Origin of the sequence: Massilia pinisoli (assembly GCF_024753285.1) — a bacterium.
Classification (GTDB): domain Bacteria; phylum Pseudomonadota; class Gammaproteobacteria; order Burkholderiales; family Burkholderiaceae_D; genus Telluria; species Telluria pinisoli.
Genome location: NZ_JANUGW010000004.1, coordinates 285,739 through 343,194, shown reverse-complemented (window position 1 = coordinate 343,194; position 57,456 = coordinate 285,739). Strand labels below are relative to the sequence as shown.

At 66.9% G+C, this 57,456-nt stretch carries 49 protein-coding genes (2 of these 49 cut by a window edge); 24 read left to right on the top strand and 25 right to left on the bottom strand.

Translation table 11 applies throughout. The features are described 5' to 3' along the window. Both kdsA and pyrG read right to left on the bottom strand, forming a co-directional pair. Positions 1-585, bottom strand: the 5' portion of a protein-coding gene (kdsA, locus tag NX784_RS07885) for a 3-deoxy-8-phosphooctulonate synthase (protein WP_258816101.1). Its footprint begins 267 nt before the window's first position; 585 of the gene's 852 nt are visible here — the first part of the coding sequence; the start codon lies at positions 583-585; the stop codon falls past the left edge of the window. Beyond that, a complete protein-coding gene (pyrG, locus tag NX784_RS07880) occupies positions 582-2,261 on the bottom strand; it encodes a CTP synthase (RefSeq protein ID WP_258816100.1) in 1,680 nt (559 codons plus the stop codon). The genes kdsA and pyrG overlap by 4 nt, the downstream gene beginning before the upstream one ends. A 209-nt stretch (positions 2,262-2,470) precedes the next feature. Here pyrG and NX784_RS07875 point away from each other — a divergent pair, with 209 nt between their 5' ends. From NX784_RS07875 to NX784_RS07860, 4 genes are all read left to right on the top strand, one after another. Then, positions 2,471-3,604 (top strand): YjgN family protein, encoded by a 1,134-nt coding sequence (locus NX784_RS07875; RefSeq protein ID WP_258816099.1) that lies wholly within the window; start codon positions 2,471-2,473, stop codon positions 3,602-3,604. A gap of 10 nt (positions 3,605-3,614) precedes the next feature. Further along, positions 3,615-4,661, top strand: a complete 1,047-nt coding sequence (locus tag NX784_RS07870) for a M48 family metallopeptidase (RefSeq protein ID WP_258816098.1) — start codon at positions 3,615-3,617, stop codon at positions 4,659-4,661. 274 nt (positions 4,662-4,935) lie between these two features. Continuing rightward, complete coding sequence (locus NX784_RS07865; RefSeq protein ID WP_258816097.1) at positions 4,936-6,651, top strand: methyl-accepting chemotaxis protein; 1,716 nt, start codon at positions 4,936-4,938, stop codon at positions 6,649-6,651. Between the two features lie 99 nt (positions 6,652-6,750). After that, positions 6,751-7,152: a PRC-barrel domain-containing protein gene (locus tag NX784_RS07860; protein ID WP_258816096.1), complete on the top strand. Its 402-nt coding sequence runs from the start codon at positions 6,751-6,753 to the stop codon at positions 7,150-7,152. 61 nt (positions 7,153-7,213) lie between these two features. On the opposite strand, the gene NX784_RS07855 is transcribed toward NX784_RS07860, so the two are convergent. Continuing rightward, positions 7,214-10,441: an error-prone DNA polymerase gene (locus NX784_RS07855; RefSeq protein ID WP_258816163.1), complete on the bottom strand. Its 3,228-nt coding sequence runs from the start codon at positions 10,439-10,441 to the stop codon at positions 7,214-7,216. A gap of 77 nt (positions 10,442-10,518) precedes the next feature. Here NX784_RS07855 and NX784_RS07850 point away from each other — a divergent pair, with 77 nt between their 5' ends. Next, entirely contained in the window at positions 10,519-11,313 is a 795-nt protein-coding gene (locus NX784_RS07850) for a PhzF family phenazine biosynthesis protein (RefSeq protein WP_258816095.1), read from the top strand. A 103-nt stretch (positions 11,314-11,416) separates the two neighbouring features. After that, positions 11,417-11,806, top strand: a complete 390-nt coding sequence (locus NX784_RS07845; protein WP_258816094.1) for a VOC family protein — start codon at positions 11,417-11,419, stop codon at positions 11,804-11,806. Here the strand turns inward: NX784_RS07845 and NX784_RS07840 are convergent, their stop codons facing one another. Together NX784_RS07840 and NX784_RS07835 are read right to left on the bottom strand one after the other, a co-directional pair. Continuing rightward, a complete protein-coding gene (locus NX784_RS07840; protein ID WP_258816093.1) occupies positions 11,807-12,205 on the bottom strand; it encodes a VOC family protein in 399 nt (132 codons plus the stop codon). 93 nt (positions 12,206-12,298) lie between these two features. Continuing rightward, positions 12,299-13,267, bottom strand: coding sequence for a threo-3-hydroxy-L-aspartate ammonia-lyase (locus NX784_RS07835; protein WP_258816092.1), 969 nt, complete (start codon positions 13,265-13,267; stop codon positions 12,299-12,301). Positions 13,268-13,394: 127 nt separating this feature from the next. On the opposite strand from NX784_RS07835, the gene NX784_RS07830 reads away from it, so the two are divergent. Beyond that, positions 13,395-15,785, top strand: coding sequence for a TonB-dependent receptor plug domain-containing protein (locus NX784_RS07830; protein WP_258816091.1), 2,391 nt, complete (start codon positions 13,395-13,397; stop codon positions 15,783-15,785). Between the two features lie 193 nt (positions 15,786-15,978). Here the strand turns inward: NX784_RS07830 and NX784_RS07825 are convergent, their stop codons facing one another. From NX784_RS07825 to NX784_RS07810, 4 genes are all read right to left on the bottom strand, one after another. After that, positions 15,979-17,301, bottom strand: coding sequence for an ATP-binding protein (locus tag NX784_RS07825; RefSeq protein WP_258816162.1), 1,323 nt, complete (start codon positions 17,299-17,301; stop codon positions 15,979-15,981). 13 nt (positions 17,302-17,314) lie between these two features. Further along, the gene (locus NX784_RS07820; RefSeq protein ID WP_166861347.1) at positions 17,315-17,977 is read right to left on the bottom strand and encodes a response regulator; all 663 of its coding nucleotides are present in this window, start codon (positions 17,975-17,977) and stop codon (positions 17,315-17,317) included. 51 nt (positions 17,978-18,028) lie between these two features. Continuing rightward, entirely contained in the window at positions 18,029-19,555 is a 1,527-nt protein-coding gene (locus NX784_RS07815; RefSeq protein WP_258816090.1) for a Do family serine endopeptidase, read from the bottom strand. A 269-nt stretch (positions 19,556-19,824) separates the two neighbouring features. After that, the gene (locus tag NX784_RS07810; RefSeq protein WP_166861343.1) at positions 19,825-20,301 is read right to left on the bottom strand and encodes an Hsp20 family protein; all 477 of its coding nucleotides are present in this window, start codon (positions 20,299-20,301) and stop codon (positions 19,825-19,827) included. A gap of 221 nt (positions 20,302-20,522) precedes the next feature. Here NX784_RS07810 and NX784_RS07805 point away from each other — a divergent pair, with 221 nt between their 5' ends. Together NX784_RS07805 and NX784_RS07800 are read left to right on the top strand one after the other, a co-directional pair. Then, positions 20,523-22,421 carry a M61 family metallopeptidase gene (locus NX784_RS07805; protein WP_258816089.1) on the top strand — a complete coding sequence of 633 codons (1,899 nt, stop codon included), beginning with the start codon at positions 20,523-20,525 and terminating at the stop codon, positions 22,419-22,421. Between the two features lie 66 nt (positions 22,422-22,487). Beyond that, the gene (locus tag NX784_RS07800; RefSeq protein WP_258816088.1) at positions 22,488-23,288 is read left to right on the top strand and encodes a UCP032817 domain-containing protein; all 801 of its coding nucleotides are present in this window, start codon (positions 22,488-22,490) and stop codon (positions 23,286-23,288) included. A 10-nt stretch (positions 23,289-23,298) separates the two neighbouring features. Here NX784_RS07800 and NX784_RS07795 read toward each other — a convergent pair whose 3' ends face one another. The 6 genes from NX784_RS07795 to NX784_RS07770 all read right to left on the bottom strand — a co-directional run bounded on the left by NX784_RS07795 (position 23,299) and on the right by NX784_RS07770 (position 28,786). Beyond that, positions 23,299-23,934 carry a CatA-like O-acetyltransferase gene (locus tag NX784_RS07795; RefSeq protein WP_258816087.1) on the bottom strand — a complete coding sequence of 212 codons (636 nt, stop codon included), beginning with the start codon at positions 23,932-23,934 and terminating at the stop codon, positions 23,299-23,301. Then, positions 23,927-24,703, bottom strand: coding sequence for an alpha/beta hydrolase family protein (locus tag NX784_RS07790; RefSeq protein WP_258816086.1), 777 nt, complete (start codon positions 24,701-24,703; stop codon positions 23,927-23,929). The genes NX784_RS07795 and NX784_RS07790 overlap by 8 nt, the downstream gene beginning before the upstream one ends. Positions 24,704-24,818: 115 nt before the next feature. Next, complete coding sequence (locus NX784_RS07785; protein WP_258816085.1) at positions 24,819-26,294, bottom strand: Y-family DNA polymerase; 1,476 nt, start codon at positions 26,292-26,294, stop codon at positions 24,819-24,821. Then, complete coding sequence (gene imuA, locus NX784_RS07780) at positions 26,224-26,934, bottom strand: translesion DNA synthesis-associated protein ImuA (RefSeq protein ID WP_258816084.1); 711 nt, start codon at positions 26,932-26,934, stop codon at positions 26,224-26,226. Before imuA ends, NX784_RS07785 begins: the two co-directional genes overlap by 71 nt. Before the next feature lie 145 nt (positions 26,935-27,079). Then, positions 27,080-28,036 (bottom strand): extracellular catalytic domain type 1 short-chain-length polyhydroxyalkanoate depolymerase, encoded by a 957-nt coding sequence (locus NX784_RS07775; protein WP_258816083.1) that lies wholly within the window; start codon positions 28,034-28,036, stop codon positions 27,080-27,082. 120 nt (positions 28,037-28,156) lie between these two features. Next, complete coding sequence (locus NX784_RS07770; RefSeq protein ID WP_258816082.1) at positions 28,157-28,786, bottom strand: phasin family protein; 630 nt, start codon at positions 28,784-28,786, stop codon at positions 28,157-28,159. A 374-nt stretch (positions 28,787-29,160) separates the two neighbouring features. Here NX784_RS07770 and NX784_RS07765 point away from each other — a divergent pair, with 374 nt between their 5' ends. Further along, positions 29,161-30,348 carry a DesA family fatty acid desaturase gene (locus NX784_RS07765; RefSeq protein WP_258816081.1) on the top strand — a complete coding sequence of 396 codons (1,188 nt, stop codon included), beginning with the start codon at positions 29,161-29,163 and terminating at the stop codon, positions 30,346-30,348. A 233-nt stretch (positions 30,349-30,581) separates the two neighbouring features. Here NX784_RS07765 and NX784_RS07760 read toward each other — a convergent pair whose 3' ends face one another. Then, on the bottom strand, positions 30,582-30,896 hold the full coding sequence (locus NX784_RS07760) for a hypothetical protein (RefSeq protein ID WP_258816080.1): 315 nt from the start codon (positions 30,894-30,896) through the stop codon (positions 30,582-30,584). 283 nt (positions 30,897-31,179) lie between these two features. Further along, complete coding sequence (locus NX784_RS07755; RefSeq protein WP_258816079.1) at positions 31,180-32,382, bottom strand: sensor histidine kinase; 1,203 nt, start codon at positions 32,380-32,382, stop codon at positions 31,180-31,182. Between the two features lie 310 nt (positions 32,383-32,692). Here NX784_RS07755 and NX784_RS07750 point away from each other — a divergent pair, with 310 nt between their 5' ends. Beyond that, on the top strand, positions 32,693-32,902 hold the full coding sequence (locus NX784_RS07750; protein ID WP_258816078.1) for a cold-shock protein: 210 nt from the start codon (positions 32,693-32,695) through the stop codon (positions 32,900-32,902). Positions 32,903-33,030: 128 nt separating this feature from the next. Here NX784_RS07750 and NX784_RS07745 read toward each other — a convergent pair whose 3' ends face one another. Continuing rightward, on the bottom strand, positions 33,031-33,945 hold the full coding sequence (locus NX784_RS07745) for a LysR family transcriptional regulator (protein WP_258816077.1): 915 nt from the start codon (positions 33,943-33,945) through the stop codon (positions 33,031-33,033). An 87-nt stretch (positions 33,946-34,032) separates the two neighbouring features. Between NX784_RS07745 and NX784_RS07740 the strand changes: the two genes are divergently transcribed. Then, a complete protein-coding gene (locus NX784_RS07740; protein ID WP_258816076.1) occupies positions 34,033-34,803 on the top strand; it encodes an NAD(P)H-dependent oxidoreductase in 771 nt (256 codons plus the stop codon). A gap of 70 nt (positions 34,804-34,873) precedes the next feature. Here the strand turns inward: NX784_RS07740 and NX784_RS07735 are convergent, their stop codons facing one another. The 4 genes from NX784_RS07735 to NX784_RS07720 all read right to left on the bottom strand — a co-directional run bounded on the left by NX784_RS07735 (position 34,874) and on the right by NX784_RS07720 (position 41,848). Next, entirely contained in the window at positions 34,874-35,944 is a 1,071-nt protein-coding gene (locus NX784_RS07735; protein ID WP_497908989.1) for a porin, read from the bottom strand. A gap of 22 nt (positions 35,945-35,966) precedes the next feature. Further along, the gene (locus NX784_RS07730; protein ID WP_258816074.1) at positions 35,967-39,659 is read right to left on the bottom strand and encodes a hydantoinase B/oxoprolinase family protein; all 3,693 of its coding nucleotides are present in this window, start codon (positions 39,657-39,659) and stop codon (positions 35,967-35,969) included. Between the two features lie 109 nt (positions 39,660-39,768). Next, on the bottom strand, positions 39,769-41,046 hold the full coding sequence (locus NX784_RS07725) for an MFS transporter (RefSeq protein WP_258816073.1): 1,278 nt from the start codon (positions 41,044-41,046) through the stop codon (positions 39,769-39,771). Between the two features lie 28 nt (positions 41,047-41,074). Beyond that, entirely contained in the window at positions 41,075-41,848 is a 774-nt protein-coding gene (locus NX784_RS07720) for a putative hydro-lyase (protein WP_258816072.1), read from the bottom strand. 143 nt (positions 41,849-41,991) lie between these two features. Between NX784_RS07720 and NX784_RS07715 the strand changes: the two genes are divergently transcribed. From NX784_RS07715 to yghU, 7 genes are all read left to right on the top strand, one after another. Then, on the top strand, positions 41,992-42,927 hold the full coding sequence (locus NX784_RS07715) for a LysR family transcriptional regulator (protein WP_258816071.1): 936 nt from the start codon (positions 41,992-41,994) through the stop codon (positions 42,925-42,927). Between the two features lie 57 nt (positions 42,928-42,984). Continuing rightward, positions 42,985-44,238, top strand: a complete 1,254-nt coding sequence (locus NX784_RS07710; protein ID WP_258816070.1) for a putative Na+/H+ antiporter — start codon at positions 42,985-42,987, stop codon at positions 44,236-44,238. 46 nt (positions 44,239-44,284) lie between these two features. Next, positions 44,285-44,758, top strand: coding sequence for a type VII toxin-antitoxin system HepT family RNase toxin (hepT, locus tag NX784_RS07705; protein ID WP_258816069.1), 474 nt, complete (start codon positions 44,285-44,287; stop codon positions 44,756-44,758). An 86-nt stretch (positions 44,759-44,844) separates the two neighbouring features. Beyond that, the gene (locus NX784_RS07700; RefSeq protein WP_258816068.1) at positions 44,845-45,429 is read left to right on the top strand and encodes a DUF2760 domain-containing protein; all 585 of its coding nucleotides are present in this window, start codon (positions 44,845-44,847) and stop codon (positions 45,427-45,429) included. Further along, on the top strand, positions 45,426-47,279 hold the full coding sequence (locus tag NX784_RS07695) for an Hsp70 family protein (RefSeq protein WP_258816067.1): 1,854 nt from the start codon (positions 45,426-45,428) through the stop codon (positions 47,277-47,279). Before NX784_RS07700 ends, NX784_RS07695 begins: the two co-directional genes overlap by 4 nt. After that, positions 47,276-50,065, top strand: a complete 2,790-nt coding sequence (locus NX784_RS07690; protein WP_258816066.1) for an Hsp70 family protein — start codon at positions 47,276-47,278, stop codon at positions 50,063-50,065. Before NX784_RS07695 ends, NX784_RS07690 begins: the two co-directional genes overlap by 4 nt. A 78-nt stretch (positions 50,066-50,143) precedes the next feature. After that, complete coding sequence (gene yghU / locus NX784_RS07685) at positions 50,144-51,004, top strand: glutathione-dependent disulfide-bond oxidoreductase (protein WP_258816065.1); 861 nt, start codon at positions 50,144-50,146, stop codon at positions 51,002-51,004. A 21-nt stretch (positions 51,005-51,025) separates the two neighbouring features. Here the strand turns inward: yghU and NX784_RS07680 are convergent, their stop codons facing one another. Continuing rightward, complete coding sequence (locus NX784_RS07680) at positions 51,026-51,397, bottom strand: lysozyme inhibitor LprI family protein (protein WP_258816064.1); 372 nt, start codon at positions 51,395-51,397, stop codon at positions 51,026-51,028. Between the two features lie 338 nt (positions 51,398-51,735). Here NX784_RS07680 and NX784_RS07675 point away from each other — a divergent pair, with 338 nt between their 5' ends. Continuing rightward, on the top strand, positions 51,736-52,398 hold the full coding sequence (locus tag NX784_RS07675; RefSeq protein ID WP_258816063.1) for a PRC-barrel domain-containing protein: 663 nt from the start codon (positions 51,736-51,738) through the stop codon (positions 52,396-52,398). Between the two features lie 479 nt (positions 52,399-52,877). Beyond that, positions 52,878-54,014, top strand: a complete 1,137-nt coding sequence (locus NX784_RS07670; RefSeq protein ID WP_258816161.1) for a glycosyltransferase family 9 protein — start codon at positions 52,878-52,880, stop codon at positions 54,012-54,014. A gap of 18 nt (positions 54,015-54,032) precedes the next feature. Here NX784_RS07670 and NX784_RS07665 read toward each other — a convergent pair whose 3' ends face one another. Continuing rightward, complete coding sequence (locus NX784_RS07665) at positions 54,033-54,485, bottom strand: nuclear transport factor 2 family protein (RefSeq protein ID WP_258816062.1); 453 nt, start codon at positions 54,483-54,485, stop codon at positions 54,033-54,035. A 19-nt stretch (positions 54,486-54,504) separates the two neighbouring features. Continuing rightward, entirely contained in the window at positions 54,505-54,861 is a 357-nt protein-coding gene (locus tag NX784_RS07660; RefSeq protein ID WP_258816061.1) for a DUF6404 family protein, read from the bottom strand. A 190-nt stretch (positions 54,862-55,051) separates the two neighbouring features. On the opposite strand from NX784_RS07660, the gene NX784_RS07655 reads away from it, so the two are divergent. From NX784_RS07655 to NX784_RS07645, 3 genes are all read left to right on the top strand, one after another. After that, positions 55,052-55,501 (top strand): MarR family winged helix-turn-helix transcriptional regulator, encoded by a 450-nt coding sequence (locus NX784_RS07655; protein ID WP_258816060.1) that lies wholly within the window; start codon positions 55,052-55,054, stop codon positions 55,499-55,501. Then, on the top strand, positions 55,491-56,987 hold the full coding sequence (locus tag NX784_RS07650) for an MDR family MFS transporter (protein WP_258816059.1): 1,497 nt from the start codon (positions 55,491-55,493) through the stop codon (positions 56,985-56,987). The genes NX784_RS07655 and NX784_RS07650 overlap by 11 nt, the downstream gene beginning before the upstream one ends. A gap of 81 nt (positions 56,988-57,068) precedes the next feature. Further along, positions 57,069-57,456: the 5' portion of a DUF6624 domain-containing protein gene (locus tag NX784_RS07645; protein WP_258816058.1), read on the top strand. 239 nt of this gene lie beyond the right edge of the window; only the first 388 of its 627 coding nucleotides appear in the window; its start codon is at positions 57,069-57,071; its stop codon lies beyond the right edge, outside the window.

Here is a 57,456-nt window from a genome sequence, read left to right as displayed (position 1 = left end):
GACGATGGGGCAGTTCGATTCGCGCATGATGGCGAGCGAACGCATGTCGGACACGAGGTTGTTGTAGCCGAACGAGACACCGCGCTCGCACGCCATGAACTGGTCGGGCAGACCGGCTTCGGCGGCTGCCGCACGCGCCTTGTCGATCACGTTCTTCATGTCGCCCGGCGCGAGGAACTGGCCCTTCTTGATGTTCACGGGCTTGCCGGAACGGGCGCAGGCGTTGATGAAGTCGGTCTGGCGGCACAGGAAGGCGGGCGTCTGCAGCACGTCGACGACGCTCGCGACGACCGGGATCTCTTCCTCGGTGTGCACGTCGGTCAGCACGGGGACGCCGATTTCGCGGCGTACGTCCGCGAGGATCTCCAGGCCCTTTTCCATGCCGGGACCGCGGAACGATTTGCCGGACGAACGGTTCGCCTTGTCGAACGACGATTTATAGATGAACGGGATGCCCAGCGCCGAAGTGATTTCCTTCAGCTGGCCCGCGACGTCCATCGCCATCTGGCGCGACTCGATCACGCAAGTGCCGGCGATCAGGAAGATCGGCTGGTCGAGGCCGACGTCGAATCCGCACAATTTCATGCTGCGTCTCCTTGAACTGCGGGCGCATTCGCCGCGCCCTGATTGCCATGCTGCGCCTGGTGCGCCAGCGCGGCGCGGATGAACGACGAGAACAGCGGGTGGCCGTTACGCGGCGTCGACTTGAACTCCGGGTGGAACTGGACACCCATGTACCACGGGTGCTCGCTCCGCGGCAGTTCCATGATCTCGCACAGGTCTTCGTTCGGCGTACGCGCGGCGACGACGAGGCCCGCAGCTTCGACCTTCGGCAGGTAGAAGTTGTTCGCCTCGTAGCGGTGGCGGTGGCGCTCCGTCACGACGTTGCCGTAGATTTCAGCGGCTAACGTGCCCGGATTCACGGCGCAGGTCTGCGCACCCAGGCGCATCGTGCCGCCGAGGTCCGAATTGGTGTCGCGCTTCTCGACCTTGCCGTCGTGGTTCTGCCACTCGGTGATCAGGGCGACGACCGGCTGGTCGGTCTCCGGATCGAATTCCGTCGAGTTGGCGTTCGGCAGGCCGGCCATGTGGCGCGCGTATTCGATCAGCGCGACTTGCATGCCCAGGCAGATGCCGAGGTAAGGTATCTTGTTTTCGCGGGCATAGCGGGCGGCCATGATCTTGCCTTCCACGCCGCGCTTGCCGAAGCCGCCCGGCACGAGGATGGCGTCGTACTTGGCCAGGTTCGCGCAGCCCGTCGACTCGATTTCTTCCGAGTCGATGTATTCGATGTTGACGCGGCTTTCCGTGTGGATGCCGGCGTGGCGCAGCGCTTCCGTCAGCGATTTGTACGATTCGATCAGGTCGACGTATTTGCCGACCATGCCGATCGTGACTTCGTGCTTCGGGTTCTCCAGCGTGTGGATCAGCTTCGTCCACATCGACAAGTCGGCCTGCGGCGCATCGATGCCGAGGGCGTCCAGGATGATGTCGTCCAGGCCCTGGTCGTGCAGCACCTGCGGCACCTTGTAGATGGTGTCGACGTCCCACACGGAGATGACGGCCTGCTCTTCCACGTTGGCGAACAGCGAGATCTTCGCGCGCTCGTCGTCCGGGATGCGGCGGTCGGCGCGGCACAGCAGCGCGTTCGGCGAAATGCCGATCTCGCGCAGCTTCTGCACCGAGTGCTGCGTGGGCTTGGTCTTCAGTTCGCCGGCGGACGAGATGTACGGCACGAGGGTCAGGTGCACGAACGCGGCGCCCTTGCGGCCCTGGCGCAGCGACAGCTGGCGCGCGGCTTCCAGGAACGGCAGCGACTCGATGTCGCCGACGGTGCCGCCGATCTCGACGAGCGCCACGTCGACGCCTTCGGCGCCGCGGCGGATGTAGTCCTGGATCTCGTTGGTGATGTGCGGGATCACTTGCACGGTCTTGCCGAGATACTCGCCGCGGCGTTCCTTGCGGATCACCGATTCATAGATCTGGCCGGTCGTGAAGTTGTTCACCTTCTTCATCCGCGTGCTGATGAAGCGCTCATAGTGGCCCAGGTCCAGGTCGGTCTCGGCGCCGTCGTCGGTGACGAACACTTCGCCGTGCTGGGTGGGGCTCATCGTGCCCGGATCCACGTTGATGTACGGGTCGAGCTTGAGCATGGTGACTTTGAGACCGCGCGATTCGAGGATCGCGGCGAGGGAGGCGGCCGCGATCCCCTTACCCAGGGAAGACACGACGCCGCCAGTGACGAATACGAATTTGGTCATTGTGCAGAAGGTGCCGAACGGCACGCGCGGGAAATAGAAATTATACCTTAAACCTGCCAATCCGTCCTCGGTCATGGCCAAAGGGCAACGACAGGGTTGTCGTCCAATCGGCAAAAAATGTCTTCAGAAAAATTTTCTTGCAGGAATTGTCAAAGATGCCAAAGTGTGGATACACTGACATTCTTTCTTCCACGTCAATAAATCTTGCCATGCACGATACCGACGACAGCACCACCATCCTCCCGCCCACCGTCGCCGCGGAGACGTCGCACGGCCTGACGTTTTCGGGCAGCGGGGCCGAATACTTCCGCATCTGGATCGTCAACCTGCTGCTGACGGTTGCCACGCTGGGCATCTACTCGGCCTGGGCCAAGACCCGGCGGCTGCAATATTTTTACCGGAACACCCAGCTGGCGGGCGCCGGCTTCGACTTCCGCGGCGACCCGAAAGCGATCCTGCGCGGCCGCATCCTCGCGGTGGTCGTGCTGGCCGCCTATCACTATGCGTTCGGCTTTTCGCTGAATGCAGGCATGGTCACGATAGCGCTGCTGCTGATCGGCGTGCCCTTCATGATGCGCTCGGCGCTGCGCTTCCGGCTGTCGAACACGGTCTACCGCGGGTTGCCGTTCGGCTTTTCGGGCAGCGTCACGCGAGCGTATCTCGTGTATCTCGTGCCGGTGGCGATCTTCGTGCTGCCCGGTGCCCTGCTGGCGTTGAATCCCAAGAACCCGTGGGCCGGCGCCGTCTTCCTGCTCTACCTGGCCTGGCCGCTGATCCACGGCGCGATGCGAACCTACCAGCACAAGCATCTGATGGTCGGCGACCAGCAAGCCACGTTCCCGCTCGGCATGATGAATCTGGCCAAGCCCTACCTGATCGCCTTGCTGATGTGGCTGGGCGTGATCGTGCTTTCCATCGTGGTCGGCATCGTGGCTGCAATCCTGGCGGGCGGCAAGAAAGCGACGGACTTCGGGACGACCCTGCCTTTCATTATCGGCATGGCGATCTTCTATATTGCCCTGCTGCTGCCCGGCCCCTACATCGTGGTGCGCCTGAACAACCGGGCGTGGTCCGCGACGAGCTTCCCCGGCGTGCGCATCACGTGCGCGATGCAGTTTTGGCCGTATCTGCGCCTGCAAGTCGTGAACGTGCTGCTGACCCTGTTGACCCTGGGCCTGTTCCGCCCGTTCGCTGCCGTGCGCACATGGCGCTACCGCGTGGAGCACGTGACCGTCGATACGCCCGACGGTTTCGAGCAGGCCGTGCTCGCGGCGCGCCGTCCGGCCGCCGCCGCGGCCGGCGACGGCGTCGCCGACTTCCTCGGCGTGGACCTGTCCTGGTAAGGAGACTCACATGATCGCCGCACAATTCTTCGATGGCCACAGCGCCCGCCTGCAACCGGTCGGCCTGGACGTGCGCGCCGGCCACCTCCACGTCGATGCACCGGATTTTTCGCGCAGTTATCCGTTGTCGACCATCGTCATGACCGAGCCGTTCGAACGGGCGCCGCTCGTGCTGCGCCTGGGCGACGCCTCGTGCGAAATCCCGTACGGCCCACAGCGGCAGGCAATGCTGGCGGCGCTCGGCTACGACAAGAGTCGCGTGGAACGCTGGCAGGCGAACTGGCCGGCCGCCCTCGTCGCCCTCGTCCTGCTGCTGGCGCTGCTCGCTGCCGGCTTCTTCTGGGGCCTGCCGGCCGCCGCCGAACGGATCGCCGCGCATTTGCCGGCGTCGGTCGACAAGACGCTCGGCCAGGCCGCGCTCGCCGGCCTGGAAGCGCGCGGATTCGTGACGCCGTCGCGTCTCTCGGAGGACCGCATCGCCGAAGTCCAGGCCCTGTTGCCGCGCGCCCTGCCCGCGCACCCGCGCGTGCCCGTGCGCGTACTGGTGCGCGCATCGACCATATTGGGCGCCAACGCGCTCGCGCTGCCGGACGGTACGATCGTCGTCACGGACGACATGGTCCGCCTCGGGTTCGGCGACGACAATGAACTGGACGAAGACGGCAAGGCAGGCCTGCTGGGCGTGCTCGGCCACGAGGTCGGCCACATCGAACTGCGCCACGCCACCCGCGCGATGACGGGTTCGTCGTTGACGGCCGCCCTGTCGGCCACGCTGTTCGGCGACTTCAGCGCCGTCGCTGCCGGCCTGCCCGCCGTGCTGACGCAGATGCAATATTCGCGCGCGATGGAACTGCAAGCGGACGACTACGCCGTCGGCGTCCTGCGCCGCAACGGCCTGTCGCCGGATGCCCTCGCGACCGCCCTGCAGGCACTGGAACGCCAGCATCCGGGCGAGAGCAACATGCCGCGCTGGCTGCGGCAATCGATGACCTACCTGTCGACGCACCCCGCGACGGCAGAACGCATCGCGCGCCTGCACGCGGCCGCCCATCCCTGACCCCTCCCCATGCCGAGTCCTGCCATGACGGCGCAGGACGCGCGCGCTTTTATCTGGTATGCATCAGATTGTCACCTGCGGACAACATTATGGTGATAAGGCGCTAACGTTTCGCGCAAGGCGTTCCAGAAAGTAACAAATTTTTCCCTTCCATAAGTAGAATTCGTAACGGAGACGCTTTTCCGGACCGGATTTCCGGGGGTTGTCAAGTCGTTACGGCAACCATTCCGCCTGCCGGACACAACAAATCACGCTTCACGTAAGGAAGAATCGTATGGGCTTTCTCGCCAACATGAATATTGCGAAACGTCTTGGTGTGGGCTTCGCCCTCGTTCTGGGCCTGACACTCGTCATCGCGGCCGCCTCCGTCTGGCGCCTGAATGCCATCGCGGACGCCACGCGCGCGATGATGGCCGTGCCGCTGGCCAAGGAACGCATGCTCGCCGAATGGCATATGCAGACGTTCGCGGCCGTGCGCCGCACCGCTGCCATCGTCAAGAGCACGGACCCGAGCCTCGTCCAATTCTTCAAGGCCGACGGCGAGAAGACGGCGACCCGGTCGACCGAGCTGGTCAAGCAAATCGAACCCCTGCTCGACAGCCCGGAAGAACACGCCCTCTTCAACCGCATCGTCGAACTGCGCAAGGCCTACACCGATTCCAAGGTCAGGGCCATCAAGGCCAGGGCCAGCGGTGACGCCGAGGCGGCCGAGCGCATCCTGAACCAGGAATACATGCCGACGTCGGACGCTTACGAAGGCAAGCAGGACGAACTCGTCAAGATGCAGCAGGCCAACATCGACGCCATCGCCAAGAAGATCGACACGGCCAACCGCAACAGCGCGCGCATGATCATGGTGCTGGCCGGCGTGGCCGTACTGTTCGGCGCCGTCTGCGCGTGGCTGCTGGCCCGCGCCATCGTCGCCCCGATCCGCCAGGCCGTCGACGTGGCCGAAAAGGTCGCGGCAGGCGACCTCACCCAGCGCATCGAAGCGGTGGGCCAAGGTGAAACGGCCGCCCTGCTGCGCGCGCTGCGCCACATGAACGACGGCCTCGTGGCGATCGTGTCCCAGGTGCGCAGCGGTACCGACACCATCGCCACCGCGTCGGCGGAAATCTCGGCCGGCAATATGGACCTGTCGAGCCGCACCGAACAACAAGCCGGTTCGCTCGGCACGACGGCCAGCACGGTCGAGCAGCTGACGGGCACCGTGCGCCAGAACGCCGACAACGCGCGCCAGGCCAGCCAGCTGTCGATCGCCGCATCGGAAATCGCCACCCAGGGCGGCGCCGTCGTCGACCAGGTCGTGCAGACCATGGGCGCCATCAACGATTCGTCGAAGAAGATCGTCGACATCATCAGCGTCATCGACGGCATCGCATTCCAGACCAACATCCTTGCGCTGAACGCGGCCGTCGAAGCGGCCCGCGCGGGCGAACAGGGCCGCGGCTTCGCCGTCGTGGCGGGCGAGGTGCGCACCTTGGCCCAGCGCTCGGCGGCGGCGGCGAAAGAAATCAAGGAGCTGATCGTGAACTCGGTCAGCAAGGTCGAGGACGGCACGAAGCTCGTCGACCAGGCCGGCACGACGATGAGCGAAGTGGTCGACAGCATCCGCAAGGTGAGCGACATCGTCGCCGAGATCGCCAGCGCAAGCGGCGAGCAGAGCGCCGGCATCGAACAGGTCAACCGCGCCATCGCCGACATGGACTCGTCGACCCAGCACAACGCCGCCCTCGTCGAGGAATCGGCCGCCGCTGCGACGGCCCTGAGCGAGCAGGCCGACAAGCTGGCCGAGGTCGTCAGCCTGTTCCACATTAGCACGGACGCGCAGGCACCTAAAGCGGCACCGAAAGCCGCACCTAAGGCAGCACCGAAAGCCGTGACCAAGGCCGTGCCCGCGCGCGCCGTCGTGGCCGTCGCGCCCCGTGCGTCCGCCGCCAAGCCGGCCCCGCAGGCCGCTCCCGTCGGCGAGGAGTGGGAAACGTTCTGATGCCGCCCGAGCCCGGCCGTACGCGTGCGGCCGGAGCGAATCGCCAGACTCGGTTATTCTTCTGCTTCCGGACAAGAACGCTGCGAGGAGGAGGGGAAAATGTCCTACGAGGAACGCGACGACTACGGCATGTACAAGAACAAGCACGGCAAGGGACCGGGCCCTGAACTGATGGGCGCGAACACCCTGATCGGCGACCACGTCCACAATCTGCAGAACGAGCACCTTGGCGTCATCAAGGAATTCATGGTCGACATGCGCACGGGCGCCATCGCCTACGCGGTGATGTCGTCCAGCCGCTTCCTCGGCCTGGGCGAAAAGCTGTTCGCCGTGCCCTGGCAGGCTCTGACCCTCGACACGCGGCACAAGCGCTTCACGATGGACATTCCGAAGGAGCGCATCGAGAACGCGCCCGGGTTCGACACCGACCACTGGCCCGACATGGCCGATACGCGGTGGATGGGTGCGGTGCACGAGTACTACGGCACACAGCCTGCCTGACAAGGCATGTCGGATCGTTGCAGCGCCGCCCCGTGCGGCGCTTTTCATTTCTGCCCGGCCCCTAGCAAAAATCGCGGCTGCGCGCATCGAGCTTGCCCAGCAGATGCGACATGTCGACGAGGCGCTTGGCCACGAGGTGCCGCACCTCCCCTTCCCTTTGCCACACGCCGTACACGCCCAGCAGCGACGCGTTCAGCACTTCGCGCCGCTGCTGCTCGACGAGCTGCGGCCAGACGATCACGTTGACGTTGCCCGTTTCGTCCTCGATGGTCAGGAACAGCACGCCATTCGCCGTGCCCGGACGCTGGCGCACGGTGACGATGCCGCAGGCGCGCGCCAGCTGGCCGTTCTGGAAATCGTGCAGCACGTCGGCCGGCAGGAAGCGCTTGGCCAGCAGGCGTTCGCGCAGCAGCGCCAGCGGATGGCGGCCCAGCGTGAGGCCCTGCGCGCGGTAGTCGCCGACGATCTCCTCGCCTTCCAGCGGCGCGGGCAGGACCGGCACCTCCTCGACGGGCGCCGTGGGCCGCAGCAAGTCCTTGTCGGGCACGGCCCCCACGGCCTGCCACAAGGCCTGGCGGCGGTGCCCGGCCAGCGCGCCCAGCGCATTGCCGCCGGCCAGCACCTGCAAATCGCCCCGGTCGAGCCCCGCGCGGCGCGCGAGGTCGGCCACGTCGGCGAACGGACGCACCGCGCGCGCCTCCTCGATGCGCCGGGCCGCCTCGTGCTTCATCCCGCGCAGCATGTGCAGGCCCAGGCGCACGGCGGGCTGCGCACGGGGGGCGTCGGCGCGCGCTTCGTCGCGCTCTTCCAGCGTCGATTCCAGGCTGCTTGCCGTGACGTCGACGGGGCGCACCTCGATGCCGTGGCGGCGCGCATCCTGCACGAGCTGGGACGGGCTGTAGAACCCCATCGGCTGGCTGTTCAGCAGCGCGCACAGGAACGCCGCCGGCTCGTGGCACTTGAGCCAGGAACTGGCATACGCGAGCAGCGCGAAGCTGGCCGCGTGCGATTCGGGAAAACCGTATTCGCCGAAGCCCTGGATCTGCTGGAAGATCTGCTGCGCGAACTCGATGTCGTAGCCGTTCTTTTGCATGCCGCCCACGATGCGCTGGTAGTAGTGCTCCAGATTGCCCTTGCGCTTCCACGCGGCCATCGCGCGGCGCAGCTGGTCGGCCTCGCCGGGCGTGAAGTCCGCCGCGAGGATCGCCACCTGCATCACCTGTTCCTGGAAGATCGGCACACCGAGCGTGCGGGCCAGCGCCAGTTTCATTTTCGGGCTCGGATACACGACCTGGTCCCTGGCCTGGCGCCGCTGCAGGTAGGGATGCACCATGCCGCCCTGGATCGGCCCCGGACGCACGATCGCGACCTGGATGACGAGGTCGTAGAATTCGCGCGGCTTCATCCTCGGCAGCATGCTCATCTGCGCACGCGATTCGATCTGGAAGACGCCCACGGTGTCGGCCCGGCAGATCATGTCGTAGGTGGGACGATCGTCGTGCGGGATGTCCTGCAGTTCGAACGGCGTGCCGCGGCGCAGCGCGACGAGCGCGAGGCAGCGGCGCAGCATCGACAGCATGCCCAGCGCCAGCACGTCGACCTTCATGAGGCCCAGTTCCTCGAGGTCGTCCTTGTCCCACTGGATCACGCTGCGGTCCGCCATCGTCGCGTTCTCGACGGGGACGAGGCGCGACAGCTTCCCGCGCGCCATCACGAACCCACCCGGATGCTGCGACAAGTGGCGCGGGAAGCCGAGCAGGCGCTGGGCCAGCGATGCCCATTGCCGCGCCAGCGGCGCTTCCGGATCGAGGCCGCTTTCGGCCAGGCGGTTCAACAGGTCGGCCTTGCCGTCGAACCAGTGGTGCTGCTTGCAGACCTTGTCGACGATGGCGAGGTCGACGCCGAGCGCGCGGCCGCTGTCGCGCAGCGCGCTCCTCGGCCGGTAGCTGATGACGACGGCCGCCAGCGCCGCGCGGGTGCGGCCATATTTCTGATAGATGTACTGGATGACCTCTTCGCGCCGCTGGTGCTCGAAGTCGACGTCGATGTCGGGCGGCTCGTTGCGCTCCCTCGAGATGAAGCGCTCGAACAGCAGGTTGCCCTGGGCCGGATCGACTTCCGTGATGCCCAGGCAGTAGCACACGGCGGAGTTGGCGGCCGAGCCGCGGCCCTGGCACAGGATCGCCTGCGAACGCGCATAACGCACGATGTCGTACACGGTCAGGAAGTAGTGCTCGTAGCGCATCTCGGCGATCAGCGCCAGCTCGTGCTCGATCTGGTCCTGCACCTTGACCGGGACGGTTCCCTTGAAACGCCGCAGCGCGCCAGTCCACGTCTCGGCACGCAGATAGCTCGCGGCCGTGTGCCCGGACGGAACCACCTCGTCCGGGTATTCGTAGCGCAGCTCGTCCAGCGAGAACGTGCACATCTGCGCGATGCGGACCGTTTCGTCCAGCGCCGCCTGCGAATAGATCGCCGCCAGACGGGCGCGCGAACGCAGGTGCTGCTCGGCGTTCGGCGCGAGCCGGTAGCCGCATTCGGCCACCGGCGTGCCGATGCGGATGGCCGTCATCGTGTCCTGCAGGGGCTTGCGCGAACGGACGTGCATCGTCACGTGGCCGCAGGCGACGATGCGCAGCCCGTGCTGCCGCCCCACTTCCTCGACGGTGAAGCGGTGCGCGTCGTCGAACGCGCGGTACAGCAGGTTCATGCCCAGCCACGCGCGGCCAGGGAATGTCTGCGCGACCCACGCCGCCTGCACGTGCAGGCGGTCGACGTCGTCCTGCAGATGCCCCGGATACGCGGGCAGCAGGATCGCCAGGCAGTCCGGCATGCCGCACAGGTGCTCGAGGTCGTCCGGCGGCGCATCGAAGTCGGATGGATGCAGCAGGTAGCTGCCCTTCTCGCTGCGCGTGCGCCCCAGCGTGATCATCTCCGCCAGGTTGCCGTAGCCGTCGCGGTTCTGCGCCAGCAGCACGAGGGACGGTCCGCGCCGCCCGTCCGGATACTGCAGGTGGAAGTGCGCGCCGATGATGAGCGGGAGTTTCGCCCGCTTGGCCTCCGCATGCGCGCGCACGACGCCGGCCAGCGAACACTCGTCCGTCAGCGCCAGCGCCGTGTAACCCAGCTGCACGGCGCGCTCCACCAGCTCTTCCGCGTGGGACGCCCCTTGCAGGAACGAGAAGTTCGACAGACAGAACAGTTCCGCATAGGCAGGCAGCTCATCGTCCGGCTCAAGGTCGGGATCGGTGTCGGGCGACGACGGATGGGGTGGCGGCAAGTTTCGCATGGTCACGTTAAAATGGTTTTTATCATGCAATACTGTATAAAAACACAGTATATACGACGACCCCGACCTGGCCAACCATGCACATACATTCCTTGCGCTGCTTCAGTGCCCGCCCCGGTGCCGGCAACCCCGCCCTCGTCATCGAAGACGGCGCTCAAGACACGACTGCGCGCCTGGCCCTCGCCCGTGCACGCGACACGACCTGCGTCTTCATCGACACGTCTGCCGACGGCCCCCTCGTGGTCGATTACTACTATCCGCACAAGCGCAGCCCCTTGTGCATGCACGCGACGCTGGCCGTGGCGGCCGTGCTGTTCGCGCGCGATCCGAAGGCCCGCACAATCGCCGTGCGCACGGCCGTCGAAGGGCAATCACTGGAACTGGTGCGGGACGACGATGGCGCGCCTGGCGTGTATTTCGTGCGCCTGTCCGCCCAACCGGCGCCCGCGCTCGACGTGACGGTGGATGCTTGCGCGGCGCTGCTGGGCGTGGCGCCGCGGGCGCTGGCCGCGCCGCCGCGCATTGCCTCGATCGGCAGCCCCAAGCTGCTGGCGCAAGTGGCGGACACGGACGTCCTGTACGGCCTCGCGCCCGACCTCGCGCGCATCGCCGCGTGGGGCAAGGACGCGGGCGTGAACGGGATCTATGCGTGGTGCCGCCGGGACGACGGCACGTTCGAAGGCCGCAATTTCAACCATCTCGACCCGGCCCTGGAAGACCGCGCGACGGGCGTGGCGGCCGGCGCGCTGACGGTGCTGCTGGGACGGGGCATCGTGCTGCGCCAGGGCCACGCGACGGGCGACGATTGCCTGATCCGCACGCGCGTGGACGGCGACGCCATCTGCGTCGGTGGCGTGGTGGAAAACGATTGATCGAACAGGTGTGACGGAGCGCGCTTCGTGCCAGAATGGCGGCGGCGCGGCCCCGTACGCTCGTGAACATCCCTCAACCCGCCGCGCAACGAAGGAGATTGCGATGTCGAGAAATGCGGTAGGCTGGTTCGAAATCTATGTCGACGACATGACGCGCGCCCGCGCGTTCTACGAAGCCGTGTTCGAAAAAACGCTGGAGCGCCTCGGCGCGGAAGGCGACGCGGCGACGTCCGACCTGCAGATGTGGGCTTTCCGGGGCGACCCGAACGACGGCGGTGCGGCCGGCTCGCTCGTGCAGATGCCAGGCTTCAAGGCCGGCGGCAACAGCGTCATCGTGTATTTCAGCTGCGCCGACTGCGCCGTCGAAGCGGCGCGCGCCGCGGCAAACGGCGGGCGCATCTTCAAGGACAAGTTCTCGATCGGGCAGTACGGCCACATCGCCCTCGTCCAGGATACCGAGGGCAACATGATCGGCCTGCACTCGATGGACTAGTCAGGCCTGCGGCGCCATCCAGGCCAGTTCCCAGATATGGCCATCGAGGTCTTCGAACCCGTGGCCGTACATGAACCCGTGGTCCTGCGGCGGGCGCGGCGCCCGGCCGCCGGCCGCGACGGCCTTCGCGACGAGGCTGTCGACTTCGTCGCGGCTCTCGCAGCTCAGGCAGACGAGGACTTCCGTCGCTTCCTTCGCCTGCACGAGCGGCTTGTCGACGAACGTCTTGAAGAACGGTTCCGTGAGCAGCATCGCGTAGATGCTGCCGTCCGCGATGACCATGCAGGCGCCGCTCTCGTTCGTGAACTGGGGATTGAACGTGTAGCCCAGCGCCTCGAAGAATGCCTTGGATTTGTTCAGGTCCTTGACGGCCAGATTGACGAAGATCTGCTTGTTCATGATGCCTCCTGAGTGTTGGGTAAGGGTGAAAGTGGATGCCACATCCCTACGACGAGCGGGACATCACCGAATCGACAATCCCTCAAAAAAATTTCAGCCGGCCAAAAAACCGCTCAGCTTCGCCAGGTCGACATTCCCGCCGCTGACGAGGATGCCCACCTTCTTGCCGCGCAGCTCATCCTTCATGCGCCGCGCCGCCGCGAACCCGAGGCAGCCCGTCGGCTCGACGACGATCTTCATGCGCTCGGCGAAGAAGCGCATGCACTGCAGCAGTTCGTCGTCGGTGGCCGTCAGGATGTCGTCGACGTCGCGCCGGATGATGGGGAACGTGAGGTTGCCCAGGTGCTGGGTCTGGGCGCCGTCCGCGATGGTCTGCGGCGTGTCGATATGCACGATCTCGCCCTTGCGGAACGATTGCTGGCCGTCGTTGCCCGCTTCCGGCTCCACGCCGTACAGGCGGCAATCGGGGGACAGCGCGCGCGTGGACAGCGCGGAACCGGACAGCAGGCCGCCGCCGCCCAGGCACACGAAGAAGGCGTCCAACTGGCCGACTTCCTCGAACAATTCCTTCGCGGCCGTGCCCTGCCCCGCGATCACGTCCGGATGGTCGTACGGCGGGATCAGCGTAAGGCCGTGCTGTTGCGCGAGGTCGCGGCCGATCTGCTCGCGGTCCTGCGTGTAGCGGTCGTACTGCACGACGTTGCCGCCGTAGCCGCGCGTGGCGGCGACCTTCGCGGCGGGGGCGTCCTGCGGCATCACGATCGTGGCCGGGATGCCGAGCAGCTTCGCCGACAGCGCGATGGCCTGCGCATGGTTCCCGGACGAGAACGCGACGACGCCGGCACGGCGCTGCTCCGGCGAAAACTTCATCAACGCGTTGTAGGCGCCGCGGAACTTGAACGCACCCATGCGCTGCATGTTCTCGCACTTGAAATAAACCTGGGCGCCGAAGGCCTCGTCGACGGTGCGCGAGGTCAGCACCGGCGTGCGGTTGGCGACGCCGGCGATGCGTCCGGCGGCCTGGACGACATCATCATAGGTGGGGAGCGGGAGCATGCTCATCCTGTTTTCCTTCTGGTTGTCGATGGGTGACCGCATTGTAATCGTTCCCTGTTGTACTTATGAGACGTTCAATGGTTGCTTACATGGAAATTCTTTAATATGCAATTTTTCCCACGGAGCCCACCCCTTGAAACTTACAACGATCCGCCAGTCTGTCCTGCTCGGCCTGTACGGCAGCGCGGCGCTGGCCCTCGCGCCGGCCGCCTTCGCACAAAATGCAACGGGCACCGTCGCTTTGGACAACAACGTCCAGACCGTCAACATCGTCGGCTCGCGCCGCGTCGGCAACACGTCGTCCACCGATACCCCGGTGCCCGTCGACTACATCCCGCTGACGAAGGCCGCCGAGCAAAGCGGCCAGTTCGACCTTGCCCAGACCCTCGCGAACATCTCGCCGTCGTTCAACTCGACGCGCCAGACGGGCGCGGACGGCGCCGACCTGATCGACTCCGCCGCCCTGCGCGGCCTCGGTTCCGACCAGACCCTCGTGCTCGTGAACGGCAAGCGCCGCCACACGACGGCTCTCGTGAACCTGTTCGGCGCGCGCAACCGCGGCAACACGGGTACGGACATGAACGCGCTGCCCACCCTGGCCATCAAGGACGTGCAGGTGCTGCGCGACGGCGCCGCCGCACAGTACGGCTCGGACGCCATCGCCGGCGTCCTCGACATCGAGCTGCGCAAGGACCTGGGCTGCGAGGCCGTGGCCGGCTTCGGCGAATACTCGAAACACGACGGCAAGAACTGGCTGGCGTCCGCGTACTGTGGCGTGGCCGTCGCCGACGGCGTGCTGGGCATCACGGGTGAATACTACGACCGCGGCCGCTCCAACCGCTCCGACCCGGGCAGCCTGCGCATCATCGGCGACACCAAGTCGAAGAACGAGACCGTGTACGTGAACGGCGAATTCCCCGTCGGTCCGGGCAAGCTGTACCTGACGGCCGGCGCCCAGACGCGCGACGCGTCGTCCGCGGCATGGGCGCGCGGCGGCATCGGTTCGGACGACATCCCGTCGCGTAACTCGGCCGCCATGTACCCGGGCGGCTTCGTCCCGTTCATCAACGGCGACATCGACGACCGCTACGGCATCATCGGCTACCGCACCCGCATCGGCGAATGGGCCAGCGATTTCTCGCAGACCTATGGCTACAACCGCATGCGCTACAACATCTCGCACACGCTCAATGCGTCGATCGCGAACCTGGACCTGATCAACGGCGGCAAGGGCGTGAGCCCGTCGCAGTTCGACGCCGGCGGCTTCTCGTTCCGCCAGCTGACCTCCAACGCCGACTTCAGCCGCTTCTACGACGACGTCCTCGGCGGCCTGAACGCCGCATTTGGCTTCGAATACCGCAAGGAGAACTACCAGATCTTCGCGGGCGAGCCGGGTTCGTACAGCGACGCCGACGGCGTGGGCATCGGCGGCAACGCCGGCAGCCAGGGCTTCCCGGGCTTCCAGCCGGGCGACGCCGCCAACCGCGACCGCCACAGCACGGCCGCCTACATCGACTTCGAAGCGGACATCGCCCCGCGCACGAAGCTGCAGGCCGCCGCGCGCCATGAGCATTATTCCGACTTCGGCTCGACGACGACGGGCAAGCTGGCCGCCGCGTTCAAGGCCACGGACGACGTGCTGCTGCGCGCCTCCGCGAGCACGGGCTTCCGCGCGCCGTCGCTGCAGCAGGTCTACTTCTCGTCCACGTTCACGGACTTCGTCGCCGGCGTGCCGACCGACGTCGTGCTCGCACCGAACGGCGGCCGTGTCGCCAACGCGGCGGGCATCCCGAAACTGCACGAGGAAAAATCGAAGAGCTACACGTTGGGCACGACGTGGACGCCGACCAAGAACGTCTCCGTCACGGCCGACCTGTACCGCATCCAGATCGACAACCGCATCGTGCTGTCGGGCCGCTTCGACGCCGACAACTACCCGGCTCTCGGCGCCATCCTGCAGAACCTGGGCGTGGGCCAGGCGCAGTTCTTCGTGAACTCCGTCGACACGCGCACGCAGGGCCTGGACCTGACGGCGTCGCACCGCACGAGCCTCGGCGGCGGCAAGCTGAACACCTACCTCGCCATGAACTTCAGCAAGACCGAAGTGACGGGCGTGCACGCCCCGGCCTCGCTGGTCGGCCACGAAGACGTGCTGCTGTCCGAACGCGAGCGCCTGTTCATCGAACAGGGCGGCCCGCGCCGCAAGGCCACGTTGGACTTCGACTACACGCTCGGCCAGCTGGAAACGGACTTCCGCATCATCCACTACGGCCCGCAGACGCTGGGCACGTTCGATGGCCCGCCGGTGCCGGACCAGTACTACAAGTCGAAGACGTCGGCCGATCTCGCGTTCACGTGGGCGTTCACCGAGAAGACCAAGCTGACCGTCGGCGGCACGAACATCTTCAACGTGCATCCGACCCAGCAGAATCCGGACGAGACGGACAACGGCTTCAAGTACGAGAGCGTGCAGTTCGGCCTGAACGGCGCGGCGTACTTCGCGCGGTTGTCGCACAAGTTCTGATCGCACAGGCACTGTAGGGTGGACGGCTCGCCGTCCACGCGTTCAATCAACGCATGATTGAATGATGTCGTCGTTCATCCCCGATCTGGTTGGACGCGTGGACGGGGAACCCGTCCACCCTACGCCGGAAACATCATTTTCGCTTCGCGCTACGTAGGCTGAGCCCACGCGTAACGCCGACACATCACAAACGTCACATCGGAAAGGTGACCGTCGCTTCCAGCCCACCCAACCGCTTCGATTCGCCCAGCGCCAACGTGGCGCCATGCCGCTCCGCGATCGACTTGATGATGGCGAGACCGAGCCCGCTGCCGGCCGCGTCGCTTCCCGGCACGCGGTAGAAGCGGTCGAACACGCGCTCGCGTTCGGCCGGCGGGATGCCGGGGCCACTGTCCTCCACGGCGACGCGTACGGCGCCATTTTCCACTGTCACCGACACGTCGACCGTGCCGCCGTGCGGCGTGTACTTGATCGCATTGTCGATGAGGTTGCGCAGCAGGATCATCAACGCGTCCGGCTGCCCCTCGATCGCGGCGGCGTCCGCGCGCTGCAGGCCCAGGTCGATGCCCTTGGCGGTGGCGACGCTGGCCAGTTCCGCCACGGCGCGCTTCGCCGCGCCCGCGATGTCGACGTTCTGGCGCGGCGCGCCGCCCGCCATGCTGGCTTCCTGGCGCGCCAGCACGAGCAGCTGCTCGACGAGGCGCGTGGCCCGTTCGATGCCGGCCGTCAGGCGCCCGACGGCGACGCGCTTCGCCTCCGGACTGTCCGAGCGCCCCAGGCTCTGCACCTGCAGCTTCAGCGCGGCGAGCGGCGTGCGCAGCTCGTGCGCGGCGTCGGCCACGAAATGCTGCTGGGCGTCGAACGCCGTGCGCACGCGGCCGAACAGCAGATTCAATTCCTGCACGAGCGGACGCACCTCGTCCGGCAAGCCCGCTTCGGACACGGGCGACAGATCGTCGGCCTGGCGCGACGCCACCTGCTTGCGCACGCGCGCGACGGGTTCGAGCGAACCGCTGACGACCCACCACACGACCAGCATCAGGATCGGCATCATGACGGCGATGGGGCCCAGGGTGCGCAGCGCGAGATTGCTCGCCATGCTGCGCCGCACGGCCAGGTCCTGAGCGACCTGCACGGTCTGGGTGTCGGTCTGGATCGAGAAGATGCGGTACGTCGTGCCGTTCGCGCGCACGTTGGAAAAGCCCAGCACGGCGCGCTGCGGCAGGTGCGCGTGCGAAGCGCTGCGGAACACGCGCACGCCGTCCGGCGACCATACCTGCACGACGAGATCGTCGTTGCCGCTGATCGGGGCGTCGCCGTTCGCGTCGTCGGCGCTCGTCAGCGGCGCGCGCGAGCGCAGCGACAACGCCATCTGCTGCATGTGGTAGTCGAAGATCTGGTCGGCGTCGTTCAGCGCGGTGCGATAGGCGATCGATGCCTGCGCGACGGCCGCGATCGTGATCGCCGCCAGCAGGAACCACAGCAGGCGCCCGCGCAGGGAATGCGTGACCTTCATTTTCATGCGGTCCTCACACCTTCGGGACCATATAACCCACGCCGCGCACGTTCTGGATCAAGTCGCTGCCGAGCTTCTTGCGCAGGCCGTGGATATAGACTTCCACGGCATTGCTGGACACTTCGTCGCGCCAGCTGTACAGCTTTTCCTCGAGCTGGGCGCGCGACAGCACGGCGCCGGGACGCGCGACGAGCGCTTCCAGCACAGCCCATTCGCGCGCCGACAGCACGACGGGCTGGCCGTCGACCAGCACTTCGCGCGTGGCGGGGTTCACGGAGATGTTCTTGTATTCGAACACGGGTTCGGCGCGCCCGGCGGCACGCCGCAGCAGCGCGCGGATGCGCGCCAGCATTTCGTCGAGATCGTAGGGCTTGAGGACGTAGTCGTCCGCGCCGGCATCGAGCCCGGCGATGCGCTGGGCGACGGCGTCACGCGCCGTGGCGACCAGCACCGGCGTGCGGTCCTTGCGCGCGCGCATCGCGCGCAAGACCTCGAGCCCGTCCTTGCGGGGCAGGCCCAGGTCGAGCACGACGAGGTCGTAGTTCTGGTTCTGCATGAGGGCCGTGTCGGCCATCTCGCCGTCCTTGACCCAGTCGACGGCGTAGTGCTCGGCCCGCAGCAGGTCGAGCACCACTTCGCCGATCATCGTATCGTCTTCCACCAGCAGCAGCCGCATTCCATCTCCCGATTTTCACAAACCCTGCCGGTACGACACGACAGTAACGTCTTAGCCGATCCGCACCGGGATGAAGATCTTCTCATCCCCGCGCTGGATCAGCAAGGCCACGGATTTCGAGGACTTGCCCACGACGTCGCGCACCTGCGCCACCGACGTCACCGGCCGACCGTTCACCGCGAGCAGGACGTCGCCCGGCTGCACGCCGGCCGCCTGCGCCGCGCCGCCCGCGTCCTCGATCACGAGGCCCGCCGGCAGTCCGGCCTGCTGGCGTTCCACCGGGTCCAGCGGACGCAGCGAGAGGCCCAGCTTGGCGCCGCTATCCTTGCTGGCCAGGGTGTCGCGACCGATGGGATCTCCCTTGTCGGTCGCATTGGCCAGTGTGGCGTTCAGGTGCATGATCTTGCCGTCGCGCCAGACGTCCAGCCCCAGCTTGTCGCCCGGCTTCGCGACGGACACGATGGCCGACAGATCGCCAGAGGCGACGATGGACTGGCCGTTCACCTTGCGGATCACGTCGCCCGCCTTGAGGCCGGCCTTGTCGGCGGCGCCGCCGCGTTCCACGTTCGCGACGAGCGCGCCGTCCGGCGACTCCAGCTTGAACGAATCGGCGAAGGCCTGGTTCACGTCCTGCATCACGACACCGAGCTTGGCGTGCTGCACCTTGCCGGTGGCGACGATCTGGTCCTTGATGCGCACGGCCACGTCGATCGGGATCGCGAACGACAGGCCCTGGTAGCCGCCCGTCTGGCTGTAGATCTGCGAGTTGATGCCGACCACCTCGCCGCGCGTGTTGAACAGCGGACCGCCCGAGTTACCGGGGTTGACGGCCACGTCGGTCTGGATGAACGGCACCGGATCGTTCGGCAGCGAGCGCCCTTTCGCGCTCACGACGCCGGCCGTCACGCTGCTTTCGAGGCCGTACGGCGAACCGATGGCCAGCACCCATTCGCCGACCTGCAGGTTGCGCGTGTTCCCGATCGGGACGACGGGCAGGTTCTTCGCGTCGATCTTGAGGACGGCGACGTCGGTCTTCGGGTCGGAGCCGAGGACTTTCGCGCGGAATTCGCGGCGGTCCTGCAGCTTGACCGTGACTTCGTCGGCATCGCGCACCACATGCGCGTTGGTGAGGATGACGCCGTCCGGGCTGACGATGAAGCCCGATCCGGCGCCGTAAACGAGTTCGCCGCGGCCGCCGCCGCGCGGTTGCTGCGGCTGGAAGCGGCGGAAGAATTCGAAGAACGGATCGTCCTCGTCGAACTGCGGCATCTGGCGCTGCGACACCTTGGTCGTGCCGACGACGCGGACGTTCACGACGGCCGGGCCGTTGTGCGAGACGATCTGGGTAAAGTCGGGCAATGCCACGCCGACCGGATTGCCCGCCACGGGCGCGGGCGTGGCCGCTACGGGCGCGGGGCTTGCTGCCACGGGCGCGGTGGCCGCTGCGGCGGCTGCAGCCGTGGCGTTATTGTGTTCGACTGCGATCGCGCCCACCGCTCCGCCAATGACACCGGCCACGATCAAGGCCAGCGTGAGACGTTTTGCGGTGATGGCAGTAACGGCACCTTCGTTATGCATTTACGTGCTCCTAGATTGGAAAAAGTGGATTCGAAAACTGCTCTTTTCGTAGGAAGTATATTGGCGCAGCAGTCTTAGACATCCCTTAATTTTCGGGAAGCAGCGGCATCCCGTAGGGTGGACAGCTCCGCTGTCCACGCGTTCGGCGACGTTGAACAAGCCGCGGCAAATCGAACGCGTGTTGAACGCGTGGACGGCAAGCCGTCCACCCTACCGTAAATGCAAAAAGGCGCCGAAGCGCCTTTTTTACGTGTTACGTGACGACGCGATTACGCGGCGTGCTGCTGTTGCTGCGGTTGCTCGAGCACCTGCACGTTGTCGGTGTTGCCGTTGGCGTCCGCGATCGCGATCTTGCGCGGCTTGAACGCTTCCGGCACTTCGCGCACCAGTTCGATGGTCAGGATGCCGTTGTCGAAGCCGGCGCTGACGACCTTCACGTGGTTGGCCAGCTGGAAGCGCTGTTCGAAATCGCGCTGGGCGATGCCGCGGTGCAGGAAGGTGCGCTGCACGTCGTCCTTCTGTTTGCGGCCGGTGACGAGCAGGGTGTCGCGTTCGGACGTGATCTCGATCTCGTTGCGGGTGAAGCCGGCGAGCGCCATCACGATGCGGTATTTGTCTTCCGAAACCAGTTCGATGTTGTACGGCGGGTAGCTCGGCGCGCTTTCGGCGCGTTGCTCGAGCAGGTTCACCAGACGGTCGAAGCCGATTGCGGAGCGATACAGGGGAGACAGGTCAAAAGTACGCATGATTCGATATCCTTTAAAAAGTACAAGCGATAAGTTGCCGGACCTCTCATGAGCATCCGCTGGAACCAATCTAATGGCCCCCTGCCGTGTTTTCAAGCCGTACAAAATATCTTTTTATTGGCCATTTTTAAAATTTCGTTTGGATCGCTGCCCGGCGGAATGCCGGTGTCGCGCGCGGTGCTACACTCGGCCGTTTGCGTCTCTTCCCCAGGTTTTCAGCCATGTCGATCTTCAAGCTCGCTTCCACCGTTTCGGCCACCGCGCTCGCGCTGGCGCTGGCCTTCCCGGCCCGTGCCGACGTACCTGCCCCCGTCGACCAGCCCTACCCCGGCACCATGGTGCTGAACGTCGACGCGACCGACCTGTCGCAGCAGATCTTCCGCATGCACATGACGATCCCGGTGAAGCCCGGCCCCCTCACGCTGCTGTATCCGCAATGGCTGCCCGCGAACCACGGCCCGAACGGCCCGATCACGCAGCTGGCGGGCCTGAAGTTCACGGCGAACGGCAAGCCCGTCGCGTGGACGCGCGATCCGCTGCACGTGTACGCGTTCCACCTGACCGTCCCGGAAGGCGCCACCACCCTGGAAGCGGACTACCAGTACCTGTCGCCGCTGGATACTGGCCAGGGCCGCATCACGATGACGGACGACATCCTGGGCGTGCAGTGGATCTCGACGACCTTGTACCCGGCCGGCTACGTCGCGCGCGGCGTCAACGTGCAGGCGAACCTCAAGCTGCCCGCGGGCTGGCAGTATGCAACGGCGCTGGAGACGGACAACCGCGCCGGCGACGACGTGCATTTCAAGACGAGCGACCTGGAGACCCTGATGGACTCCCCGCTGTTCGCGGGCCGCTACGTCAAGCGCTTCGACCTCGACCCGGGCGCCAAGGTGCGCGTCACGCTGAACGTCTTTGCGGACACGCCGGAAAGCCTGGAAGCGAAGCCCGAGCAGATCGCGCCGCACCGCGCGCTCGTGCAACAAGCGTATAAACTGTATGGTTCGTATCACTACGACCACTACGACTTCCTGCTCGCGCTGTCCGACGAATTCGGCGGCATCGGCCGCGAGCACCACCAGTCCAGCGAGAACGGCATCAAGCCGGGCTATTTCACCGAGTGGGCGAAGGGCGAGGCCGGACGCGAGCTGCTGCCGCACGAGTACACGCACTCGTGGGACGGCAAGTTCCGCCGCCCGGCCGGCCAGAACGTCCCCAACTTCAACACCCCGATGGACAACGAGCTGCTGTGGGTGTACGAGGGCCAGACCCAGTACTGGGGCAACGTGCTGGCCGCGCGTTCCGGCCTCGTCTCGCCCGCGGGCGCGCGCGACGCGCTGGCCGCGAGCGCGGCGCGCTACGACAGCGTGGCCGGACGCGCGTGGCGCACCGTGCAGGACACCGTCTACGATCCGATCATGAACGCGCGCCGCCCGCTCGGCTGGGCGAACTGGCAGCGCAGCGAGGATTACTATGTCGAGGGCATGCTGATCTGGCTGGACGTCGACATGCGCATCCGCGAAATGTCCGGCGACAGGCGCTCGCTGGACGATTTCGCCCGTGCCTTCTACGGCGTGAACAACGGCAGCCACCTGCCCGCGTTCTACACGTTCGACGACGTCGTCGCGACGCTGAACAAGGTGCAGCCGTACGACTGGGCGTCATTCCTGCGCACGAAGCTGGACGGCCACGGCCCGGGTGCCCCGCTGGACGGCCTCGCACGCGCCGGCTGGAAGCTCGTCTACACCGAGACGCCGACGGACTACGTGAAAGGCATGGAGGAACGCAACAAGGCGCTGGACCTGACGTATTCGCTGGGCTTCTCGGTCGCGCAGGACGGCGCCGTGCGCAACGTCGTATGGGACGGCGTGGCATTCCGCGCGGGCCTGGCCGCCAACTCGACCGTCATGGCCGTCAATGATCGCGTCTACAAGCCGGAGTTGCTGAAGGCAGCGATCAAGGAGGCGAAGGATGGCAAGCCCATTCGCCTGCTGATCAAAAAGGGCAGCGTGCTGCGCACGATCGCACTCGACTACCGCGACGGCCTGCGCTACCCGCGCCTGGAGCGCATTCCGGGCACGAAGGACCGGCTGGAGGCGATCTTCGCGGCCCTGCGGTAAGTCATCATCCTGTCATAAAAGCCTGCTAGGTTGAAGGTGCCGACAACAACACGACCAGGAGGCAAAATGGGATGGCTGAACACACTGCGCGCCGCACGGCTGCGGCGCACGTCACCCTGGCAGGCCGCGCTGGCGGACCTGCCGGCGGGACTGGAGAGTTACTGGCGCGCGAGCGCGCCGCGCGAATACGAAGGCATCCGGACGGATGCCTTTTTTTATGTCCGCGCGGCGGAAGGGCTGCTGCGGTTCTTCGACGCGGTCGGAAGCAGCGACCGTCCGTGCGCCCTGCCCTCCGATGCGGCCGACTCGGTGTGGCACGCCTGGCTGCGCTGGAACCCGATCTCGCTGGAGATATTTTGCCGACGCCACTTCGGCACGACGGTGCCGCACGTCGAACGGGCGGCGCTGGCCGACGGCGCCCTCCTCCACACGTTCGCGACCTGCTGCGCGCACGATGGCGTCAAGCCGGGCAGCTTACGCCTGCCCGCGCTGTTCGGCCTCGATGGCGCCTTGCGCATGCCGGGCGGGCACGGATACTGGAACCGGGCCGGCGAGATCCACTATGCGCGGCTGAACGAACGGGGACGCGGCATGTGGCGCGCCACGCCGCATCCCGAGCTCGCGCTGACGGCCTTGTACGCGGCGGGCCTCGTCGACAGTGCACTCCTCGCAGCCCACCTGCGCCGGCGCGACACCGCGACGGATGGCAGTTCCTGCGGCGGCATCGGCGACCTCTCGTTTGGCAGCAGCGACGCCGGCAGCGACAGCGGGAGCGCGAGCCACGGCGGCTGCAGCTGCGGCAGCAATTGCGGCAGCAGTTGCGGTAGTAGCTGTGGCGGCAGCTGCGGTGGCGGTGGCGGCGACTGAACGGCGGGCGTCAGCGGATGATGTCCGCCAGCTCGGCGGCCACCTGGCGGCCCAGCAAGTGGATGTGCCAGCCGTCGACGAAGCCGTGATGGGCTTGCACGGAGAACGGCAGCTGCAGGCCGTCGGGCCCGTCGCGGAAACGGCCCCAGGCCAGCGACGGGATGTCGGGTGTGGCCAGTGACGCCATCGGATGCTGGATCGAGGTGAAATCGAGCCACGGCATGCAGGTGACAAACACCTGGTCCTTCGCGTCGCGCGGCGACATCGTGCGGTATTTGATGTTCAATTCCGTCATGCTTGAGGCCTGCTCCCGCGCCGCCTGGCCGCGCGCGACGAATTCGCGCACGTCGTCGGTCCAGTCGAACTGGGCGAAATTCAGGTCGCCGTGCTGGTTCATCACGGTGAACGACGGCACGAGACGGTCGATGCGAATGACCTCGCCGTCCACGATGCGGTAGCGGAAATTCTCGACCTTCAGCACGGCGCGCAGGACGGCGCACAGCATCACGTGGAACGGTGCCAGCTCCTGCGCCTTGCACCAGGGCCGGAAATCCGGCACGTCGAGCGTGAAGCACAGGTTCACCGCGGGGCTTTCCATGCGGTCGAAGAAGTCGAAGCGGTCGCGCCGCCGTTCGAAGTCACGCATGCGCCGCTCCCGGTCCGAGGTAGCGCGCGCTCCACGCCGAGATGACGCCCGCGACATAGGCCGCGTCCTCGCGCCGGGAAATCAAGTGGTCCATGCCGTCCAGCGACACGAAGCTTTTCGGATGCTGCGCCAGTTCGAAGATGCGGGTGGCGTTGTCCATGCTGACAGTGTCGTCCTGCGGCGCCTGCATCACGAGCAGCGCGCGCCCGAGCGTGGCGATCTTGTCGTGCAGCTGGTGGCTGCCCGCGTCCTCGACGAAATGCTGGCGGATGTTGAAATCGCGCCCCGCGAGCTTCACGCGCGCCTCGCCTTCCCGGGCGATCGTGTCGAGGTGTTCGGACAGCAGCTTGTTCACGACGTAGTGCGGGTCGCTGGGCGCCGCGATCGTCACGACGGCCCGCGCTTCCGGCACGCGCTGGGCCGCCGCCAGCACGGCCGCGCCGCCGAGGCTGTGGCCGATCAGTAGGCGCGGCGCCGCAAAATGATCGCGCAGGTAATCGGCGGCCGTGACGAGGTCCTCGACGTTCGAGGAAAAATTGGTGTCGGCGAAATCGCCATGGCTGGCCCCGAGGCCGGCGAAATCGAAGCGCAGCACGGCCACGCCGTGGCTTGCTAAACCGCGCGCGATGTGCGTGGCGGCCAACACGTCCTTGCTGCAGGTGAAGCAGTGGGCAAAGATGCCGTAGGCGCGCGGGGTGCCGTCGGGGGCGTCCAGCTTGGCGGAGAGTTTGCCGTGCGGGCCGGGGAAGTCGATACGTTCGGTGAGCATGGTGGGTTCTGTATGCGTTCTTGAAAGCGGTGGTGCTGTCATGCGCATTGTGGGACAAGCGGGGAATGTTTGCTTGAAATGCGGGGAATGCGTCATCCGTTGCATAGGAGTCCATTCACCCGAACAGTCCATGCAAGAACCACCTCGGCCCGTCCTCGCCGGTACCGATCCGCTCCCGATACACCCAGTACAGCGCATGATCCTGCCCTTCGGCGATGAAATAGTCGCGCGCTTCCGGACCATCCCACCAGCCGGCTTCGATGCGCTCGGCGCTCGACGCCAGCCGCAACGGCGTGCCGTAGAACGGATAGTGCCCCTTCATCAATAACGCGATGGGACTGGGCAGCAGCCACGTCGGACGCGGCAGGCTCGTCAGGTCGGACGGCAACTGGGCGTTGCGCGCCTTGTCGCTGACTTTCTGCTGGACCGGCACCCAGACATTCGCCTGCTCGGAGCGGTAATCCGCCAGCGGCAGCGGCTGCAGGACGTTTTCCGCACCCAGGCGCGCCGCCAGCAATTCCAGCATGCGCATGCGGTCGTCGTCGCTGCCGCCCGGTTCGGGAAACAGCGACGCGTTCGGCGGCGCCATCGGCCGCACCTGCATGGCTTCCAGCGCGAGGCCGATCACGGGCGCCTCCAGCGCCAGCCGGCCCAGACGTTCCCTGAGCAGGCGGACCAGGTGCTCGTCGCGCCACGTGGGCTCGGCCAGCACGACGTCGACGCACGTCGGTGCGCGCGCCACCCTGCCCCGTTCGTGCTCCAGCTGCAGCACGATGCGCTCCACCGCCAGTTGGCGTGCGCACAGCCAGCCCGTCAACTGCGCCAGCAGGCATTGAGCGCCTGCCAGCAACAGCTCGGCATCGTCGATGCGGTCGTACAGTTCCAGGCGCGCACGGAACGTCTCGGGCGGGGAGATCCACTTGAACAACTCGACCGTCAGGCCATAGGCGGCGTCGAGCTCGTCGAGCAGCGCCCGTCCGCAACGTCGCTGCAGGCCGGGACGCGGCAAGCGGCGCAGGTCGCCCAGCGTGCGGCAGGCGATGCCGTCGAACCAGTCGGCGAACGGACGCGACGCCGGCATCAGCGCCACGGCCAGCCGGTCGAGGCGGCGCAGCAGCGATTCCACCTGCACGACGCGCCCCGCATTCGCGCGCGCCATCAGCCATGCCCCGCGCGCGGTGGGCGCGCATGCGAGCGATGCCGTGAAGCCCAGCGCACGCACGCTCGCATGCACGCGACGGCACAGCGCGCGCACGCCGCCGAACAGGCGCAGGCTGGCGCCCACGTCCAGCAGCAGCGTCGCCTCCTGGCCGTCGGTGACCTGCGGCGTGTACTGCAGCAGGGTCAGCGCCACTGCCCGCAGCGCGTCCGCTTCCAGCGCCGGCGCGCGCACGTGGACGCGGGCGTCGGGCAGCAGCATCACGACGCCGCCGCGGCGCATGCCCGCATGCACGCCTGCATCCAGCGCGGACGGCGAGGCCAGCAGCACGCGCTCCCGTTCGAGCACGACGCTGCCGCTGTCAGTGGACCAGCTCGGTGCGAACACTTCGAGCGGCAACAGGGGCAGGTGCAGTCCGATCCACAGGCGCATGGCGATTGGGCAGGTAGGAAGTCAATGGAAGGAACAGGGTCTTGTCGCGCTGCGGCCCCCGGCGTTTCACGAACGCGATCTCGATGCCACCGGGCTGCGGCCGCAAGGCCAGGCGCAGCGGTGCGGGCGACGCGTCCTGCCTGGCCGCCAGGGGCCGCATCATGAAGAACAGCGTCTCCCCCGCCTGCGCCGCCAGGTGCAGCCGGCGCAGGTGTTCGCCGCGCACGTGGTTTTGCCAGAACAGCAGCGCGCCGCAACTGCCGCTGCGCAGCACCTGCTCGGCCGCCCACAGCGCGTCGGACGTGCTGCCCGTACGCAGCCAGATCAGTTGCGACGGCGGCACCCCGAGCGTGGCCAGCGCCAACACCTGGGGCGGATGTGGCGGCTGCAGCAACACGACGCGCCGCGCCGCGACGGCCGCCAGTGCCGGACGCAGCAGGCGCATCTCGCCGATGCCGGATTGTTGCAGCAGCAGGTCGACGAGGACCCCCGTCGGCCAGCCGCCGCCCGGCAAATGGGTCGACAACGCGAGATGGCCCGTGTCGACGCAGCGCGTATCAGCGCGTGCCAGCTGCGAAGCGAACCAGAGCGACGGGTGCAAGGACTCCGGCGCTGCAGATATTGAACCTGAGCAATTCATGTTTGATGCGAAGAAATACTGTATAAACATACAGTACTATTCTCATCAGGTTTTGGCAAGGTTGATCTTGTTGAATGCCAGAATGTGAACAACGAAACGATCGGGCAGACACAGTCCGCCAGCCACGCGCCGGATCAGGCCGATGCTAGGCCGCGGCCGGATGGCTCATGAAGAAGCGCAGCATTTCCTCGCTGGCATTGGGGCCGCGCATGTCGGTGTAGCTGCCATCCAGATTGCCGCCCGACCACGCGTGGCCGGTGCCGTGCACGGTCCATTGTTCGGCCAGCACGCCGCCGGTTTTTTCCTGGTGAATCCGGCGCGTGAACTTCCGTCCGCCGGTGCAGCCCGTTTCTTCCACGATCACGATGTCGGTACGCTGATCCCGCCTGTGCGCGGCATGGCTGCCGACGGACTGGCGCACCACGCCGCTGCCGTTCCTGCGGTTGACCGTGGCGTCGGCATCGCCGTGGAAGACGATGACCGGCAGGCCGGCGTGGGGGCCGGCCTGCGCCAGTGTGGCGGGGTCGGGGCCGTCCCGCATGGCCTGCATCGCGCCGGCGCTGCTGGTCGCGCTGCCGTGGGCCAGGCCGGAGTGGCAGCCGACCGCGCTGAACAGGTCGGGATAGGTGCGTCCCAGGATGACCGCCATCGCACCGCCCGACGACAGTCCGGCGACCGCGACGCGCCCCGCGTCGACCGCATGTTCGGCCATGATGCGGCGGGTGAGTCCCGCGATCAGCGCCGGCTCGCCCGCGCCGCGCCGGTGGTGGGCCTGGTCGTACCAGTTCCAGCACCGGTTCCAGTGTGCGCCGCAGGACTGCTCGGGATACAGGACCAGACACCGGTACGCCTCGGCCAGCGCGTTCATGCCCGTGCCGCGGGCGAAATCGGCGGCATCCTGTCCACAGCCGTGGAGCATCACGACCAGCGGCATGGGCCCGGTCCCTGCGCCGCTGGGAACGAACAGCCGGTACTGCAGGACACGTTCCTCGTCCTCATGCCGCCCGGACGCGAACGTCCCCGCAGGCGGGGGATCGGCGGCCATGCCGTTCCAGGGCAGCATGGCTAGTGACGACCAGGCGTCGAATACGGTACTGAACATCGGTTGACTCCTCGCTGAGCGGATACTGATACGCGTCTCCTGTAGAAAAAATGCGGCGGCGAGACCGCTTGGTCATCGCCGCCGCAAGAGGGCCCCGCAGGGCCGGGGCATGAAGGAAGATCAGCGCGACTGGGCGTTCTTGTTCACGGCGTGACGGGCCGGGTTGCCCTGCATACTGCCCTGGACGCTGACTTTGCCGGCCGGCCCATCGGCTTCCACGCCGGCCCCCGCCTCGTCACCGCCGCTTTGCAGATTGCCCTGGAACTGTGCGCCAGCCTTGTCGCCGCGCCCACCTTCCTGCTTGAACGGATCGCGGAAATTCTTGATGGCGTCCTCCTGCTGGCGCAGGCTCTTGTCCGTTTCCTCGGTGGCGGCACGGGTCACGTCGTCCGCCAGCGCACGGGCGGTACGGGACGTTTCCTGCACATGTTGTTCGGCGACGCGCGTCAGGTCCACCTGGGTGGAAGCGACCAGTTGCGAGAGGTGCTGCTGATAGGCGCGCAGTTTTTCGCTGGCGGGATGGGCTTGCGCCGCCGCAACCGACACCGCGTCGGTCGGGCGCTCGGCCGTCAGCAAGCGCTGGCCGACGTTGGCGGCTTCCTCGAACAGGGCCTGGCTCAGCTGCATGTTCAGCCGGCCGACCTGCTGGAAGGAGCGCGACACGGCCTGGGAGAATTCATTGAAGAAGGCGATCTGGGCATCGATATGCGAGCGCAGCGAAGGATTGACGGATTGCGGAAATGGATACATGGGGTACCTTTAATAAAGTGAAAAAATAAAGTGAAAAACGTTCGGGGTGCGGCCGCGCCGGATGGAGTGCGTCGTTACGCTTGGCGGCCTGGGCAGAACAGCGCATGCTGTCTGGAAGAGTGGCGATCGCTGAAGATCGCGTGCAAGTCACACACTATGCGCTCTTTTCGATGCACGTGCCGGTAATTTGCGAAAGTATTTTTGTGTATTGGATACCGGCAATTAAGGCTGCCGCTGCAGCGTGATGCCCTCCGCACCGCGGCGCCGGCGCGGTCCGGGTGCGTGCCGCACATCAAGACAGCGACGCGCCGTCCCGATCCCACTACACTGGTGGCGACGGGCAGACCCGTTTCCACATTTTCCCGGGAGTACTCATGAACCACGTTTTGCAGTTGCTCGACGGTGGCATGCTCCAGTGGAATGCCTGGCGGATCATCGGCTACACCTTGCTGGCCACGCACCTGACGATTGTCGCCGTGACCGTCTACCTGCACCGGTGCCAGGCACACCGCGCGCTCGAATTGCACCCCGCGGTGGCCCACGCTTTTCGCTTCTGGTTATGGCTGTCCACCGGCATGGTCACGCGCGAATGGGTGGCGGTCCACCGCAAGCATCACGCGCACTGCGACAAGGAAGGCGACCCGCACAGCCCGGGATTGTTCGGCATCAGGCAGGTCCTGTTCCAGGGCGCGGAATTGTATCGGCGCGAAACGCGCGTCCCGGGGACGCTGCAGCGTTACGGCGCAGGCACCCCGGACGACTGGCTGGAGCGCCATGTCTACTCGCGTTATACGTGGCAAGGGACCGGCCTCCTGCTCGTGGCGGACGTGCTGATGTTCGGCGCGATCGGTGCGAGCGTCTGGGGCGTGCAGATGCTGTGGATTCCCGTGTGCGCCGCAGGCATCATCAACGGCCTCGGCCATTACCGCGGCTACCGCAACTTCGATGGCCCGCATGCCGCCACCAATATCGTGCCTGTCGGCCTTCTCATCGGCGGTGAGGAACTGCACAATAACCACCATACGTTCCCGACGTCGGCCAAGTTGTCCGCGCGCTGGTTCGAACTCGATATCGGCTGGTGCTATATCCGTCTGCTCCAGGCGCTCGGCCTGGCGCGCGTCCGCGCGGTCGTGCCCATTCCTCCCTCGGTAAAACGCCATCTGCCGCTGACCGAACGGACCGTTGCCGGCGTCGGCGACTACCGCCACCATCTCATGCGCAGCTTTGGCGTCATGACGGTGCGCGCCTTGCGGGAAGAACTCCGGTGCGGATCCGGCAGCCGCCTCGGTCCGCGCTCGCGCCGCCAGGCCGAGCGCCTGCTGCGTCGCGAGCCGGCCTATCTGTCCAGCGCCGAAAAGCATGCGCTGGCCACCTTGTTCAGCCAGCACGAGTGGCTGGGCCACGTGCAACGCATGCGCGAAGAGCTGAGCCAACTGTGGGAATGGAAATTGGCGCCACCGCAGGAACTGCTCGCCTACCTGGTCGACTGGTGCGACCGGGCCGAACGGTCCGGCATACAGGTGCTCCGCAATGTCGCACGTGAACTGCATGCCTATGGCTGACGGCCCCCGCCGGGCGCGACCGTCCGGGCCGCGGCATGGCGCCGACGGCCCAGGGGCGCGGTTTTTGCAGCGGGATCACTGCAGGCGCTTTTTCTCTTCCTTTTTTATTTTCTTGTCCGCCTTTTTTTCCTTTGCCGTCTTGGCCGGTTCTTTCTTTCCGGATTTCTTTGCGTCCTGACTTTTACTCATTTTATTTCTCCCTTAGCGATGGATGAGAACGACGACGCTTGTGGTCAATGGATCGAGCATCCACGCAGCGACGGCAATGGTTGAACTGCAACAGCAACGTCGCCTTCCGGATCCTCCTCCGTTTTCCACTGAATCCAGGCCAGCACTTCGGCGATACTGCACAACCCGCTGTGCAAAGCCGCACGAGTTTCGTAATATCCTGCGTGTTCCTGATTGTCGCGCATGGGCACGACGGCCGGCGAATGGCCCAATGTGCGGATTTTCGTTTCCAGTTCTTCCAGATCGTACGTCAGCGCGGCGTGGAGCACTTCCATGGCCGCCACCGCATCATCCATATCGTAGAATTTTCCATCATTCATTGCGGTTCTGTTTCCAGCCTTATGGTTGTGTTGGGATGAACGGCCCGGACTATCGTTCGCCCTTCCATGTGGACGGGTAACGCGCATTGCGGGAAAAGATGAACAGAAGAGGACAGGACCGCCCGGAAGAGACATGGCAGGGAGAACAATCATCCAGGCCACGCGAACACAAGATACAGTAATTATTGAAATGCTGCCGGCCGATTCCTAATTCTTCCGGAAATGATTGGCCGTCCGGCACCATGACGACGATCGAAAACGGTCGGCTTGAAAACATGCCGGGTCACGGCGCCACCCTGCCCGGCAGATTGGCCACGACGTCGGTCGACCGCGTTTTTTTCGGATTACGCGGTATCGTCGCCGTGAAGGTCGTTCCGTTTTCCGCATTCGACGCAACGCTGATCTGTCCGCCGTGGGCGAGCACGATTTCGCGCGAGATGAACAGGCCGATGCCAAGGCTGGTGCGCTCGGCCTGATCGCCGTGGATATTGGCGGCAACGCGGACCAGCGGTTCGAAGATGCTCGAGATCTTGTCGGGCGGGACCGGCGGGCCCTGGTTGTTGATGACGACGACAATCTCATCGTCGTTGCCGCTCAGGCTGACCTTGACGGGGGCATCCGCACTGCCGTACTGGATGGCATTGCCGATGAGGTTGGATAGCATCTGCGCAATGCGGCCATCGTCGAACACGGCGTCCAGTTCCGGCGGCGCCTGGAACTCGATGCGCCGCTCCGGGTGGAAGGTCCGTAATTCGTCGACGACCTGTCCACATACCGCCACCAGACTGCCCTGCCGCGCCCGGATCGGCATGCCCGGCCCGAGGTGGCTGCGCGTGAAGTCGATCAGGTCGTTGACCAGCTTGCTCATGCGTTTGGCGCTGCTGAACATCCGTGTCGCCGCGAGGATGTACTTGGGCGGGATGTCGGCAGCCTGCATGACGAAGCTCGATCCGCTGACCAGGGTGCCGAGGGGATTGCGCAAGTCATGTCCCAGGATGGCCAGGAACATGTTCTGCGACCGCTTGACGAGTTGCTCGTACCGCGCAACCGACTCGGCCACGGCCTGGTCGACGGCTTCGTTAAAACGCATCATGTCTTTCATCACGTCGCCCATGCCGCCTTCCCGGTTGCCTTCGACCGTCTTGCCCCAGAGCGCGAGCACGCTCGAGCGCAAGGCACGGTACTCGGACACCAGTTGCGCCACCGTATAGCCCGACAGCAAGCGTGCCTCGGCATGCGTTTCGGCAGCCGAATCGCCGTGCCCGCGCCGGCCCAGCCCCTTGGACTTGGTCACGCGCTCCTGGTCGGACTGGGCGCTGTCCAGGTCCGCCGAAAACGCAAGCAACATCAGGCGCGCATGGTCGCGCAACGCCTCGTCATCCATCGTCAGGGCCGGTGGTTCGATCGTGCGCGCAAAATCTTCCCATTCCTGAAGAATAGGCTCCATATTGTCGCGAATGAAATTGGCGAGACGATATTGTTGCATTTCCAAAAGCTCCGAAAACGACCCGATTCCTCGACGCGGCCGAAGGGGCAATGGATCATCATAACAGTGGCGCTGCCGACGCAACGACTGTTTGGCGACATCCGCCAAGAAAAATAAAACGAAAATGATTAGGTGAACCGGGAAAAGTAAAGTATCTTTCGTCCGGCACTGCATCAAGTCGTCGTTATTGTTGGCCTTTCTCTCCCGTCCTGCCTGCCGGCGGTCCTGTTTGATTTCCTTCGTTACTCCTCTTGGTCGAACGTGCGTTCCGGGCGTTTTTGCCCATGCATTTCATTTAAAAGGATTCAACATGACGACGCAAACCGGCACCGTAAAATGGTTCAACGATTCCAAGGGCTTCGGCTTCATTACGCCTGACGCAGGCGGCGGCGATCTGTTCGCCCATTTCCAGGACATTCAATCGGAAGGTTTCAAGAGCCTGGCCGAAAACCAGCGTGTCTCGTTCGTGCGCTCGACTGGGCCAAAAGGCGAAAAAGCGGGCGATATCCGCGCGATTTGATGCCTGACTAATTATCGGCACGCACCACGCGGATAGCATGGGCGTTGACACCGACAATAAAAAACGGATTCGTGTTCGGCGCGAATCCGTTTTTGCATTATGGTTGTCCCGATTGATGAAATACCGGATCAATCAATTTCATGCGCCGCCCGCGCAAACGCCACCAACCTCTCCCTGACCCACCGCTGCGCCACATCCCGATGATTCCGGTTATGCCAAGCGAGATGAATGGCAAACCCGGGCACCTCCAGCGGCGGCGCCAGCACGCGCAGGCGGTGGGTGCGCCCCTCCACCATGCGCGCCGGCACGAGCGCGACGAGGTCGGACCGTTCCACCAGCTCCAGCACCGCGTGAAACGTCGACGCCGAGACGACGACCCGGCGCTGCAGCCCCTGCGCATCGAGCACGTCGTCGACGGGCGTCGTGAAGCCGCCGCCGCGCGGCGACACCATCACGTGGTCGAGGTCGCAGAAGCGGCGTACGTCCAGTGGACGGCGCAGGGCCGGGTGGCCGCGGCGGGCGATGAAGACGTAGCGTTCCTCGAACAGCGGACGCGAACGGAGGGCGTCGGCGATACCCTCCGGCGTCAGCACGGCCAGGTCGACGGCGCCCTGCTCCATCCGCGCTTCCAGGCGCGCGGTGTCGAGCGCGTGCAGGGCGAGGCGCACACCAGGCGCTTCGTCGCGCAGCGCCAGCGTGAAGTCGAGCAGCAAGGCCGACTGCACGTAGTCCGAGCAGGCCACGTGGACGGTGAAGCGGTCGCGCGCCGGATCGAAGGCGCGCGCGGACGTCACGACGTCGCGCAACTGCGCCAGCGCCGCGGCCAGCGGCGCCTGCAGGCCCAGGGCCAGCGGCGTGGGCGTCATGCCGCGGTGGCTCGGGATGAACAGCGGGTCGCCCAGCATCTCGCGCAGGCGCGCCAGCTGGGCACTCAGCGCGGGCTGGCTCAGGTTCAGGCGCTGCGCCGCGCGGCTCACGCTGCGCTCGGCCAGAAGCGCGTCGAGGGTGACGAGCAGGTTGAAGTCGAGGCGTTTGATATCCATTTTTTGGATACTACCCCATAAGCCGACGGGCATTCCCGGCCTCGGAAAGCCGGCCCAGAATGGCCTTCATCGCCAACGAGGAGAACCATGATGAAGACCGTCCTGATCGTGCATGCCCACCCCGATCCCCGCTCGCTCACCGCGCAACTGGCCCGAGCCGCGCGCGCCGAATTGCGGGCGCAAGGCCATGAAGTGATCCAGTCCGACCTGTATGCGATGGGCTGGAAGGCCGTCTACGACGAGCGCGATTTCCCCGACCGCGTCGATCACGAGCACCTGTCGTTCGTCGCCGAATCCGGCCACGCCTTCAGCAGCGGCACGCAGCCCGACGACGTGCGCGCCGAGCAGGCCAAGCTGATGGCGGCGGACGCCGTCGTGTTCCAGTTTCCGCTGTGGTGGTTCGGCATGCCCGCGATCATGAAGGGCTGGATCGACCGTGTGTACGCGTACGGCCTGGCCTATGGCTGGCAAGGCGCCGGCAACCGCCATCGCTACGGCGAAGGCGGGTTCGCGGGCAAGCGCGCGCTGTTGTCCGTCACGACGGGCGGGCCCGCCGAGGACTACGGCCCGCGCGGCATCAACGGGCAGCTCGACGAACTGCTGTTCCCCATCACGCACGGCACGCTGTTCTTCCCCGGCATGGAGGTGCTGCCCACGTATGCCGTCCACGGCACCGGCCGCATCGATGCCGACGGCGTCGAGCGGGCGAAGGCCGGCCTCGCGGCGCGCATGCGCACCTTGTTCAGCGACGCGCCTATGCCGTTCCGACCGCAGAACGGCGGCGACTATCCCGACCGCCACGTGCTTGGCGCCGACGTCGCGCCCGGCGTCACCGGGCTGCGCGCGCACCTGCGCTGACGGACGGCGCGGGCGCGGCGCGCCGATGCAGGGCTATCGCAGCAGCCGGTCCATCGATGCGCCAACGCTTTCAAAACGCATGGCGAATCCCCACATCGACCGCCCCGTTCCCCGATCCCCCTTCGATGGCGCTGCCCACCGTGTAGCTGGCGCCGTGCCGGTTCACGATGTGCGCGATCGAGGTGTACAGCTCGGTGCGGCGCGACAGCGCGTAGCGGTAGCCCAGTGCGTACTGGCTCGCGTCCTGGTCCGGCGCGCCGCGGTCGTCCTTGTGGATCCACGACACCATCCACGTGTGCGGGCCGTACGGGATCGTCGCGCCGAGCAGCATGTCACGGCTGTCGGTCGACGCGACCGGCGTGCCGGGCAGCCCGTACGGGTTCGCCGTATTGCGCAGCAGGGAGCTGTTCAGGCCCTTGTTGACGCCATACGCAACGTGCGCCTTCACGACGCCGAAGTCGTAGACCGCGGCCAGCACCGTGTTCTTCGCGTTGCTCGTGTTCCTGACGGTCGCCGTGTCGTTGTTGCGGTTGTGGTAGCCGAGCCGCACATGCAGCGGGCCGGCATTGTAGTCGAGCGCACCGCCGAACTGCCGGCCGGCCGTGCTGTCCCCCGCCACCTCGCCGGCGCCGTAGACCAGTTCCGCGCTGACGCCGCGGATGGCAGGCGACACGTATTTCAGCGAGTTGTCCATGCGGCTGGCCGAGTTGCCGGTCGCGGCGATCAGGTTCTTCGTATCGCCCGCGTAGCCCGACGCGAACGGATCGGCCATCACCACTGTCAGGTAGTGCGGCGTGTACTGGCGGCCCGCCGTCAGCGCGCCGAAGCCGCCCTGCAGGCCCACGTACGCCTGGCGCCCGAACAGCAGGCCGCCCTGTCCCAGCGCGCCGGTGTCGGCCTGGAAGCCGCTCTCCAGCAGGAAGACGGCGGCGAGGCCGCCGCCCAGATCCTCGCGCCCCTTGAAGCCGAGCCGCGAGCCGGCGCCTACGCCGCTCGTGACCTTGGTGACGTCGCCGGCGCTGCCGCCGGTTTCACGGACAATGGCGACATCGACCAGGCCGTACACGTTGACCGCACTGTCGGCGGCAACGGCGTCGATGCAGGCTGCGGCCAGCGCACCGGCCCAACATACTTTTTTCATCATTCGCTCTTTCTCGTTGTGGTTATGCGGGGATGTCGTCACGGATGGCGGCGACGGCTGCGGCAGCCTCCTGCACGGCGGGCGCGTAACCGCCGCCGCCCGGCGTCTCGATGACGAACACGTCGCCCGGCTGCACGTCCGTCGTCGCCACGAAACCCAGTTCCTCGACCTTGCCGCCGGCCCGCACGACGTAGTTGCGGCCGCATCGGCCGGGCTCTCCGCCCGCCATGCCGAACGGCGGGACGATGCGGTTGTTGGACAGGATCGACGCCGTCATCGGCGCCAGGAAGCGGATCCTGCGCACGCCGCCGTTGCCGCCCTGCCAGCGTCCGCGGCCGCCGGAGCCCTGCGCGATCTCGTAGCTGTCCAGGCGCACCGGATAGCGCCATTCGAGCACCTCCGGATCGGTCAGGCGCGAGTTCGTCATATTGGTCTGGACGACGTCGGTGCCGTTGAAACCGTCGCCCGCGCCCGAACCGCCGGCGATGGTCTCGTAGTACTGGTATTCCGCATTCCCGAACGTGAAATTGTTCATCGTGCCCGGAGACGACGCCTGCACGCCGAGCGCGCCGTACAGGGCGTTCGTGATGCAGCTCGACGTTTCCACGTTGCCGGAGACGACGGCGGCCGGGTAGCGCGGATTGAGCATCGAGCCTGCCGGGATGATCACGTTCAGCGGCTTCAGGCAGCCCGCGTTCAGGGGGATGTCGTTGTCGACGAGCGTGCGGAACACGTACAGCACCGCCGCCATGCAGATCGAGCTCGGCGCGTTGAAGTTGTTGTCGAGCTGCGGCGACGTGCCGGTGAAGTCGATGTCGGCCGTGCGCGCCGCGTGGTCGACGCGGATCGCCACCTTGATCACGGCGCCGTTGTCCAGCCGGTACGTGTAGCTGCCATCCTTCAGGGCGCGGATGACGCGGCGTACGGCTTCCTCGGCGTTGTCCTGCACGTGCCGCATATAGGCCTGCACGACGTCGAGCCCGAACTGGTCGACCATCTTCAGGAGTTCCTCGACGCCCTTCTGGTTCGCGGCCACCTGCGCCTGCAGGTCGGCGATGTTCTGCGCGACGTTGCGGCACGGGTAGTCGCCCGACAGCAGCAGCGCCGTCGTCTCGCGCTCCAGGAAGCGGCCTGCCCGCACCAGCTGGAAGTTGTCGATCAGGACGCCCTCTTCCTCGACCCTGCGGCTGTTCGCCGGCATCGACCCGGGCGCGATGCCGCCCACGTCCGCATGGTGGCCGCGCGACGCCACGTAGAACAGGATGTTCTCGCCCGCGCGGTCGAACACCGGCGTGATCACGGTGATGTCCGGCAGGTGCGTGCCGCCGTGGTACGGGTCGTTGAGCATGTAGACGTCGCCCGCCTGCATGCGGCCGCGATTGGCCTCGATCACCGTCTTGATGCTCGCGCCCATGGAGCCCAGGTGGACGGGGATATGCGGCGCGTTGGCGATCAGGTTGCCGTCGGCATCGAACAGCGCACACGAAAAGTCCAGGCGCTCCTTGATGTTCACCGACACCGCCGTGTTCTGCAGCCGCAGGCCCATCTGCTCGGCGATGCTCATGAACAGGTTGTTGAAGACTTCGAGCATGACGGGATCGGCCTCGGTGCCGATGGCCTTGCGGCGCGCACGCGGCGCGACGCGCGTGAGCACGAGGTTGTCCTCGAGCGTAACCTCAGCCACCCAGCCCGGTTCGACGATGTTGGTGCCGTTCGCCTCGACGATGATCGCGGGGCCGGCGATGCGGTCGCCGGGACGGGTCTGCGCACGCAGGTACAGCGCGCTGTCGTGCCACTGGCCGCCCGAATACACGGGCACCGTGTCGTGCGGTGCCAGCGGTTCATCGCGCGGCACGGCAGCGGCGACGTGGGCCGCGCCGGCATCCGTTTCTCCGATCGCTTCCACCGAGATCGCCTCGACGACGATCGCCTTGTCCGGCATGAGGAACGAATAGCGCTTGCCGTACGCTTCCTCGAACTGCACCTGCATCGAGGCCACGCTGTCGTGCTGCACGATGATGACGGAATCCGTGCCTTCGTAGCGCAGGTGCGCCCGCTTGACGACGCGCACGGCGTCAAGCGCGATGCCCTGCGCCAGCAATTCATCGGTCGCTTCCCGCGCCAGCGCATCGAGCGCGGCGCGCAGTGCGCCGGCCGTGTCGCTGGCCAGTGCCGTTTCCATCGTCCGCTCGCGCATCGCGGTCTGGCTCGCGAGACCCATGCCGTACGCGGACAGCACGCCGGCGAACGGGTGGGCGAAGATGCGGGTCATGCCGAGCGCGTCGGCCACCAGGCATGCGTGCTGGCCGCCGGCGCCGCCGAACGTGGCCAGCGTGTATTCCGTCACGTCGTGGCCGCGCTGCACCGAGATGAACTTGATGGCATTGGCCATGCTGCCAACCGCGATCTCCAGGAAACCTTCGGCCACCTCCTCCGGGGTGCGGCGCTGGCCCGTCTCGCGTTCGATGCGCGCGGCGATCTGCGCGAATTTCTCGCGCACGATGGCGGCGTCGAGCGGCTCGTCGGCGTGCGGGCCGAACACGGCCGGGAAGTGCGCGGGCTGGATCTTCCCGAGCATGACGTTGCAGTCGGTGACCGTCAGGGGGCCGCCGCGGCGGTAGCTGGCCGGGCCCGGATTCGCACCCGCGCTGTCCGGACCGACGCGCAGCCGGCTGCCGTCGAAGTGCAGGACCGAGCCGCCGCCCGCGGCCACCGTGTGGATGCTCATCATCGGCGCGCGCATCCGCACGCCGGCCACCTGGGTCTCGAATTCGCGTTCCAGTTCGCCCGCGTAGTGCGAGACGTCGGTGGACGTGCCGCCCATGTCGAAGCCGATCAGCTTGTCGAAGCCGGCCTTGCGCGCCGTGCCGACCATGCCGACGATGCCGCCGGCGGGACCGGACAGGATCGAGTCCTTGCCCTGGAAGCGGTGCGCGCCCGTCAGGCCGCCATTGCTCTGCATGAAGAGCAGGCGCACGCCTTCCATCTCGGCCGCGACCTGGTCGACGTAGCGGCGCAGGATCGGCGACAGGTAGGCATCCACGACTGTCGTGTCGCCGCGCGAGACCAGCTTCATCATCGGGCTGACCTGGTGCGAGACGGAGACCTGCGTGAAGCCCAGTTCCGTGGCGATGGCGGCGATCGTGCGTTCGTGGTCGGGGTAGCGGTAGCCGTGCATCAGCACGATCGCAACCGAACGGAAGCCGTCGGCGTACAAGCCCGCCAGCTGCGCGCGCACGGCGGCCACGTCGAGCGCCTTGACCACGTCGCCGTGCGCGCCGACGCGTTCAATCACTTCGACCACGCGTTGGTACAGCAGCTGCGGCAGCACGGGATGGCGGTCGAACAGACGCGGACGGTTCTGGTAGGCGATGCGCAGCGCGTCCCTGAAACCCTTGGTGATCAGCAGCGCCGTGCGCTCGCCCTTGCGCTCCAGCAGGGCGTTCGTCGCAACCGTCGTACCCATCTTAACGGCTTCCACGAGGTCGGGCGTGATCGGGGCGTCGGGCGCGATGCCGAGCAGGCGGCGGATGCCGGCAACGGCGGCGTCGCGGTACTGCTCGGGATTTTCGGACAGCAGCTTGGCCGTCACCAGCGCGCCGTCGGGCTTGCGCGCGACGATGTCGGTGAACGTGCCGCCGCGGTCGATCCAGAATTGCCAGCGCGGGCGCGGGCGCGGGCGCGGGGTGTCGTGTCGGTTGGTCTCTTGGTGCATGGTCTTACCTCTTCAAAGTATCGGGGCGCGCGGGCAAAGCGCTGCCCTGGCGTGCAAGCACGTGTGCGTCGTACAGGGGGGCGGGGTGCGGCCGTGACGGCCGGCGGATTCAGGATTCGAGGCGCTTGCCGCGGGTCTCGGGCAACGTCAGCGCGGCCACGATCATGATGCCGTAGGCACCGGCCGAGAACAGGCCGATGGCATGGCCCAGCGGGAGCGACTGGCCGGCGGCGCCGATCGCGAACGGGAACAGCGAGCCGATCGCGCGGCCCATGCTGTAGCAGAAGCCCTGGCCGGAACCGCGCATGCGGGTCGGGAACAACTCGGTCAGGAACGCGCCCATGCCGCTGAAGACGCCGGAGACGAAGAAGCCGAGCGGGAAGCCGAGCAGCAGCATCACGTTGTCCGTCACCGGCAGCCGCGTGTAGGCCAGTGCGATCGCCAGCGAACCGACGGCGAACAGGATGAAGTTGCGCTTGCGGCCCAGGCGGTCCGTCAAATAGGCGCTGACGATGTAGCCGACGTACGAGCCGGCGATGACCATCGCCAGGTAGCCGCCGGTGCCCAGCACCGTCAGGTGGCGCTCGGTCTTCAGGAACGTGGGCAGCCAGGTCGTGATCGCGTAGTAGCCGCCCTGCGCGCCGGTCGTCAGCAGCACGGCGCGCAGCGTGGTCGACAGCATGCGCGGCGAGAAGATCTCGGTGAACCGTGCCTGTTCCGCGTGCTCGCTGCGGCGCTGCTCGGCCAGGAAGACGTCCGGCTCGTCCACGAAGCGGCGGATGTAGATGACGAACAGCGCGGGGAGGATCCCCAGCAGGAACAGCGAGCGCCAGGCCAGTTCGGCCGGCAGCAGCGAGAACATCAACGCGTACAGCAGCGCCGACACGCCCCAGCCCAGGGCCCAGCCGGCCTGCACCATCCCGACCGCCTTGCCGCGGTCCTTCGCGCGGATGACTTCACCCATCAGGATCGCGCCAGCCGTCCATTCGCCGCCCATGCCGAAGCCCATCAGGCCGCGCAGCACGAGCAACTGGTTGAAGGTCTGGGCAAAGCCGCTCAGCACGGTGAACAGCGCGAACCACAAAATCGTCAACTGCAGCGTCTTCACGCGGCCGATGCGGTCCGACAGGATGCCGGCCAGCCAGCCGCCCAGCGACGACGTGAGCAGCGTGACGGTGCCGATCAAGCCGGCATCGCCCTTGGAGATGCCCCAGGTGGCGATCAGCGTGGGAATCACGAAGCTGAGGAATTGCGTGTCCATCGCATCCAGCGCATAGCCGACCTTGCAGCCGATGAACGTGCGGCGCTCGGCCTTGGTCAGCTGGCGCAGCCAGCCGAAGTGGCCCGCATCCTCCACGCGATCCTGCGCGAGTTCTTGTGTATTCATGTCGTCTCCATTGTTTGTGGGTGTTTTCTTACAGCGCCGCCAGCGCTGCATTCGGGATGTCGGTCACCAGCATGTAGCCGGGGCGATGGGTGATCACGAACGGCAGGTGCGCGGCGCGGATCGCCTCCTGCGGGGTGACGCCGCAGGCCCAGAACACGGGCACTTCGTCCGCCATGACCTCGACGGCGTCGCCGTAGTCGGGCCGCGCCAGGTCGGCGATGCCGATCAGGCGCGGATCGCCCAGGTGCACCGGCGCCCCGTGGATCGCGGGGAAGCGGCTCGTGATCTGGATCGCCCGGATCGCATCCCGCGCCTTCAACGGCCGCATGGACACGACCATGTTCCCGCCGAAGGCCCCCGCGGCTTCGTTCGGGATGTTCGTGCGGTACATGGCGATGTTCCGGTCCTGCTCGATGTGGCGCAGCGGGATGCCGGCGGCCAGCAGCATCTCCTCGAACGAGAATGAACAGCCGATCGCGAACGCGACCAGATCGTCGCGCCACAGGCCTTCCAGCGATGCCGGCGTCTCCGCCAGTTGGCCGTCGCGGTACACGTAATAGCCCGGGACGTCCGTGCGCAGGTCGAGGTCCGCGCCGAGCGCCGGCACGTTCCACGCGCCCGGTTCGCCCACCGCGAGCAAGGGGCACGCCTTCGGGTTGCGCTGGGCAAAGCGGAGAAAATCGTGGGCCTGCGCTGCCGGCAGGATGACGAGGTTGGCCTGGGCATAGCCGCCGCAGACGCCGGCGGTCGGCTTGCGAAACTCTCCCGCGCGGACCAGGTGACGGAACTGGATCGGTTTCATGGGTTTCTCGAATCGTAATGACGTGAAACAAGCATAGATGTGGTTTGCCGTTCCACCAAGCCACTTATTTTTATCGCATGTGTTAAGTTTTCCTAAACGCGTCTCCCCTCCGTTCTCCTGATTCTTAAAGTATTCTTTACGCCATGAATACGCGCTTCCTCGAAACCCTGATCACCCTCGCCCAGCTGCGCAGCGTCCGTGCGACGGCCCGCGCCATGCACGCGACGCCGGCGGCGATCTCGCTGCGGATCAAGGCGCTGGAGGAAGAGCTGCAGACGGAACTCATCGACCGCAGCACCCGCGAATTCCGGCTGACGCCGAACGCGGACTATCTGCTGAACCACGCCAAGGCCGTCGTGGATGCGACCCGGCGCCTGCGCGAGGCGGCACGCACGGAAAGCGCGGTGCGGGGCCGGCTGCGGCTGGGCGTGATCGAGACGGTGGTACACAGCTGGCTCGCGCATTCCGTGCGCCAGCTGAACACCAGTTTCCCGGAGCTGGAAATCGATCTCGTCGTGGACACGAGCGCGACCCTGGACAAGCGCCTGCTGGCGGGAGAGCTCGACCTGGTGGTCGGCATCGAGGGCATCAACAGCAGCGAGATCACGTCCGAGCCGCTGGCCGTGTACCCGGTCCGCTGGATCGCACGGGCGGGCCTGCTGGCGCCGCAGCGGGAAGGCCTGGCCCAGCGCCTGCTGCAGTTCCCGATCCTGACGTTCGGCCGCGGCACCGCGCCGCACCGGGTGCTGGAAGACATCGTCACCCGGCTCGCCAACCTGAGCGCGGTGCCGCTCGAGCAGACGCGCATCACCTGCTCGCCGTCCGTGGCCGCCATCATCCAGCTGATCCGCAACGGCTTCGGCGTGGCCGCGATTCCCTGGCTGTTCGTCAGCAGCCATCTCGAGAACGGCGAATTCGTGGAAGTGCCGCTGCAACCCGTGCCGCCGCCGATCATCGTGTCGATGAGCCGGCGCACGAACGCGTCGGTGGCCGTCCATGCGGCGGCGTCCGCCGTGCGCGCCGCCTGCGCCGAGTACTGCGAGCAGGTGGACGAGCGCTATATCGAGAGCCTGGGCTGAGGATTCGCGCCCGTCGTGGGACAATGGGGGAATATCCAGACACGAGGAACCCCGCCCATGACCACGACCATGCACAAGGTCGCCCTGATCCTGTTCGTGCTCGCCCTGCTGCACACCTTCGCCACCCGCCTGTTCGAAGTCCTCGCGCACCGCCATCCGCGCCACGCCGGCCTGTTCCACCTGCTCGGCGAAGTGGAAGTCGTGTTCGGCTTCTGGGCCTTCGTGCTGATGCTCGCGATGGCCTTCGTCGAGGGCAGCGCGGCCGCCATCGACTACGCGGAGTCGCGCCATTACACGGAGCCGCTGTTCGTGTTCGTCGTGATGGTGGTCGCGGCGTCGCGGCCCGTGCTGGAGACGGCGCGCGCCCTCGTGCGCCTGCTCGCGCGGCTGATGCCGCTGCGCACGGAGATCGCGCAGACGTGGCTCGGCCTCGCGCTCGTGCCGCTCGCCGGTTCCTTGATCACGGAGCCCGCCGCGATGACGCTCGCCGCGCTGATGCTGGCGCCATCCGTGTTCCGCCAGGGGATGCCGGAATGGCTGAAATACGGGGCGCTGGGCGTCCTGTTCGTCAACGTGTCGATCGGCGGCACGTTGACGTCGTACGCCGCGCCGCCCGTGCTGATGGTGGCCATGGCGTGGGGCTGGGACAGCCTCCACATGCTCACGCACTTCGGCTGGCGCGCCTTCGTCGCGGTCCTCGTCAACGCCACCGTCGTCACGTATTTGCTGCGCACGCACCTGCGCGCGCTCGACGTGTCGATCGAGGGCGAGGCGCCCGTGCGCGTGCCGCCGCTCGTGGCGCTCACCCACCTGGCCGTGCTCATTGCCGTCGTGCTGCTGGCCCACCATCCCGTATTGTTCCTCGGGATCTTCCTGCTGTTCATGGGCGTCACGCACGCGTATCCGCGCTACCAGGACCCGTTGATCCTGAAGGAAGGCCTGCTGGTCGGCTTCTTCCTCGCGGGTCTCGTCGTGCTGGGCGGGATGCAGCAATGGTGGCTGCAACCCATCGTCGCGCGCCTGCAGCCCACCGCCCTGTTCTTCGGCGCGCTGGGCCTCACCGCGATCACGGACAACGCCGCGCTGACCTATCTCGGTTCGCTGATCGCCGGGCTGTCCGAGCGCGCGCAGTACATGCTCGTGGCGGGCGCCGTCGCGGGCGGCGGGCTGACCGTCATCGCCAACGCCCCGAATCCGGCCGGCGTCGCGCTGCTGCGGCGCGGCTTCAACGACGAGTCGATCGGGGCCGTCGGCCTGCTGCTGGGTGCACTCGCGCCCACTTGTGCGGCGGCCGTGTTGTTCTTGTTGTAAGTTATCCCTTGGAGCGGGACCCTCCACGTCCCGCAGCGAGGGAACCATGGATGAACAGCTGCTGGTCAGCAAGACGGGCACCATCGAGCGCTGCTGCAAGCGTGCCCGCGACGAATACGAGAAGGACCCGACCACCTTCGTCGGCGACATCACGCGCCAGGACGCGGCCACCCTGAACGTGATCCGCGCCTGGGAGGCGGCCATCGAGATGGGCGACCACGTGCTGGCCGACCGCGGCCTCGGCACGGCGCACGACGAGCGCGAAGTCATTACGCTGCTGGCGGAACACGGCTGGATCGAGCCCACGCTGGCCGAGGACCTCAAGCGCACCGGCGAATTCTGCCGCGCCGAATGGGATTACCAGGCGGCGCCGCTGCCCGCGCTGGTCACGATCATCAAGCGCGGGCTGGACGATTTCGACGTGTACGCGCGCGCCCTGCTGGCGGGCGCCGCCGCGCTGCCGGCGGCGGACGACGCGGACGGCACGGAACAACAGGAAGCCGATGACCCGGCCATCTGAACCCGCCGGAGCGCAACCGTTGTCGAACTGATTACGGTCCAACTGGTATCATGCGCCCTTTCACGAACCGCGAACGACACGAGACCATGAGCCAACCGACGCACCTGCCATCCTTCTGGAGCCGGCTGTCCCTTGCCTTCGGCGCCTTCTTCAAGACCCTCGGCGACGCCGAGTTCGCCGCGCGCGTGCGCGACGACCAGGTCGGCCCCATCGCCGCACCCGCGCCCGCACCTGCCCCTAAACCGGCGCCCGAGCCGAAGCCGGCTCCGGCACCTGCGCCGCTGCGCATCGCCACGCCGGACGCCGCCCTGCAGTTGCTGGGCCTCCTGCAGCGCGAGGCGCGCCTGATCGACTTTGCCAACGAAAACATCACCGTGTATGCCGACGCCGACATCGGCGCCGCCGCCCGCCTCGTGCACGAAGGCTGCGCGCGCGTGCTGCGCGAGCACTTCTCCATCGAACCCGTGCGCGGCGAGCTGGAAGGCACGCGCATCACGCTGCCGGAAGGCTTCGACGCGGCCAGCGTGCGCCTGACCGGCAACGTCGTCGGCAAGGCACCGTTCACCGGCACGCTGTCGCACCGCGGCTGGCGCGCCCGCGACGTGCGCCTGCCGCAGCTGGCCGACAAGCACGACGCGTCCATCATCGCCCCGGCGGAGGTGGAACTGTGAACGACGTGACCACCAACGACGCCCGCTACGCCATCGGCATCGACCTCGGCACGACGCACAGCGCGCTGTCGTACGTCGACCTGCAGGCCAGCGACGGCGAGAAGGCCGACCAGGGCGTACTGGGCGTCCCGCAACTGAGCGGCCCCGGCACCGTCGAGGCGCTGCCGCTGCTGCCCTCGTTCCTGTACCTGCCGCACCCGGACGAGCTGGCGCCGGGCGACCTCGCGCTGCCGTGGACGAACGGCCAGGCCGCGCCCGTCGTCGGCGAAATGGCACGTAGCCGCGGCGCTGGCACGCCGATCCGCCTCGTGTCGTCGGCGAAGAGCTGGCTGAGCCACCCGAGCGTGGACCGCCGCGCCCCGATCCTGCCGACGGACGCGCCGGAAGAAGTCGAGCGCGTGTCGCCGCTGGCGGCATCCACGCACTATCTCGCACACCTGAAGGCCGCGTGGAATGCCGCGCATCCGGACGCGCCGTTCGAACGGCAAGCCGTCACCGTGACGATTCCCGCATCGTTCGACCCGGCCGCGCGCGAACTGACGGCGGAAGCCGCGCACAGCGCCGGCTACGGCAACCCGACCTTGCTGGAAGAACCGCAGGCCGCGCTGTACAGCTGGATCCAGGGCAGTGGCGGCCGCTGGCGCAAGCAGGTGAAAGCCGGCGACATCGTGCTCGTCGTCGACGTGGGCGGCGGCACGAGCGACTTCTCGCTGATCGCCATCCTCGAACGCGACGGCAACCTGGAACCGCACCGCGTCGCCGTCGGCGACCACATCCTGCTGGGCGGCGACAATATGGATCTCGCGCTGGCCCACCTCGTCGCACGCAAACTGCAGGCGAACGGCACGCAGCTGGATGCGTGGCAGATGCGCGCCCTCACCTACGCGTGCCGCGGCGCCAAGGAACACCTGCTCGCGGATGCCGACGCGACCACGTGGCCCATCGTCGTGCCGAGCCGCGGTTCGAAGCTGATCGGCGGCTCGATCCGCACTGAACTCACGCGCGACGAAGTCACGACGTTCATCACGGACGGCTTCTTCCCGCGCGTGGACGCCAGCGCGCGCCCGGCCGTGCGCACGCGCGCGGGCCTGACGCAAGTGGGCCTGCCGTACGCGCAGGACGCCGCCATCACGCGCCACCTCGCCGCGTTCCTCGCCCGCCAGGCCGGCGCCACGGCGGAACTGGAAGGTTTTACGACCAACCCGGCCCACACGTTCCTGCATCCGACCGCCGTGCTGTTCAACGGCGGCGTGTTCAAGTCGGACATCCTCTCCCGGCGCGTGATGGACACGCTGAACGACTGGCTCGCGGCGGAAGGCGCGGACGGCGCGCGCATGCTGGAAGGCGCGGACCTCGACCTCGCCGTCGCGCGCGGCGCGGCCTACTACGGCTATGCGCGGCGCGGCGGCGGCGTGCGCATCCGCGGCGGCACGGCCCGTTCCTACTACGTCGGCGTCGAATCGGCCATGCCCGCGATCCCCGGCTTCGAACCGCCGCTGGAAGCGCTGTGCGTGGCACCGTTCGGCATGGAGGAAGGCAGCGAGCTGGAATTGCCGGGCCAGGAATTCGGCCTCGTCGTGGGCGAGCCCGTGCACTTCCGCTTCTTCGGCTCGAGCGTGCGCCGCCAGGACCACATTGGCGACGTGCTCGAATCGTGGAGCACGGACGAGCTGCAGGAATTGAACGAGATCCAGGCGACCTTGCCGGCGGATGGCCGCACGCCGGGCGACGTCGTGCAGGTCAAGCTGCACGCGGTGGCGACGGAAGCGGGCACCCTGGAACTGGTGGCCGTGGCCCGTGACGGCCAGCGCTGGAAAGTCGAGTTCGACGTCCGCAGCACCGAGCAGTGACCCGCACCGCAGCAGCCCGCGTCGGCATCGACCTCGGCACCACCAACACGGTGCTGGCCTATGCCGACGCCGGGTCGGACCACGTCGCCACCTTCGCCATCCCGCAACTGGTGGCGCCGGGCGAAGTGGACACGGCGCCGCTGCTGCCGTCGAACCGCTACCACCCGCTGGCCGGCGAACTCGCGCCGGACGCGCTGCAACTGCCGTGGTCCGAGCCCGATGTGGGCGGCGTGGAGCGCGTGGCCACCGGGCGTCTCGCGCGCAGTCTTGGCGCGGTGTCGCCTGGGCGGCTCGTCGCGTCGGCAAAAAGCTGGCTGTCGCATCCGGGCGTGGACCGCACGGCGGCCATCCTGCCATGGGGCGCGCCGGACGACGTGCCGAAAATCTCGCCGCTCGCCGCGAGCGCCAGCTATCTCGCGCACCTGCGCGCGGCGTGGAATCACCGCTTCTCCGATCGTCCGCTGGAACGGCAGGAGATCGTCCTCACGATCCCGGCATCGTTCGACGAAGGCGCGCGCGCCCTCACCCTGGAAGCGGCCCATCTCGCCGGCCTGCCCGACGTGCGCCTGCTGGAAGAACCGCAGGCCGCGTTGTACGACTGGCTGCAACGCCACCGCACTACCCTGTCGGTCGATCTCGCCGATGCGAAGCTAGTGCTCGTCGCCGACGTGGGCGGCGGCACCACCGACTTCACGCTCGTCAAGGTGGAACTCAAGGATGGCGAGCCGACGCTGTCACGGATCGGCGTGGGCAATCACCTGATCCTTGGCGGCGACAATATGGATCTCGCCCTCGCCCACCTCGCGGAATCGCGCCTGGGCAACAGCCAGCGCCTGTCGGCCGGCCGCCTCACGCAACTGACGGAACGCTGCCGCGCCGCGAAGGAACAGCTGCTCGCGCCCGATGCGCCTGACGAAGTGGCCGTGACGCTGCTGGGCAGCGGTTCGCGTCTCATCGGCGCAAGCCGCTCCGCGACGATTACCAAGGCCGACGTCGAGCGCATCGTGCTGGACGGCTTCTTCCCCATGAACGCCGCACAGGAAGGCCCGCAGCGGGCCCGCGCCGGCATCGTCGAATTCGGCCTGCCGTACGCGAGCGACCCGGCCATCACGCGCCATCTGGCGGGCTTCCTGCGCCAGCACGCGCAGGCGGCGCGCGAGGCATTGGGAATCGGTGACGACGGCCGCCTGCCCATCCCCGACACGCTGCTGCTGAATGGCGGCGTGTTCCGCGGACAAGCGCTGGCGCAGCGGTTGGCCGACGTGCTGTCCGCGTGGCGCGGCGCACCGGTCCGCGTGCTGCACAATGCCGATCCGGACGTCGCCGTCGCGCGCGGCGCCGTCGCGTATTCGCTCGCGCGGGCCGGGCTTGCGCCCGCCATCGAGAGCGGCTCGGCGCGCAGCTACTACCTGATCCTCGAGGAAGGCGAACGCCTGCGCGCCGTGTGCGTGCTGTCGCGCGGCGCCCGCGCCGGCGAGGAAATCACGCTGGCGGACCGCAGCTTCGCGCTGCGCCTGGGCCGGCCTGTTCGCTTCCACCTCGTCTCCACCGTCGCCGATACGGCCGCGGCGGGCGATCTCGTCGATCTCGATTCGGCCGACGTCGTGCGCCTGCCGGCCATTGCCACCGTGCTGCGCGCGCACGATGCGAAGACGGCGTCGATTCCCGTGCGGCTCGCGGCCGCGTTGTCGGAACTGGGCACGCTGGAGATGGCCTGCGTGGCCGAGGATGGCAGCGGCCAGCGCTGGCGCCTGGAATTCCAGCTGCGCGGAGAAGAGGAAGCGCCAGCCAGTGTCGATATCGTGCATCCGCAGCTCGACGAGGCCATCAAGCGCATCGACCGCATCTTCGGCGCGCGCAACCAGCAGGTCGAGGTGCGCGAAGTGCGCCAGTTGCGCGGCGCGCTCGAACACGTGCTGGGCGGGCGCGAACGGTGGGAGACGCCGCTGCTGCGCCGCCTGTTCGACGCGCTGCTGGAACGCGCGAAAGGCCGGCGCCGCTCGGCCGAGCACGAGCGCGTATGGCTCAACCTGGCCGGATGGTGCCTGCGGCCCGGCTTCGGCGACCCGCTCGACGACTGGCGCATCCAGCAGCTATGGGCCCTGTTCCCGGCGGGCGCGCAGTATTTCAAGGACACCCAGGTCCGCGCCGAATGGTGGACCTTGTGGCGGCGCGTGGCCGGCGGCCTGTCCACGGATGCGCAGCTGCGCCTCCTCGACGACTTCGCGTTCAACCTGCAGGCCGAGCCGGCCGACCGGGCGAAGCGTCCCGCCACGCTCGTCGACGGCAGCGAGGACGACATGCTGCGCCTGGGCGCCTCGCTGGAACGCATCCCGGCCGCCTATAAAGCGGAGATCGGGGACTGGATGGTCGGTCGCATCATGGCCATCCCGCCGTCGCCGAAGCCCGATGCGAAGGCAGCCGCGACGTATGCGCGCTATCTGTGGGCCCTCGCGCGCGTGGGCGCCCGCGCGCCGCTGCACGGCAGCGCGCACGAGGTGGCGCCGCCGGATGCGGCCGGCCGCTGGCTGACGGAACTCATGACCCTGGACTGGAAGCGGATCGAACCGGCCGGCTTCGCCGCCGCCCACCTGGCGCGCAAAACGGGCGACCGCACGCGCGACATCGACGAGGCGCTGCGCGCGCAAGTCCTGCAAAAGCTGGCGGCCGCGGGCGCGCCTGCGAGCTGGTCGGCGCAGGTGCGCGACGTCGTCGAGCTGGACCAGGAAACCAGCACGAGGATGTTCGGCGACGCGCTGCCGCCGGGGTTAAAACTCCTGCGCTGATCGTAGGCTGCGCGACAGCAGCAATCCGGCTTTTGAGGCATCATCGCTTCTCCCACAGCTTCACAGAGGAGATGAGCAATGGCTGACCCCACGAACCCGTTCACGTCCCCCTACGTCCCGCCGCGCGTCTGGTCGCCGGCGACGCCGTCCGGCGGCGCGTTCGCCAGCATCAACCGGCCCATCGCGGGCAAGACCCACGAGCAGGAACTGCCGGTCGGCAAGCATCCGCTGCAACTGTATTCGCTGGGCACGCCGAACGGGCAAAAGGTCACGATCATGCTGGAGGAACTGCTGGCCGCGGGCCATGCGGGCGCGGAATACGATGCCTGGCTCATCCGCATCAACGAGGGCGCCCAGTTCGGCAGCGGCTTCGTCGAGATCAATCCGAATTCGAAGATCCCTGCCCTCGTCGACCGCAGCGGCGCGGCGCCCGTGCGCGTGTTCGAGTCTGGCTCGATCCTCGTCTACCTGGCGGAAAAATTCGGCGGCGCGTTCCTGCCGAAGGACATCCAGGCGCGCACGGAAACCTTCAATTGGCTGATGTGGCAGATGGGCTCGGCGCCGTTCGTCGGCGGCGGCTTCGGCCACTTCTACGCCTACGCGCCGGAAAAGCTGGAATACCCGATCAACCGCTACGCGATGGAGACGAAGCGCCAGCTGGACGTGCTCGACCGCCTGCTGGCCGGGCGCCGCTTCGTCGCGGGCGACGACTACACCATCGCCGACATGGCGATCTGGCCGTGGTACGGCGGCCTCGTGCTGGGCGAGCTGTACGACGCCGCCGAATTCCTCGGCGTGCACCAGTACCAGCAGGTGCGCCGCTGGGCCGACGAAGTGCGCGCGCGGCCGGCCGTGATCCGCGGCCGCAAGGTCAACCGCGTGCGCGGCAAACCCGAGGAACAGGTGCTGGAGCGGCACGACGCGTCGGACCTGGACTGATCCGCGCGCGGCCGCCGGGCTTTACAGCTTGCTGTTCTGGCAGCCCGAACTCACGCACTCGCGCAGGCGGTCCTGCAGGAATTGCCCGCGCTTGACGGTCGTGTCCGTCGCGCACTCGAGGTTGACGTAGAACGCGCTGCCCTCGTGCCGCGAGCAGTTGTTGTTCCGCTCGTCGATCCACTGCAGCTGGCCCGCCTTCAGGCGCTTCCTGCCGTCCGCATCGAGCTTGCCGGCCAGCTTGCCGTAAGTGCTGTTGAGCTCGTTGTCCGCTTCCTGATACACCTTGTTCAGGCAATACAGGCCGTCGAAATCCTTCTTCGGCTTGTCGCATGCCGAGTTCGCCTGCGCGGCACCGGCTGCGCACATCAGTACTGCCAACATCCATCGTTTCATCGTTTCTCCTTCATGCGCGGTAACAGGGATTCGTATTGCGCTATTGATCATGAACCAGACCCAGCATGATAGTCCAGCGGGTGGCCTTCGATTCTCACCAAGTATTACGTGACGCTACTTTTCGCGCCGCCCAGGAAGCCGTGCCGGCAAGCTTTTTCCCCGCGTCTAGCGGGCGCGCGGCCATTCCGATTGTCGCTAGTATCAGAGGGTCGGTTTTGGCATCGCGCGGGCCGCGACCGGGCACGATTGAGTGAACGCAAACGCGTGCCGTCCGGCCCCGCTACCCTGGATGGTTGCCGCACCGACGGCCCTGCAATCATCGACACCAGGAGGACAAGATGAGCTACGCAGATCGCGACAAATACGGCATGTACAAAGCCACGCATACCCGCGCCGGCCATGCCGGCCCCGGCCCCGCGCTGATGGGGGCCGACACCCTGATCGGCGACAGCGTCGTCAACGCCGCCGACGAGGACCTGGGCGACATCAAGGAAATCATGCTCGACATGCAGACCGGCCAGGTCGCCTACGCCGTGCTGTCGTTCGGCGGCTTCCTGGGCATGGGCGACAAGCTGTTCGCCGTACCCTGGCAAGCCCTGCACCTGGACACCGTCAACAAGCGCTTCGTGCTCGACATCGACAAGAACCAGATGCAGAACGCACCGGGCTTCGACAAGAATGCCTGGCCCGACTTGGCCGACGCGCAATGGGCCCAGCACATCCACAGCTTCTACGGCACCGACCCCACGCGGGCGGGCGCGCCCACCATGGGACCGAACGTGGCGATGCGCGGCATGGTCGGCGGCGGCACGGGCGTGGGCGCCGGCATGGGCTCGATGGGTGCCGGCCACGCCGGGTCGGTCGATACCGGCATGGGTGCCGGCAGCTCGATGTCGGGCGGCAGCGCGGGCGGCGGCGCCGGCGGCAGCCTCGACCCAAGGCCCGGCAATGCCGGCGGCGACAAGGACCTCAGCAAGATCCGCGGCAGCAACCTCGGCTGACTCGCCGACGGCCGCATGAGGCGTCATAATGTCGCATGGCAGCATCACGCCATGCGACATCGGCACTCATTTACAAATGGTAACGTCAACAGTGCTTCGCTTTTCCATGCATTCTGGCAGACTGACGGAATGCAATATTTACAAACCAACACTTCGCGTTGCGTTGGCGCGCAACGTCCATGTCATCAGGGCCTGTTATTTATTGACAAAAGCTTTACCCAACTTTACAGCTCCGGCTGCCCTATCCCGGCCATTCACCCTCTACACTTTCACGTCTTTACAAGTTCACGGAACCGTCCAATGACCACGCGCCTCTGTCTTGAACGAGACCTTCCTTTCGATTCCAACAACGCATCATGAAAATCTCGAGTGAACAGACGCTGAAACTGGACAGCTGGGGTCGCCGGGCGCAATCGCGCGCGCCCGTCAACGTCCGGCAGGGCGACGCCGACGCGCTGGACGCGCACCATGGCGACTGGATGGCGGACACGGCCGCCAACACGGCGCTCGTCGATCGCGCGCTGCTGGCAAGGTCCGACAAGATCCTGTTCATCGTCCACCTGGCGTTGGGCGACTTCACGTACCTGCAAAGCTGCTTCGCCGCGTTCGCGCGCGCATTCCCGCACCTGAAGATCCACATGTGGGTCGACGAGCGGCGCCGCACGAACAACGCGGCCGACTGGCCGCACCTGAAAAAATACGCGCTGTACGACTGGCTGGCCGAGTGCCCGTACTTCGACAAGGTGTACAACGAGACGTACAGCCCGGCGCTGTACGAGGCGTCCATCCAGGAAGCGCGGCAGCAGGATTATCCGATCGTCGTGTCGCTCAGCGTGCTCGATCGCCACAAGTATGCGAGCCTGGCCCGCAAGATCAGCCCGCACGGCTTCGTCGTGGGCCAGAAGAAGCGCGTACGGCCCTACGACCTGCACAAGCACCTCATCTACCGCAAGCTGGACGCGTTCATTCCGGCCTACACCGCCACGTCGCATCCCGACCAGCACATCAGCGACATCTACGCCGGCTGGTTCACGCAGCTGTTCGGCATCGCGATCCCGCCTGCGGCCCGCTATCCCGTGCTGTCCATCCCCGCGCAATGGATGGACTACGCGCGCAAGCAGTTCGCCGCCTGGGGTTTTAACGGCGGCACCGCGGCGCCGAAGGTCGTGTTCGTGAATGCGTATTCCAAATCGATCGAACGCAGCTGGCCCCTGGAGCGGGTCATCGAACTGATCCGCACGATGCAGCGCGACGACGCCTGGCGCGATGCCGGCTTCATCGTCAACGTCGTCCCCGAAGACCTCGCGCGCGCCCGCGCCCTGTTCGCCGGCCACGACCTCGCGCATACCCACCTGTTCAGCGCCGAAGATAATTTCTTCCAGCTGCCCGCCGTCCTCAGTCTGTGCAAGCTGATCGTCTCCGTGGAGACGGCCGTCATGCACCTGGCCAATGCCGTGCACGTTCCCGTCATCGCGCTGATGCGCCAGAAGAATCCGGAATGGGCGCCCATCGACAAGCACAACAGTACCGTCATCACGGTGGCGCGGCGCGACGATTGGGTCGACAAGATCGGCGTCGATGAAGTGATGGCCGCACTGGCCGCGCAAGCGTCCTGACCGGGCGCCGCCCGCGGCTCAGGACACGATCGGTGCGGCCAGCGCCTCGGCAGTGCCCTTGGCCGCGATGCGCTGCAGCGTCCGCTCCAGCGCGGCCGTATCGGGGTAGATGCGCACGCTCGTGACGCGCCCCCAGCGGATCTCGATCAGGTTGACGCCCTCCGCCGACGTCCACACGCCATCCGTTCCCAAGTTCGTCTCGGTCCAGATCGCCTCGACCCGCGTGCGCCAGGGCCAGCCCGATACCCGGACCTCGTGCAACGTGAACCGGATGCCCTGCAGCAGGCGCAGCAGGCGTTCGTACCACGCGCGGATGGCGTCCGGCGTGCGGCGCGTGCCGGACAGCGCATGCGACCCGACGAAGTAATGCACGGCATCCGGTGCGAGCTCGTCCGTGATGGCCTCGATGCGTCCGGCACTGAGGCCGGCGAATGCCGCCGTGATCCTGCGGCGAACGATGGCGTGGTACATCGCGTTCCTCGTTAATCGTCTAGTCCCCGCCCAGCGCATCCCATGCCGGCACGGCAAATTCCCTGCGCTCGCGCGCGTACAGCCACGCGATCATCAGGCCGAAGCATGCGCCCGCCGCGGCAGCCCGGAGCGCCACGTCGACGATGCCCTTGCCCAGCTCCGACCACACGAGCGCCCACATGAACATGCCCCACACGCTCGTGAACCATGTGCCGTACACGAAAGCGACACCGGTAAAGCCGAGGAAATGGGGCGGGCGAACCCGCAGCCCCAGCCTCCACAACAGCCGGAACAGCAGCGGCGCGGCGTGCCGGCGCGATACGCCGCGGCTCGACAGCAGGGCAAGGGATCGGTCCAGTTGACAACGAAAATGCATGGGGCGGTACGGCGTTTGCAGCCATGATAATGAACAGGCAAGGCCGCCACCTTAGCAGGTCCAGCGCCGAAAAGATGCGCGCATTGTCACCGGTGCATCGCCCCGTGCAAAAACACATTGCGCTTGAAAACCGCTTGAACCCGTCGCGGCACCGGCGCAATATAGTTAGGTAGCCTACCTACTATTGATGATGACCCACCCACGACACGAACAGATCGAGCACCTGTCCGAAGCACTCCGCACCGCCCTGAAGGGCCTCGTGCGCCAGATGCGGCGCGACACGGAGCGCCAGGAACAGGGGCTGTCGCTGATGCAGTCGCTGCTGCTGCACCAGATCCACGAACATCCCGGCATCGGCGTGGCCGACCTCGCCCGCATGCAGCAGGTGCGCAGCCCGACCATGAGCGGCCAGGTCAAGGCGCTGGAAGAAGCGGGCCTCGTCGAGCGCGCGCCGCACGCGGACGATCGGCGCCGCAGCGGGCTGCGTGTCAGCCCGGCCGGCCTCCAGGCCCTGCAGCAGTTGCGCGACCGCCGCCACGACTGGCTGTCGCAACGCATCGCCCGCCTCTCTCGCGCCCAACTGGACGCCCTCGCCGGCGCCATCGACGCCCTCAACATCCTTGCCGACCATGACGACTGACGCTCCCGTTTCCGCCCGCGAAATCCGTTCCGTCTACCTCGCCCTGATGGCCGTTCTCGGCCTCGGCGCGCTGGACCAGAGCATCGTCGCGACCGCCCTGCCCCGCATCGTCGGCGACCTGGGTGGCATGGCCCACTTGTCGTGGGTCGTCACGGCGTACGTGCTCGCGTCCACCGCGACGATGCCGCTGTACGGCAAGCTGGCCGACCAGTACGGCCGGCGCCCGATGATCTTCACGGCGCTCACCACCTTCCTGCTGGGGTCCGTGCTGTGCGGCTTCGCGCAGAGCATGACGCAGCTGATCGCGTTCCGCGCCGTCCAGGGCATGGGCTCGGGCGGCTTCATGCCGCTCGCGCAGATCATCATCGGCGACCTCGTGCCGCCGAAGGAACGCGCGCGCCGCCAGGGCTCGATCGCCATCGTGTTCGCCGTCACGAGCGTACTGGGTCCCGTGCTGGGCGGGATGATGACGGACCTGCTGTCGTGGCACTGGATCTTCTTCATCAACCTGCCGGTCGGCGCACTGGCGTTCTATGCGATCGCGCATTCGCTGCGCAAGCCCGCCGTCACGCACGCGCACCGCATCGACTACCTCGGCTCCGTGCTGCTCACCGTCTCCATCACAGCCCTGCTGCTGATCCTCGCGCTGGGCGGCACGGAATGGGCGTGGGATTCCGTGCAGGTCGAGGTGTGCGCCGTGCTCGCGGTCGTACTGGGCGGCTGGCTGCTCGTGCACTTGCGCCGCGCGGCGGAGCCCGTGCTCCCGCCGGACCTGTTCGCGAACCGCGTCTTCAACGTCGCGAGCATCGTGATGGCGCTGACGTTCATGGGCCTGATGGGCGCGAGCGTGTTCTTCCCGCTGTTCTTCCAGCTGGTGATGGGCAGCAGCCCCGCGCATTCCGGCATGATGACGGTGGCGATGATGGTCGGGATGATCGCGTCGTCCACGTTGAACGGCCGCGTGCTGTCGCACTCGGGCCGGTACAAGGCCGTGCAGGTGGCCGGGCTCGCGGGCGCGGTGCTGGCGTTCGGCGTGCTCGCGTGGGGCATGGACACGGCGCGCGGCTACTGGATCATCGAGCCCGCGATCTTCCTGCTCGGCGCGGGGCTGGGCCTCGTCATGCCCAACATGACGATCGCCGTGCAGAACGCGCTGCCCATCCCGCGCCGCGGCGTGGGCACGGCGATGCTGACGTTCTTCCGCTCGCTCGGCGGCCTGCTGGGCGTGACGGGTTCCGGCGCCATCCTCGCGCACCAGGTGCACGCGCACGGCATCGCGGCAGTCGCGCGCGCGGGCGCACATGGCGCGGGCGCGCTGCCGGCCGTGCAGGCGCTGACGGTGGAGGTGTACCGCCACGCCATCGCCAACATCTTCGGCGCCGGCGCCGTGCTCGCGCTGGCGGCACTCGTCGTGCTGCTGTTCCTGCCCGAACTGCCGCTCTCCGGACATCCCGTCGCCGCGCCCGCGGCCACGCCAACGGAGTGAAAATCCGCGCACATTCGCCGCCGTTTTTTCGCTAAGCTCGCGCGAGAAGCTCAACGAGACGGAGACGATATGCGCAACACGATGTCACGACAAATCCTGGCCGCCGGTGTCCTCCTTACGATAGCACTGGCCGCCCACGCCGCCGGGCCCACACACGCCGCGCTGCGCGACGAGTTACTGAAAATGGGCGAGCACGACCAGGAAGTCCGGCATGCCACCGACCAGGAAGGCATGCGCCAATGGATCGAAGTCGACGCCGCCAACCAGGCGCGCCTGAAACAGATCGTCGACCAATACGGCTGGCCGACGCTCGCGATGGTCGGCGAAGACGCCGCGACGGCCGCGTGGCTGCTGGCCCAGCACGCGGACACGGACAAAGCTTTCCAGCTCAAGGTGCTCGCGTTGATGGAACCGCTCGTGCAGCAGCAACAGGCGTCCGCGAAAGACTACGCCTACCTGTACGACCGCA

Excerpts from the sequence above, each read along its gene's own strand:
- pyrG (WP_258816100.1), bottom strand. The coding sequence starts at position 2,261 with ATGACCAAATTCGTATTCGTCACTGGCGGCGTCGTGTCTTCCCTGGGT.
- NX784_RS07875 (WP_258816099.1), top strand. The coding sequence starts at position 2,471 with ATGCACGATACCGACGACAGCACCACCATCCTCCCGCCCACCGTCGCC.
- NX784_RS07870 (WP_258816098.1), top strand. The coding sequence starts at position 3,615 with ATGATCGCCGCACAATTCTTCGATGGCCACAGCGCCCGCCTGCAACCG.
- NX784_RS07865 (WP_258816097.1), top strand. The coding sequence starts at position 4,936 with ATGGGCTTTCTCGCCAACATGAATATTGCGAAACGTCTTGGTGTGGGC.
- NX784_RS07860 (WP_258816096.1), top strand. The coding sequence starts at position 6,751 with ATGTCCTACGAGGAACGCGACGACTACGGCATGTACAAGAACAAGCAC.
- NX784_RS07855 (WP_258816163.1), bottom strand. The coding sequence starts at position 10,441 with ATGCGAAACTTGCCGCCACCCCATCCGTCGTCGCCCGACACCGATCCC.
- NX784_RS07850 (WP_258816095.1), top strand. The coding sequence starts at position 10,519 with ATGCACATACATTCCTTGCGCTGCTTCAGTGCCCGCCCCGGTGCCGGC.
- NX784_RS07845 (WP_258816094.1), top strand. The coding sequence starts at position 11,417 with ATGTCGAGAAATGCGGTAGGCTGGTTCGAAATCTATGTCGACGACATG.
- NX784_RS07840 (WP_258816093.1), bottom strand. The coding sequence starts at position 12,205 with ATGAACAAGCAGATCTTCGTCAATCTGGCCGTCAAGGACCTGAACAAA.
- NX784_RS07835 (WP_258816092.1), bottom strand. The coding sequence starts at position 13,267 with ATGAGCATGCTCCCGCTCCCCACCTATGATGATGTCGTCCAGGCCGCC.
- NX784_RS07825 (WP_258816162.1), bottom strand. The coding sequence starts at position 17,301 with ATGAAGGTCACGCATTCCCTGCGCGGGCGCCTGCTGTGGTTCCTGCTG.
- NX784_RS07820 (WP_166861347.1), bottom strand. The coding sequence starts at position 17,977 with ATGCGGCTGCTGCTGGTGGAAGACGATACGATGATCGGCGAAGTGGTG.
- NX784_RS07815 (WP_258816090.1), bottom strand. The coding sequence starts at position 19,555 with ATGCATAACGAAGGTGCCGTTACTGCCATCACCGCAAAACGTCTCACG.
- NX784_RS07810 (WP_166861343.1), bottom strand. The coding sequence starts at position 20,301 with ATGCGTACTTTTGACCTGTCTCCCCTGTATCGCTCCGCAATCGGCTTC.
- NX784_RS07805 (WP_258816089.1), top strand. The coding sequence starts at position 20,523 with ATGTCGATCTTCAAGCTCGCTTCCACCGTTTCGGCCACCGCGCTCGCG.
- NX784_RS07800 (WP_258816088.1), top strand. The coding sequence starts at position 22,488 with ATGGGATGGCTGAACACACTGCGCGCCGCACGGCTGCGGCGCACGTCA.
- NX784_RS07795 (WP_258816087.1), bottom strand. The coding sequence starts at position 23,934 with ATGCGTGACTTCGAACGGCGGCGCGACCGCTTCGACTTCTTCGACCGC.
- NX784_RS07790 (WP_258816086.1), bottom strand. The coding sequence starts at position 24,703 with ATGCTCACCGAACGTATCGACTTCCCCGGCCCGCACGGCAAACTCTCC.
- NX784_RS07785 (WP_258816085.1), bottom strand. The coding sequence starts at position 26,294 with ATGCGCCTGTGGATCGGACTGCACCTGCCCCTGTTGCCGCTCGAAGTG.
- imuA (WP_258816084.1), bottom strand. The coding sequence starts at position 26,934 with ATGAATTGCTCAGGTTCAATATCTGCAGCGCCGGAGTCCTTGCACCCG.
- NX784_RS07775 (WP_258816083.1), bottom strand. The coding sequence starts at position 28,036 with ATGTTCAGTACCGTATTCGACGCCTGGTCGTCACTAGCCATGCTGCCC.
- NX784_RS07770 (WP_258816082.1), bottom strand. The coding sequence starts at position 28,786 with ATGTATCCATTTCCGCAATCCGTCAATCCTTCGCTGCGCTCGCATATC.
- NX784_RS07765 (WP_258816081.1), top strand. The coding sequence starts at position 29,161 with ATGAACCACGTTTTGCAGTTGCTCGACGGTGGCATGCTCCAGTGGAAT.
- NX784_RS07760 (WP_258816080.1), bottom strand. The coding sequence starts at position 30,896 with ATGAATGATGGAAAATTCTACGATATGGATGATGCGGTGGCGGCCATG.
- NX784_RS07755 (WP_258816079.1), bottom strand. The coding sequence starts at position 32,382 with ATGCAACAATATCGTCTCGCCAATTTCATTCGCGACAATATGGAGCCT.
- NX784_RS07750 (WP_258816078.1), top strand. The coding sequence starts at position 32,693 with ATGACGACGCAAACCGGCACCGTAAAATGGTTCAACGATTCCAAGGGC.
- NX784_RS07745 (WP_258816077.1), bottom strand. The coding sequence starts at position 33,945 with ATGGATATCAAACGCCTCGACTTCAACCTGCTCGTCACCCTCGACGCG.
- NX784_RS07740 (WP_258816076.1), top strand. The coding sequence starts at position 34,033 with ATGATGAAGACCGTCCTGATCGTGCATGCCCACCCCGATCCCCGCTCG.
- NX784_RS07735 (WP_497908989.1), bottom strand. The coding sequence starts at position 35,944 with ATGAAAAAAGTATGTTGGGCCGGTGCGCTGGCCGCAGCCTGCATCGAC.
- NX784_RS07730 (WP_258816074.1), bottom strand. The coding sequence starts at position 39,659 with ATGCACCAAGAGACCAACCGACACGACACCCCGCGCCCGCGCCCGCGC.
- NX784_RS07725 (WP_258816073.1), bottom strand. The coding sequence starts at position 41,046 with ATGAATACACAAGAACTCGCGCAGGATCGCGTGGAGGATGCGGGCCAC.
- NX784_RS07720 (WP_258816072.1), bottom strand. The coding sequence starts at position 41,848 with ATGAAACCGATCCAGTTCCGTCACCTGGTCCGCGCGGGAGAGTTTCGC.
- NX784_RS07715 (WP_258816071.1), top strand. The coding sequence starts at position 41,992 with ATGAATACGCGCTTCCTCGAAACCCTGATCACCCTCGCCCAGCTGCGC.
- NX784_RS07710 (WP_258816070.1), top strand. The coding sequence starts at position 42,985 with ATGACCACGACCATGCACAAGGTCGCCCTGATCCTGTTCGTGCTCGCC.
- hepT (WP_258816069.1), top strand. The coding sequence starts at position 44,285 with ATGGATGAACAGCTGCTGGTCAGCAAGACGGGCACCATCGAGCGCTGC.
- NX784_RS07700 (WP_258816068.1), top strand. The coding sequence starts at position 44,845 with ATGAGCCAACCGACGCACCTGCCATCCTTCTGGAGCCGGCTGTCCCTT.
- yghU (WP_258816065.1), top strand. The coding sequence starts at position 50,144 with ATGGCTGACCCCACGAACCCGTTCACGTCCCCCTACGTCCCGCCGCGC.
- NX784_RS07680 (WP_258816064.1), bottom strand. The coding sequence starts at position 51,397 with ATGAAACGATGGATGTTGGCAGTACTGATGTGCGCAGCCGGTGCCGCG.
- NX784_RS07675 (WP_258816063.1), top strand. The coding sequence starts at position 51,736 with ATGAGCTACGCAGATCGCGACAAATACGGCATGTACAAAGCCACGCAT.
- NX784_RS07670 (WP_258816161.1), top strand. The coding sequence starts at position 52,878 with ATGGCGGACACGGCCGCCAACACGGCGCTCGTCGATCGCGCGCTGCTG.
- NX784_RS07665 (WP_258816062.1), bottom strand. The coding sequence starts at position 54,485 with ATGTACCACGCCATCGTTCGCCGCAGGATCACGGCGGCATTCGCCGGC.
- NX784_RS07660 (WP_258816061.1), bottom strand. The coding sequence starts at position 54,861 with ATGCATTTTCGTTGTCAACTGGACCGATCCCTTGCCCTGCTGTCGAGC.
- NX784_RS07655 (WP_258816060.1), top strand. The coding sequence starts at position 55,052 with ATGACCCACCCACGACACGAACAGATCGAGCACCTGTCCGAAGCACTC.
- NX784_RS07650 (WP_258816059.1), top strand. The coding sequence starts at position 55,491 with ATGACGACTGACGCTCCCGTTTCCGCCCGCGAAATCCGTTCCGTCTAC.